Consider the following 57671-nt stretch of genomic DNA (forward strand, 5'->3'; position numbering starts at 1 on the left):
GATCTTCATGAGCCTTCTAGGTCCTGTCGCCGCCGCGGCGGTCGTCCGCGCCCTCGCGGTCCGTGCCGCCGGGGCGCCCGTCCAGGTCCGGCAGTCCCGCGGTGAGCGCCCGCATGCCGCGGGCGACCAGTTCCGCGGGGCCGTGCGGGCCGTCCGGCCGCTCGTCGCCCGCGGCCCACTCCTCGACCGCGACCCGCATCGCGGTGTTCGCGGCGGCCGCGGCCAGCCGCACCTCCAGCGGGCCGGCGCCGGTGAGGCGCGCCAGCACCGGCCGCAGCTCCTCCTCGGAGTCGTGGTGGACGCGGTGCCAGACCGCGCGCAGCGCCGGGTCGCCGGGCATCGCCCGCAGCAGCCCGCGGGTCCAGCGCAGCGCCTCCTCGGCGGGCCCGTCGGTGGGGGTCAGGGCCCGGCGGGCGGCCTGCTCCAGCGCCGCCCGGGCCGGCGGCGCGTCCGGGCCCGCGGTGGCGGCGGCCAGGTCGTCGATCCACTGCCGGACGCCGACCGCGAGCAGCGGGGCCACCGCGTCCTCCTTGGTTCGGAAGTACCGGTAGAAGGTGCGCAGGGCGACCCCTGAGGCGCGGGCGATCTCGTCGGCGGTGACCCCGGGGCCGCGCTCCGCGAACAGGGCCGCCGCGGTGCGGGCGATCTCCAGTTGCGTCTCGGCCTTGCGGCGCTCGGTGAGGGAGGGACGCGCGGGGGTGTGCGCGGCGGTGGTGCGCGGTGCGGTGGGCATGGGCCCAGCTTACGGAGCACAGTGGCGTATCGGCATGAAGTGCGAATGTGGCACATCGTGCCAAGTGGGCGTACGGTGCGAACAGAGCCCCAAGAGGCACCCCGCCCCCAAGAGGCACTTCACGAACGGAGCAGGATCATGAACCGCTTTGACGGACGCCGCGCCCTGATCACCGGAGCCGGCTCGGGCATCGGCCAGGCCACCGCCCACCGGATCCTCGCCGAGGGCGGCCGGGTCGTCGCGGTGGACGTGGACGAGGCGGGACTGGCGGCCACCGCCGAGCGGGCCGCCGCGGACGGCACCGCCGACCGCCTGGAGACCGCGCGGCTGGACATCTCGGACGAGGCCGCGGTGCAGTCCGGCGTGGCCTCCGCGGTGGCGCACCTCGGCGGGCTGGACGTGCTGGTCAACGCGGCCGGCATCCTGCGCTCCGCGCACACCCACGCCACCACGCTGGACTTCTTCAACAAGGTCGTTTCGGTCAACCTGACCGGCACCTTCCTGATGATCCGCGAGTCGCTGCCGGCCCTGCTGGCGGGTCAGGCGCCGGTGATCGTCAACTTCAGCTCCACCTCCGCGTCGTTCGCCCACCCGTACATGGCGGCGTACGCGGCCAGCAAGGGCGGCATCCAGTCGATGACCCACGCCATCGCCAGCGAGTACAGCAAGCAGGGGCTGCGCGCGGTGTGCGTGGCGCCGGGCTCCATCGCCAGCAACATGACCACCGGCCGCGGCCCGGGGCTGCCGGAGGACGCCGACATGAGCCTGTTCGTGAAGCTCGCCCCGGCCCTCGGCCAGGGCTTCGCCGGCCCGGAGACCGTCGCCGGCGTGATCGCGATGCTCGCCTCGGAGGACGGCGCGTTCATCACCGGCACGGAGATCCGCATCGACGGCGGTACGCACATGTGACGGACCGGCGGCGGCCGGAATCCGACGGTCCGTGGGATCACCCGCGGACCGCGGGACCGTGAGAATGAGGGACGGCGCCCCGTGCGTGCCGCGTCGGGAGGGGCGCGGCAGGCGCGGGGCGCCGTCGTCCGTCGTGCCGGTGCTCAGGCCGGCAGGTGCTTCTCGCCGCCGGCCGTCACGCCGCCGGCCCGCTCGTCGGCCGTCTTGTGCAGTGACGCCAGCACGACGGTGACCAGTACGCCGCCCACCGCCCAGGCGGAGAGCACCAGTAGCGGCCCGGTCAGCGCCTGGCCCCGGAAGTAGGCGATCGAGCGCGCCGCCCAGGTGCCGGCGCCCGGTGGCAGCGCAGGGCCGATCGCCCGCCAGAACGGCGGCAGCAGCGGATACGGATAGGCGCCGCCCGCGCTCGGGTTGCCGAACACCACGATCACCAGGATCGCCAGGCCGATGCCGATGATGCCCAGCAGTCCCTGGAAGGCCAGGGTGGTGGCGCCCACCGCGAAGACGGTCAGCGCGCCCAGCCCCCACAGACCGAACAGGCTGCCGGGCAGCGCGTCGAGGACCGGGCCGACCACGAGCGCCCCGGCCAGTCCGGCGGCGATCGCGTAGAGCGCCAGCGCGGCCAGCCGGATGACCGCCCGCTGCCGGTTGGCCGGGCGTGCCCCGGCGCTGATCGCCAGGATCGCGGCGCACAGATAGCCGCCGACGCACCACCCCACGACCAGGTAGAAGGACGACAGGCTGCGGCCGTCGCCGGCGTCGGCCGGGATCACGTCCTCCGTGCGGACGGTCCGCCGCTGCTGCTTCTCGGCCGCCGTCACGACCAGTTCGACCGCCTGGGAGAGCGAGGCGCCGCCGCCGCCGGCGACCAGCAGCCGGTCGGTGGTGCCGCGCGGATCGACGATCAGCGCGGCGTCGAGGGTGCGGTCGTGGATCTGGCGCCGGGCGGCCGCTTCGGAGGCCACCGGGCGCGGGTCCAGCGGGGTGCCGGGCAGCCGGTCGAGCTTGTCGACCAGCTCCCCGCGGATCTGGGTGGGAGCGACCACGGCGAGTGGCACCCGGTCCGGCTTCGGGCGGTGGAAGGCGCCGGCGTACGACGTGATGAACGCGACCATCAGGCCCAGCACCCCGATCACCAGGAGCGCCGCCCGGACCGTCACCGCGCTCCGCACTTCCTGGGCGAAGGTGAGGCGGGTGCCGTCGTCGGTCGTGGCCATGCGCCGCTCCGTTCTGGGATTCGCAGCTCTTCCAGGGGCTTTATATCCCTTTTGGGCAATATCTTCCGACCGGTGTGACCCCTGGGCGTGTGTTCGTACGGATGTTCGAAAGAAGCGTTATGGTGGAGGAAGCGAAACAAGGGACGCGAATACAGCCGGGGGGCGTATGAGGTGCAGGAGGTGCGGATGCCCGAGTTCACGCATCTGCACACCGCTTCGGGCTTCTCGCTGCGCTACGGCGCCTCCCACCCGGAGCGGCTGGCCGAGCGCGCCGCCGAACGCGGGATGGACGCCCTCGCGCTGACCGACCGGGACGGCCTCTCCGGCGCCGTCCGGTTCGCCAAGGCCGCCGCCGCGGCCGGCATCCGCCCGCTGTTCGGCGCCGAACTGGCCGTCGCCGCAAGGGAACCGGCGCCCCGGCCCGCCGTCCGCCGCCGCACCCCGGTGCGCGGCGGCGCCTTCCTCGACGAGTCCGCCGCCCGCGCCGTCTTCCTGGCCCGGGACGGCGCCGCCGGGTGGGCCGCCCTGTGCCGACTGGTCTCGGCCGCCCACGCGGACCGCGGCGCGGGTCCCGTCCTCCCCTGGAGTGCCCTGGAATCCGCCACCGGCGGGCTGACCGTCCTGCTCGGACCGGACTCCGGGGTCGGCCGGGCGCTGACCGCCGGCCGCCCGGACCGCGCCGCGGAGCTCCTCGCCCCCTGGCGCGAACGGTACGGCGACGCGCTGTGCCTGGAAGCCGTCGACCACGGACGCCCCGGCAGCGGCCCCGGCTCCCTGCGGCTGGCCGCCCGCACCCTCGGCTTCGCCGTCGACCAGGGCGTCCGCGCCGTCCTGACCAACGCGGTCCGCTACGCCGACCCCGGCCAGGGCCCGGTCGCCGACGTCCTGGACTCCGCCCGCCGCCTGGTACCGGTGGACCGGCACCGCCCCGAGACCTGGGACAGCGGCGAACGCTGGCTCAAGGACGCCGCCGCGATGGGCCGCACCGCCGAGCGGATCGCCGAGGCCGCCGGCTCCCGCCGCGACCTGGCCCACCGGCTGCTCGCCATGACCGAGGAGACCGCCGGGGAGTGCCTGGTGGACCCCCGGGGCGACATCGGGCTGGGCCGGATCCACTTCCCCGAACCGTCCCTGGTCGGCGCCGAACACCGCACCGCGGCCCGGGTGCTGCGCTCCCGCTGCGCCGCCGCGATGGTGCTGCGCGGCTACGACCGCGACCGCGCCCGCTGGGCCCGGCTGCACGACGAACTGCACACCGTCGAGCGGCTCGGCTACCCCTCGTACTTCCTGACGGTCGCTCAGGTCGTGGACGACATCAAGGCGAGGGGGATCCGGGTGGCCGCCCGGGGCTCCGGCGCCGGGTCCCTGGTCAACCACCTGCTGGGCATCGCCCACGCCGACCCGGTCGAACACGGGCTGCTGATGGAGCGGTTCCTGTCCGGGCGGCGGTCCGCGCTGCCGGACATCGACATCGACGTCGAGTCGGCCCGCCGGCTGGAGGTCTACCACGCGATCTTCGACCGCTTCGGCGCCGAGCGGGTGGCGACCGTCTCGATGCCCGAGACCTACCGTGTCCGGCACGCCGTGCGGGACGTGGGCGCCGCCCTCGGCATGGACCCGGCCCGGGTGGACCGCCTCGCCAAGGCGTTCCCGCACATCCGGGCCCGGGACGCCCGCGCCGCGCTGGCCGAACTGCCCGAGCTGCGCGGCGTGCGGGAGGGCACCGACGAACGGCTGTGGCAGCTGGTCGAGGCGCTGGACGCGCTGCCCCGCGGGATGGCCATGCACCCGTGCGGGGTGCTGCTCTCCGACGCCACCCTGCTGGACCGCACCCCCGTCGTGCCCACCGGCGGCGCGGTCGCCGACGGCGTCGAGGGCCAGGGGGGCACCCCCCTGGCGATGTCCCAGTTCGACAAGGGCGACGTGGAGGACCTGGGGCTGCTCAAACTCGACGTGCTGGGCGTGCGGATGCAGTCCGCGATGGCCCACGCGGTCGCCGAGATCGACCGGGCCACCGGGGTCCGCCTCGACCTGGACGACCCGGCGCAGGTGCCGACCGGCGACCCGGCCACCTACGGCCTGATCCGCTCGACGGAGACGCTGGGCTGCTTCCAGATCGAGTCGCCCGGCCAGCGCGACCTGGTCGGCCGGCTCCAGCCGGCCACCTTCCACGACCTGGTCGTCGACATCTCCCTCTTCCGGCCGGGGCCGGTCGCCGCCGACATGGTGCGGCCCTTCATCGACGCCCGGCACGGCCGTACGGCGGTCCGCTACCCCCATCCCGACCTGGAGGAACCGCTGCGCGAAACCTACGGGGTGGTGGTGTTCCACGAGCAGATCATCGAGATCCTGCGGATCATGACCGGATGCCGACGGGACGAGGCGGACGAGCGGCGGCGCGCCCTGTCGGACCCGGAGGCCCAGGGCCTGGTGCGCGACTGGTTCGCCCGGCGGGCCGCCGGCCGCGGCTATCCGCCCGAAGTCGTCGCGCACACCTGGGAGATCGTCGAGGCGTTCGGCGCGTACGGCTTCTGCAAGGCGCACGCGGTGGCGTTCGCGGTGCCCACCTACCAGTCCGCCTGGCTCAAGGCGCACCATCCGGCGGCCTTCTACGCCGGACTGCTCACCCACGACCCCGGGATGTACCCCAAGCGGCTGCTGCTCGCGGACGCCCGGCGGCGCGGGGTGCCGGTGCTGCCGCTGGACGTGAACCGGTCGGCGGTCACCCACCGGATCGAACTGGTGTCCGGTCGGGAGGGTGCTCCGGACAGCTGGGGGCTGCGACTGGCCCTCTCCGACGTGTACGGAATGAGCCGGGCCGAGGCCCGGCGGATCGCGGACGGCCGGCCCTACCGCTCGCTCCAGGACCTCTGGCAGCGGGCCCGGCCGAGCCGTCCGGTGGCCGACCGCCTCGCCCGGGTCGGCGCCCTGGACGCCTTCGGCGCCAACCGGCGGGACCTGCTGCTGTACCTCGCCGAACTGCACCACCACGGACGGCGCGCCCCCGACGGCCAGTTGGCGCTCCACACGGGCGACGAGGCGAGGGGGGCCGAACCGGTCGAGCCGGCCGGTCTGCCCGACCTCGGCGACGTGGAGCGGCTCAGCGCCGAGCTGGGCGTCCTCGGCATGGACGCCTCCCGCCATCTGATGGCCGACCACCAGGAGTTCCTCACCGAACTGGGCGCGGTGCCGGCCCGGCTGCTGCGCGACGCCCGGCACGGCGAGACGGTGCTGGTCGCCGGCGCCAAGGCGGCCACCCAGACCCCGCCGATCCGCTCCGGCCGCCGGGTCATCTTCACCACCCTCGACGACAGCACCGGCCTGGTCGACTGCGCCTTCTTCGACGACAGCCACGAGGCGTGCGCCCGGACCGTCTTCCACTCGTGGCTGCTGCTGGTGCGAGGCACGGTCCAGCGGCGCGGTCCGCGCAGCCTCAGCGTGGTCGGCAGCGCCGCCTGGAACCTCGCCGAACTGGCCGAACTGCGCCGCACGGGCGGCCTGGAGGCGGTCACCGCCCGGCTCGCCGCCGCACCGGAACCGGACCGCGCCCCGCAGGACGGCACCCCGGCGGGCGCGCCCGCCCCCGGGCCCGAGCCCGCCCCCGCCCGCACCGGCCGCACCATCCGCCTGGAGACCGGCTACGAGATGCACCCGTGGGCGGACCTCCAGCCGCCCGGTGAACGCGCCGCCACCGGCCGCAAGCTGTGGCACGCCAGCCCCGGGAGCGCCGGATGAGCCCGGCACCGGAACGCCCCGCCGCCCCGCCGCCCCCGGCCGGTGCCCGGCGGCCGCCCGGCACGCTGTACGTCCGCTTCCGGACCGCCGGAGACGAGCCGGTCGGTGCCGCGCAGTACGAGCAACTGCTCGGCCTGCTCGGCCAGTTCACCCCGGTCATCCGGGCCCTGCCGCCGGACGCCGCGCTCGCCGACGTCCGCGGCGCACTGCGCTACTTCGACCGGGACGCGGCGGGCATCGCCGCGCTGATCCGGCTGCGCGCACTGGCCTGGCACGGCGTGCGGTGCACCATCGGCGTCGGCGGCAACCCGCAGCTGGCCCGGATCGCGGCCCAGGACGCCCCGCCCGGCGGGATCCGGTCCGTGCCCGCCGACCCCCGGTCCGTCGCCGCCTTCCTCGACCGCCGCCCGGCCTCCGCGCTGTACGGCGTCGGGCCCGCGGCGGCCCGCGCGCTGTCCGCCTACGGGCTCGACAGCGTCGGCCGGATCGCCGCCGCCCCGCCCGCCACCCTCCAGCGGATCCTCGGCGCCCGGACCGGCCGGGTGGTCTCCGAACGGGCCCGGGGGATCGACCCCACCCCCGTCACCCCCAACGCGGCCGCCCGCTCGCTCGCCGCCGAACACCGCTTCGCCCACGACGAACTGGACCCGGACCGCCGCCGCCGGGCGCTGCTCTCGCTCGCCGACGAACTCGGTGCCCGACTGCGGGCGAGCGGACAGGCGGCCCGCGCGCTGACCCTCACCGTCCGCTACGCCGACCGCTCCACCACGACCCGCACCCGGCGACTGGACGCGCCGACCGCGCACGGCCCCGCACTGACCGCGGCGGCCTACGCGCTGCACACCGCACTCGGCCTCCAGCGGGCCCGGGTGCGGATGCTGGCCCTGCGGGCCGAGGACCTGTGCCGCGCCGAACGCGCCGCGCGCCAGCTGACCTTCGACTCCGCCGACGACAAGGCCCACCGCGTCGAAGCGGCCGTCGACCGCGCCCGGGCCCGCTTCGGCACCGCGGCGGTACGCCCCGCGGCGGCGCTCGGACCGGCGGCCCCGGGGCCGGCCCGGCCGTCCCGCCCCGCGCGGCCGTAGCGCCGCTCGGCGTACCGCGGGGGCCGTGCTCCTCCGACGCCGCCGGCCGGACGCCCGGGGCATCAAGTCCGCTGCCCGCGGGCGCCCTTGAGGGCAGTGCTGCCGGTCGCCTTCCCCGCTGCACGCAACCGGCGTTGCGCGCCCGGTCGTGCGGTGCGGATCGGGTGCGGTTTCCTTCACCGTCACGCCACTGGTACGCCCTGCTTACCCGCCCGTAACTTACTTGGCAGTCACCACGTTGGCCCTTGCGATCCGGATCGCAGGTGACCGGCTCACGAAGCACTTCGGAAGCCCCTCACCCCCGCAAGGAGCATCGTATGAAGCTGCGTTGGTCGAGACTGTGCGCAGTCCTCCCGGCGGCCGCCCTGGCTCTCGGACTCATCACGGCAACCCCCGCGGCGGCGTCCCCCACCGTCAGCAGCGGCTGGAACGACTTCTCGTGCAAGCCCTCCAGCGCCCACCCCCGCCCCGTCGTCCTCGTCCACGGCACCTTCGGCAACGCCGTCGACAACTGGGTCGGCCTCGCGCCCTACCTGGTCGCCCGCGGCTACTGCGTCTTCTCCCTGGACTACGGCCAGTTGCCCGGGGTCCCGCTCTTCTACGGGCTCGGCCCGATCGACGCCTCGGCGCAGCAACTCGCCGCCTACGTCGACCGGGTGCGGGCCGCGACCGGCACGGACAAGGTGGACCTCGTCGGGCACTCGCAGGGCGGCATGATGCCCCGGGTCTACCTGAAGTTCCACGGCGGCGCGGACAAGGTGCACACGCTGGTCGGGCTGGCCCCCGACAACCACGGCACCACCCTCAGCGGCCTGACCGAACTGCTGGACCTCTTCCCCGGCGCCAAGCAGTACCTCGACAAGTTCACCCCGGGACTGACCGACCAGGCTATCGGATCCGACCTCCTGGCCCGCCTCAACGCCGGCGGCGACACCCTCCCCGGCATCCACTACACCGTCATCGCGACCAAGTACGACGAGATCGTGACGCCCTACACGTCGGGCTTCCTCAACGGCCCCGACGTCCACAACGTCGTGCTCCAGAACCTGTGCGCGCTCGACCTCTCCGAGCACCTGGCCATCGGGACCGTCGACCGGATCGCCTTCCACGAGACGGCCAACGCCCTCGACCCGGCGCACGCCACCCCCACCACCTGCGCCTCCGCCGCGAGTTGAGCGCCGTCCCGGCCCGCGGTCGGCGCGCGGGCCGGGCCCCGGGCCGGGCGCACCCGTCCGCGGTTCAGCGGGTGCCCCGGCCCGTCCGGCGCAGCGTCAGGAAGCCACCGGACGCGCCCGCCAGCACCACCGGGATCAGTAGCAGCCACCCGGAGAAGGCGAGCACCCCCGCGGTCAGCACGGAAGCGGCCAGCCCGCCGTACCAGAGCGGGGTGCGCCGCGGCAGCAGCACCAGCGCGGCGGCCAGCCCCGCCAGGGTCACCGCCGCCAGGCAGGTGGCGGTGGCCCGCATCAGCAGGTCCAGGTCGGCGGCGCCGGACGCGGCCGGCACCGCGAGGGCCGCCGCCACCACGCCCAGCACCGCCAGCGACCGGCGCGGCACCTCACCCGGCGCGCCGCCCTTGGCCAGCCAGCGGGGCGCCGCACCGTCCCGGCCGAGCGCCGCGCCGAGCCGGGAGGCCCCGGCCAGATAGGAGTTGACCGCCCCGAAGGTGAGGAACAGCGCCGCCGCGGCCGCCACCGGGCGGGCGGCGGTGCCCACGCTCTGGGCGAGCAGCGCGGTCAGCGGAGTGTCGGTGCGCGCCGCGGCCGGTCCCAGTGCCCCGATGGTGGTGACCGCCAGCCCCAGGTAGAGCACGGTGATCACGACGAGCGTACGGCGGGTCACCCGCGGCAGGTCCCGCGCCGGATCGGCGAACTCACCGGAGAGGTGGCTGGCCGCCTCCCAGCCGGCGAACGCGAAGAACAGCACCGAGGCCGCCGACCCCACCGACGTCCAACCGCCGGGCAGGAAGGGCGTGAAGTGGGCCGCGGACACCCGCGGCGCGGCGGCCAGCACCGCGCACAGCAGCACCGCCGCCAGCAGTCCGCCGAGCAGCAGTTGCACCCGGCCCGACATCCGCAGCCCGACCGCGTTGGAGACCAGCGCCCCCACGAGCACCGCCGCGCCGACCGCGGCCGCACCGGCCGCGCCCCAACCGGCCGCGTCGGCCACGTACTTCCCGCCGATCCAGGCGCACGAGACCACCCCCAGCGGCACCGCCCCGTAGAACCACCAACCGACCGCCGCCGCGGCCCGCGGCCCGATCGCCCGGTGCACGTACGTGGCGACGCCCCCGCCGTCGGGGAACCGCGCGCCCAGCGCCGCGAACGACGCGGCCACCGGCACGCACATGGCCAGCAGCACGACCCAGGCCAGCAGCGAGGCGGGACCGGCCGCGGCGGCGGCCAGCGACGGCAGCGTCAGGACACCGGGCCCCAGCACGGCACCGGCGCACAGCGCGGTACCGCTGCCGACACCCAGTCGCCGCACATCCGGCCGTGCAGGAGCGCTAAGAGATGTTTCTTGTACGGACACAGCCGCAGACGCTAATCGGAACTTTGATCATATTGAGGATGCGCCGAACTAAATTCGGCAGCACTCGGCATCATGGGGCCATGGACGACATTGATTCGGCGATTGTCCGGGAACTCCAGCGCGATGCACGGCAGACCAACCGCGAGCTGGCCGGCAAACTGAACATCGCCCCCTCCACCTGTCTGGAGCGGGTCCGCGCGCTGCGCGCCCGCGGGGTGATCACCGGCTACCGCGCGACCGTGGACCTGCGCGCCCTCAACCGCCCCGTACAGGCGCTGCTGACGGTCCGGATCCGGCCCATGAACCGCGAGGTGATCGAGCGGTTCAAGGCGTTCCTGACCTCCCTGCCCGAGGTGCTCAACGTCTACGTCGTCGCGGGCGGCGACGACTTCCTGGTGCACGTCGCGGTCCCGGACGTGGACCGGCTGCACGCCCTGCTGATGGACCGGATCTTCAAGCGCCGCGAAGTCGTCGACTGCCGCAGTTCGGTGATCTACCAGCACGTCGCCAACGACATCGTCGAACCGCTGCCGCCCGAGCGGTCCTGACGGGACCGGCGGGCGGCAGCGGCGGACGACGGCCCGGCCCGCGGCGGGCCGGGCCGTCGCGCTCCCTACCGGCGGACGGCCCGGCGGCGGGCGGTCGTGAACAGCACCGCGGCGCCCACCGCGAGCACCGCGGAGCCCCCGATGGCCAGCGCTGCGGTGGAGCCGTCGCCACCCGTCTGGGCCAGGTGCTTGCCGTCGACCGGTGCCGCCGCCCCGTCCGGGTGCGCACCGCCCGCGCCGGAACCGGTGCCCGCCGAGGGGGCCTGGGCGTCGGCCGGTGCCGCGGACGGCTGGTGCCGGCCGCCGCCCATGGCGTGGTCGTGGTGGCTCATGTCCATCGAGGACTTGTCGGCGCCCGCCGCGATCTGGCGGTCGGTCGGCGCAGACGCCGCTGGCGCAGAGGCGGTCGGTGCGGGCGCCGAGGGGCTTCCGGCACCGCCGTTGTCCTTGCCGAAGACCACGTCGGAGCAGGTGTAGAAGGCTTCCGGGCTGTCCGAGCGCTGCCAGATGCTGTAGACGAGGTGGCGGCCGGACCGGGCGGGCACCGTGCCGTCGAAGACGTACTCCCCGTTGGTCAGCGTCGGGTCGGTGGCCTTCGCGAACGGCGCGGCCTCCAGGTCGGACCATTTCAGCGGCTTCGTCGGGTCGTAGCCGTCCTTGGTGAGGTACAGCTCGAACGTGCCCTTGTGCGGGGCGGTCGCCCGGTAGTGGAAGGTGTGCCGACCGGCCTTCATCGGGGTGGACGGCCAGTCGGCGCGCGGCAGGTCCAGCCCCTTGTACTCGTCGTTGCCGGCGCTGCACAGCTTGCCGTCCGGGATCCGCTCCTTGGACTTGCCGCCGGCGTTGCCGTCCCGGACGCCGTTCCAGTCGTACAGCGCCTGGGCCCCGCCGGTCTGCACGGCGGCCTTGCACGCCGCGGACCGCGGGTTCTCGGGGCCCTCCGCGTAGCAGGCCGAGACCCGGCTGACCGGGTCCGACATCGACCCGTGCGCGGCGGCCGGGGTCGCGGTGAGCACGGTGAGCGCCATGGGGGCGATGCCGAACAGCGCGATCCCGGTGGCCTTGCGGCGAGCGGTCATCGTGGGGGTCTCCTTCATCGGATGGGTCGGTTTCGGGCGCGCGGCGCACCCGGGGGTGCGCCGCGCGGCCGGGGGTGCAAGGCGGTGGTGGGGGGTCGGGCCCGTCCGCCACCGGTGCCGTCCCCCGGTGAACGGCACCGGCGGGCCCGCGAACCCGCCTTGTGGAACTGACGCTAGCCGCCCTGAGCAGCGGATTTGAGGCCCGAAGGGTGATCGGGCGGATCCTTATGGTCCCTTTAAGGAGCGGCTAAGCGGGGGCACAGGAACGCGGGCCGGAAAGGGGCATTCGAGGCCCGGGGGAGGGAAGTTGGGGCAGTCGCCGGTGGTGCGCGAGGGCGCGCGGGGGTGGGCTCGGCGGTGTTCGGCGGTGCTCCGCTTCACCGTCCGGTGTCGGTGAGCGGGGCCGCCGGGTCGTCGAGGCCGTCGAGGCCGTCGACGCCGTCGACGAGCGTGGCGAACACCTCCGCCGGCGGGGTGCCGGAGACGGCGTCCAGCGGGAGTTCGGCCCAGATGATCTTTCCGTGCGGGGTGTGGCGGGCGCCCCAGCGGCGGGCGTAGCGGGCGATCAGGAACAGCCCGCGGCCGCCCTCGTCGGTCGTCCGGGCGTGCCGCAGGTGCGGTGCCGTGCTGCTGCCGTCGGAGACCTCGCAGATCAGTGCCTCCGCCCGGATCATCCGCAGCCCGATCGGCCCGGACGCGTGCCGGATGGCGTTGGTGACCAGTTCGCTGACGATCAGCTCGGTGGAGAACTCCAGCTCCGTCAGCCCCCACCGGGCCAGCTGGTCGGCGGCGGACCGGCGGGCCCCGCCGACCGCCGAGGGGTCCGCGGGGACGTCCCAGGTGGCCAGCTGGTCCTGCGGCAGGGTCCGGGTGCGGGCCAGCAGCAGCGCCACGTCGTCCACCGGCCGGGTGCCGGGCAGGCTGCTGATGACCGTCTCGCAGATCTCCTCCAGCGGGGCCTGCGGATCGGCCAGCGCGGTCCGCAGCCGGGTGATCCCGCCGTCCAGGTCGAGGGCCTTCCCCAGCAGCAGGCCGTTGGTGTAGAGGGCCAGCAAACTGCCCTCGGGCAGCGGCACTTCGACGGACTCGAAGGGCATCCCGCCCAGCCCCAGCGGCGGCCCGGTCGGCAGCTCCAGCAGCTGGCAGCCGCCCGCCGGGCTGACCAGCAGCGGCGCGGGGTGCCCGGCCCGGGCCAGGGCGCAGCAGCAGCCGACCGGGTCGTAGACCGCGTACAGGCAGGTCGCCCCGATCACCCCGTCGTCGCTGTGCGCGTCGTGCGCGACCCGGTTGACCATGTCGTCCAGGTGGGCCAGCACCTCCTCCGGGGACAGGTCCAGATCGGCCAGCGCCTGCACCGCGGCCCGCAGCCGCCCCATCGTGGCCGCGGCGTGCACCCCGTGCCCGACCACGTCGCCGACCACCAGCGCCACCCGCGCCCCGGACAGCGGGATCACGTCGAACCAGTCACCGCCCACCCCGGACTGCGAATCGGCGGGCAGGTAGCGGTACGCCGCGTCCACCGCGCTCTGCGCGGGCAGGCCGCGCGGCAGCAGACTGCGCTGGAGGGTGAGTGCCGCGGCGTGCTCCCGGGTGTACCGGCGGGCGTTGTCGATGGAGATCGCCGCGCGGGTGACGAACTCCTCGGCCAGGACCAGGTCGTCGGGCTGGAACGGGCCGGTGGGCCGCCAGCGGGCGAACGCCGCCGCGCCCAGGAAGTTGCCCCGGGCCCGCAGCGGCACCACCATCAGCGAGTGGAAGCCGAGCGCACGCAGTTGCCCGGCCCGCACCGGGTCGTCGGCCGCCCAGTCGGCGCGGTCCAGGTCCAGGGCCGGGACCAGCACCGACTCGCCCTCGGTCAGGCTCAGCACCACCGGCGCCGACGGGGGGTAGGCGGTCCGCTCCCCGACCGTGATCACCGCCTCCGGGCAGCCCTCCCGCACGGACTGCTGCCCGGCCCGCCGCATGGTGAACAGGTCGGCGGGCTCGACCGGTCCGGGCGCGGGCTCCTCGCCGGTGAGCATCGCGTCGAGCAGGTCGACGGTGACGAAGTCGGCGAGGTCCGGCACCGCCACGTCCGCCAGCTCCTGGGCGGTCTGCCAGACGTCGAGGGAGCCGCCGATCCGCTCCCCGGCGCGGTTGAGCAGCGCCATCCGCTGCCGGGCCCGGTAGCTTTCGGTGACGTCGATGACCATGTAGCTGATGCCGAGCACCTGGCCGGACTCGTCCTCCAGCCGGAAGAAGGACGTCGAGTAGGCGTGCTCGCGCTGCGGGTCGGACCGGGGGTGCCCGAGGTACTCGTAGCCGAGGGACGGGACCCCGGTCCGCAGCACCCGCCGCATCTCCGCCTCGACGGACTCCACCGCCAGGTTCGGCAGGACCTCCCTCAGCCGCTTCCCCAGCCGTTCGGCGCGCGGGGTCCCGCCCATCCGTTCCAGCGCGTCGTTGAGCCAGACGTACCGCAGCTCGGGGTCGAGCATGGCCACCCCGATCGGGGACATCCGGAGGATGCCGTTCAGCAGTGAGCGGCCCGCCCCCGACCAGGGCGTCCGTGCCATCTCGGCGGCCAGCACCAGGCGCGTGGCCGGATCCTGGCCGGCCAGCACCGGCAGCACCCGCACCTCCAGGTCGAGCCGGTGCCCCGCGCGGTCGCGCACCGCGACCAGCCCGCTCCAGCCGCCCTCCGCCGCGAGCCGGTGCCGCCAGGCGTCCGCACCGGAGACCGCACGGGCGTCCGCCGCGGCGAACAGCTCCGCCAGCGGCCGGCCCAGCGCCCGGGCCGCCGGATGGCCGAGCAGCCGCTCGGCGCCCTCGGTCCAGCCCCGTACCACTCCCGTCGGATCGGCCATCACCACGGCGGTCCGGGTGAGGTCGAAGACTCCGTCGCCAGGAAGGCGGCTGCTCGGGGAGGCGCTCATACAAGACCGATCCACTGCCGGCTCCACACCCTGCGAAGGCCCGCGTGACCGGGCCGCCACCGCGTACCACCAGCGGTTCCCACGGTACTCCCGGAACCTGCCGGGGCGCTTGCGCAGCGGCCCGGCCCACCGGGTTCCCGCCGCCGCCACGGCCGTCACCGGCCGTTGTCAGTACCCCCTGGCATCCTCGCGGTATGAGCACCGACGCCCCCGCCGGCCCGGCGGCACCCCCGCCGTCCGCCCCACCCGCCGCGTACTGGGACGCCGCCGCCGCGACCTACGACGCCGAGCCCGACCACGGCCTCCGCGACCCGGCCGTCCGCGCCGCCTGGGGCGCCCGGCTGCGCACCTGGCTGCCGTCCGCCCCCTCCGACGTCCTCGACCTGGGCTGCGGCACCGGCAGCCTGTCCCTGCTAGCCACCGAGCAGGGACACCGGGTCACCGGGGTCGACCGCTCCCCGGCCATGCTCGCCCGCGCCCGGGCGAAGCTCGCCGGGCGGGCCGCCGAATTCGTCGTCGGCGATGCCGCCCAACCGCCGGTGGGGGAGCGGCGGTTCGACGTCGTCCTGGTGCGCCACGTCCTGTGGACCCTGCCGGACCCGGCGGCCGTCCTCCGCCACTGGGCGGGCCTGCTCGCCCCCGGCGGCCGACTGGTGCTGGTCGAGGGCCGCTGGGGCGAGTCCGCCCCCGTGGGCCTGTCGCCCGCCGAACTCACCGCGCTCACCGCCCCGTTGGCCGCCCGCGCGGAGCTCTTCCCGCTCTCCGGCGACCCGGCGCTGTGGGGCCGACCGGTGCGCGACGAGCGGTACGCGCTGGTCGTTCGGGTGGGGGAGGGGCCGGCCGCCGCCCCGCCGCGCCACACCGAAGTCGTCGACGTCCACCTGGTCCTGCGCCGCGGCGGCGAGGTGCTGCTGGCTCGTCGCTCCGGGACCGGTTACGCGGACGGGCTGCTCAACTGCCCGTCCGGCCACGCCGAGGACGGCGAGGACGTCCGGCAGGCCCTGATCCGCGAGGCCGCGGAGGAGCTGGGGCTGCGGCTGGCCCCCGAGGACGTGCGGGTGGCGCTGGTGATGCAGCACTGCGCGCCGCCGCCCGCACGGCCGCGGATCGGCTGGTTCTTCGAGGCGGCGTACGGGGCGGGCGGCGAGCCCCGGAACCGCGAACCGGACAAGTGCGCGGAGCTGGCGTGGTTCCCGCTCGACGCCCTGCCGGACGACATGGTCGCGTACTGCCGTGCCGGGCTGGAGGGGCTGCGCGCGGGCCACCGCTTCCTGCTCCACTGGCACCGTCCCGGCGACGCCGTCGCCCATGACCCGGCCGCCCCGGGCCGCGCGGTCCCCCTGGACGGCGGATCCGGCCCGGACGGCGGCGCCGGGGATCCCCCGTGACGCCTCCGGTGCGCGGGAGGGGCGTGGCTCATTCCGGACGGTCGCCCAGATGTATAGGTGGCCGTTGCAACTATCTGGGCGTACGGTGATCACGCAGGCCGCCGCCGGGAGCGCGCGGCCCGCCGTACCCCGAAGGAGGAGCCGCGAGTATGTGCGGAATCACCGGATGGATCTCCTACGACAACGACCTCACCACCCAGCGCCCCGTCCTTGAGGCGATGACCCGGACCATGGCCTGCCGCGGCCCGGACGCCGACGGCATATGGCTCGCCCCGCACGCCGCGTTCGGGCACCGCCGGCTCGCCGTCATCGACATCGACGGCGGCAGGCAGCCGATGAGCGTCGAGCAGGGCGGCCGCCCCCTGATCGTCACGACCTACAGCGGCGAGGTCTACAACTACCGCGAGCTCCGGGCCGAGTTGGAGCAACTGGGCCACGCCTTCCGGACCAACAGCGACACCGAGGTCGTGCTGCACGCCTACCTCCAGTGGGGCGAGGCGTTCGTCCAGCGCCTCAACGGCATGTACGCCTTCGCCCTCTGGGACCCGCGCACCGAGCAACTCCTGCTGGTCCGCGACCGGATGGGCATCAAGCCGCTCTACTACTACCCGACCCGCGACGGCGTCCTGTTCGGCTCGGAGCCCAAGGCGGTGCACGCCCACCCGGACGTCCGCCCGGCCGTCGACGCCGAGGGCCTGGCCGAGCTGATCACCTTCACCAAGACGCCCGGCCACGCCGTCTACAAGGGCCTGCACGAGGTCCGCCCCGGCCACGTGGTCCGCGTCGACCGCAACGGCGTCCACGTCAGCCGCTACTGGGCCCTCGAAGCCCGCGAGCACACCGACGACCTCGACACCACCATCGCCCGGGTCCGCGAGCTGCTCGACGACATCGTCGCCCGCCAGCTGATCGCCGACGTCCCGCTGTGCACCCTGCTCTCCGGCGGCCTGGACTCCTCGGCCATCACCGCGCTCGCCGCCAAGGCGCTGGCCGCCCAGGGCAGCGGCCCGGTCCGCTCGTTCGCCGTCGACTTCACCGGCTACACCGAGAACTTCACCCCCGACGACCTGCGCGGCACCCCCGACGGCCCGTACGCGCACGCCCTGGCCGAACACGTCCGCTCCGACCACCGCGACATCGTGCTGGACACCGCCGCCCTGATGGACCGCGGCCACCGCGGGGCGGTGCTCGCCGCCCGCGATCTGCCCAACGGCTTCGGCGACGGCGACACCTCCCTCTACCTGCTGTTCAAGGCGGTCCGCGAGCAGTCCACGGTCGCCCTCTCCGGCGAGTCGGCGGACGAGGTCTTCGGCGGCTACCGCTGGTTCCACGACCCGGAGGCGGTCAACGCCGACACCTTCCCCTGGGTCGCCGCGGGCGTCTCCGGCCGGTTCTCCGGCGGCAACGCGGTCCGCGAGGCCCTGCTCGACCGCGCCCTGCTCAAGCGGCTCGACCTGCCCGGCTACGAGCACCGCCGCTACCGTGAGGCGCTCGCCGAAGTCCCCTACCTGGACGGCGACACCGGCCACCAGCGCCGGATGCGCGAGGTCAGCTACCTGCACCTGACCCGCTTCGTACAGATCCTCCTGGACCGCAAGGACCGCGCCAGCATGGCCGTCGGCCTGGAGGTCCGGGTCCCGTTCTGCGACCACCGCCTGGTCGACTACGTCTTCAACACCCCGTGGGCGATGAAGACGTTCGACGGCCGGGAGAAGTCGCTGCTGCGCGCCGCCACCCGCGACGTGCTGCCCGACGTGGTCGCCGACCGCGTCAAGAGCCCCTACCCCAGCACCCAGGACCCCGGCTACAACGAGGCGCTCCGCGGCGAGCTCAGGGAACTGGCCGCCGACCGCGACGCCCCCGTCCGCCCGCTCCTGGACTCCGGGGTGCTCGCCGAGGCCACCGCCGCCGGCGCCGACCACGACATCCGCCCCGGCGCCGAACTCGCCCTCGGCATGGACGCCTGGCTCCGTACCACCGGCACCACCCTGGAGTTGTAGCCCCCGGACGTCCGCCTCCGGGCACGGTGGCCGCTCCTGACGCACAATGGATGCGACAAAACCGCGCACCCCGCGCCGGCGGATCCGCGCACCCGCGCACCCGCCGTCCGCGTCACCACCAGCACCAGGAGCGCCACCGTGTCCCCGCACACCCTGACGATCACCATCGACCCGGCGGCGGCCGAGGCCCCGTTCGAGCAGGTTCGCACGCAGATCGCCGACCAGGCCCGGACCGGCACCCTGCCGGTCGGCCACAAACTCCCCACCGTCCGCGGCCTCGCCGAGGAACTGGGTCTGGCCGCCAACACCGTCGCCAAGGCGTACCGTGCCCTGGAGACCGACGGGGTGATCGAGACCCGCGGCCGCAACGGCAGCTTCGTCGCCGCGGCCGGTGACGCCGCCGACAAGGAGGCCGCCGCGGCCGCCGCGGTCTACGCCCACCGCGCCCAGCGCCTCGGCCTGGACCGCGCCGCCGCGCTCGCCGCCGTCACCGACGCGCTGCGCGCCACGTACGACACCGGTGACTGACCGCACCGGCACCCGACCAGGCGGCGGGGGCCGGACCAGGCGGCCAGGCCCCCGCCCAGCCCCGGAGGAGACCATGCCCAGTCGGCTCGCCCTCGTCCGACGCCCCGGCCCCCGCCTCGCCGACGGCCTGGTCACCCACATGGACCGGCAGCCGGTGGACCCCGCGCTGGCCCTGCGCCAGTGGGAGGCGTACGTCCAGGCACTGCGCGACCACGGCTGGCGGACCACCGAGGTGGCCCCCGCCGACGACTGCCCCGACGCGGTCTTCGTCGAGGACACCATGGTCGTCTTCCGCAATGTCGCCCTGCTCGCCCGCTCCGGCGCCGACTCCCGCCGCCCCGAGCTCCCGGCCGCCCGCGAGGCCGCCGAGGCGCTCGGCTGCTCCCTCAACGCGGTCCGCGCCCCCGGCACGCTCGACGGCGGCGACGTCCTCAAGGTCGGGGACACCGTCTACGTGGGCCGCGGCTGCCGCACCAACGCCGAGGGGGTGCGCCAACTCCGGTCCGCCTTCGAGCCGTTGGGCGCCCGGGTCGTCGCGGTGCCGCTCAAGCGGGTGCTGCACCTCAAATCGGCGGTCACCGCCCTCCCGGACGGCACCGTCATCGGCTACCTGCCCCTGGTCGAGACCCCGTCGGTCTTCCCGCAGTTCCGGCCGGTCCTGGAGGAGGCCGGTGCCCACGTCGTCCTCCTGGGCGGCGACGCGCTCCTGATGGCCGCCTCCGCGCCCCGGACCGCCCAGCTGTTCACCCGGCTCGGCTACCGTCCGGTCGTCGTCGACATCAGCGAGTTCGAAAAGCGGGAGGGCTGCGTCACCTGCCTGTCGGTACGCCTGCGCGACCTGCCGGAGCGCGCCCGGCAGAGCTGACGGATCGTCATTTCGCGGCCGCCGCCGGGGCATCCTTGCCCCATGAGCAACCTCGACCTCAGACCCACCCCCACCCGCTGCGGCGGCAACCGCCGTACCGGCCCGGTACACGAGCTCCAGACCGGCAAACAGGTCCCGCTCGGCGAGAGCACCGTGGTCCGCCGCCTGCTGCCCAACCTCGGCCGCCGCATGGTCGGCGCCTGGTGCTTCGTGGACCACTACGGCCCCGACAACATCGCCGACGAACCCGGCATGCAGGTCCCGCCGCACCCGCACATGGGCCTGCAGACCGTCAGCTGGCTCCGCGAAGGGGAGGTCCTGCACCGCGACAGCCTCGGCTCCCTCCAGACCGTCCGCCCCGGCGAACTGGGCCTGATGACCGCGGGCCGCGCCATCGCCCACTCCGAGGAGTCCCCGCCCCGGCACCCCGCCGTCCTGCACGGCGCCCAGCTCTGGGTGGCGCTGCCCGGCGCCCACCGCGCCACCGCCCCCGCCTTCGAGCACCACGCCGACCTGCCCGTCGTCACCGGGGGCGGCGGCCTCCGCGCCACCGTCATCCTCGGCGAACTGGCCGGCGCCGCCTCGCCCGGCACCGCCTACACCCCGCTGGTCGGCGCCGACCTCGCCCTCGCGCCGGGCACCGACGCCCGGCTCCCCCTCGACCCGGACCTCGAGTACGCCGCACTGGCCATCTCGGGCGCCCCCGAGGTCGACGGCGTCCCGCTGGCCCCCGGCTCGCTGCTCTACCTCGGCTGCGGCCGCTCCGAGCTCCCGCTGCGCGCCGCCGAAGCCGGCGACCTGCTCCTCCTCGGTGGCGAACCCTTCGAGGAGGAGATCGTCATGTGGTGGAACTTCGTCGGGCGCACCGGTGACGAGATCGCCGCCGCCCGCGCGGCGTGGAACGCCGGCGGTGACGGCTTCGGGACCGTCCACGGCTACGCCGGCGACCGGCTGCTCGCCCCGGAACTCCCGCCGGTACCGCTCAAACCGCGGGGCCGGGCGCGCTGACCCGGCCGGCGGCCGGAGGCTCCGGCCGCGCCACCGGCAGCCCGTAACGGTGTTACAGGTACAGCCCCGAGGTCGTGCCCTGGGGCTGGGACGGCAGCGCGGCGGGGCGGGTGCCGCGGCGGAGGGCGTAGAGCTCGGCCAGGGTGGCGCCGTCGCGGCCGATGCCCTCCTCGGTGCCGAGCCAGTCGACGGCCTCGGGACGGGTCAGCGGGCCGACCTCGATGCGGGCCAGGCAGCGGCCGGGGCGGACCACCGCGGGGTGCATCCGCTCCAGGTCCTCGTTGGTGGTGACGCCGACCAGGACGTTGCGGCCCTGGCCGAGCAGCCCGTCGGTGAGGTTGAGCAGCCGGGACAGCGCCTGCCCCGCGGTGTGCTTGGCCTCGCCGCGGATCAGTTCGTCGCAGTCCTCCAGCAGGAGCAGCCGCCAGCGGCTCCGGCCGGAGGTGTCGTCCTCCCCGATGGCGATGTCCATCAGATAGCCGACGTCGGTGAAGAGCCGCTCCGGGTCCAGTACGCAGTCCACCTGGCACCACTCCCGCCAGGACCGGGCGAGCGTGCGCAGCGCGGAGGTCTTGCCGGTGCCGGGCGGGCCGTGCAGCAACAGCAGCCGGCCGGCGATCTCCTGGGGCGACACCGTCATCAGCCGGTCCATCGCGGTGGCCACCGGCGCGGTGTAGTTGGCCCGGACCTCCTCCCAGGTCCCGGCGCTGATCTGCCGGGTGGTGCGGTGCGGGCCGCGGCGCGGGGAGAAGTACCAGAAGCCCATCGGGACGTTCTCCGGCTGCGGTTCCGGTGCGTCCTCGGCGCCGTCCGCGGCCTGCCCGAGCACCTTCTCGGCGAGCTCGTCCGTGACCGCGGTGACCGTCACGTCGGCGCCGCGGTTCCAGCGGGAGACCAGCAGGGTGAAACCGTCGCCCTCGGCGAGGGTGGCGCTGCGGTCATCGTCCCGGGCCGAGCGCAGGATCCGCACCCCGGGCGGCAGCAGCGTCAGCCCGGACTTGACCCGGTCCAGCGTGCGGCTGCGGGCGTAGGGCTGCTCGCCGTTGGCGAACCGGCCCAGGAAGAGGGCGTCGACGACGTCGGACGGGGAGTCGCTGTCGTCCATGGTCAGCCGGAGCGGCAGGGATTCCTCGGTGCGGGAGGTCGGGACCTGGTCGGCACACATGGCGCCATGATCCGCCACACCGACCGGTCGCGCACAAGGAATATCCGGGGGCGCGCCGAACACCCGGATCGGGGTGGTGTTCCGCGGGCGGTCCGTGCGCCGGAACGCGCCCTGTTGGCGCCCGCATGGCCCGCCCTAGGGTGGTCCGCCGTGCGACGTCGTGGTGAGGAACGTCAGGGGCGGCCGGACAGGCCGGAGCGGGCGGCCCGCGGCCGTCTGCGGGGGCGTCGGGGGACGGCCTTCGGGGTGGCGGTCGTGGTCGGGGTGGCGGCGCTGGCGCTGCTGCTGGTGATGTGCGGGGCGGAGGGCGGATCCGGGGAACGGTCCCGGGCGGGAACGGCAGCCGTCGGCGGACCCCGCACCGGTTGACCCCGCCCCCGTACCCGTCCTGACGGTGCGTCGGCACGGGGCGCCCACAGACGGCGCAATGGCCCGGCGGCGCGCCGGTCGTCCGGAGACTGTCAGCACGCCGATCCGGGGCGCCCGGTGGAAGGAGACGGTCCCGTGGAGCCGCCGAGCGGAGCTGCCCTGATGGTGGTCATGGTGTGCCTGACCGTGGTGACCGGGGTGCTCGACGCCGCCAGTTTCCTGACCCTCGGTCATGTCTTCACCGCGACCCAGACCGGCAATCTGCTCTTCCTCGGCTTCGGTATCGCCGGGCAGGGCGGGCTGCCGGTGGCGGCCACGGTGGTGTCGCTCGGCGCGTTCCTGGTCGGGGCGGCGCTCGGGGCCCGGCTGGAGTCGACCCTGGCCGCCCGGGGGCGCCCGTGGTTCCCGGTCGCCCTGCTGGTCGAGGCGGCGCTGCTGGCCGGCGCGGCGGGGGCGGCCTGGGCGACCGGCCCGGCCCGCGAACTGGCGGACGGTCAGCGCTACGCCGCCATCGCCCTGATGGCGGTGGCGATGGGGATGCGCAACGTCACCGCGATGCGGGTCGCCGCCCCGGACCTCAGCACGACGGTGGAGACCCGCGCGATGACGGCCCTGGTGAGCGGTTCCGTGCTGGGCGGCGACCGGCGGCTGGGCTACGGCAGCCACGCCGTGCCCCGCCGGGGCGGCTCGGTGGGCGCGATGCTCGCGGGCGGGCTGCTGGGGGCGTGGCTGATCGGGCTGGGCACCCGTACGTCGCTGGTGGTGCTGCTGGCGGCGGTCACCGTCGCGGCCACCGCCTTCCTCGTCCCCGGGCTCGCCCACGGGCGGAACGCCGACGGCTGACCGGTCGGCCGTCGGCGTCCGCACCCGCCGGTCCCCTCGCGGGGTCCGCTACCGGGCGGCCCTCAGCGGGCGGTTCCCGTTACGGGACGAGCTTCAGCAGCTTGTTGGGCGAGCCGCTGCCGGGGCTGGTCACGACCCCGGAGGTGGCGCCGTTCACCAGGGCCGTGGCGACCTGGGCCGGAGTGGCCGTCGGATGCCCGGCGAGGTAGACCGCGGCGGCGCCCGCGACGTGCGGGGTGGCCATCGAGGTCCCGGAGATGGTGTTGGTGGCGGTGTCGCTGGTGTTCCAGGCGCTGGTGATGCTGCTGCCGGGCGCGAAGAGGTCCACCCGGGAGCCGTAGTTGGAGTACGAGGCGCGGGCGTCGGTCGAGGTCGTCGCGCCGACGGTGATGGCCTCGGGGACCCGGGCGGGGGAGTAGTTCTGTGCGTTCGCGCCCGAATTTCCGGCCGCGATGGCGTAGGTCACGCCGCTCTTGATGGAGTTCTGCACGGCGGTGTCGAGCGCCGCGTCCGGGCCGCCGCCCAGCGAGACGTTCGCCGCCGACGGGCCCTTGTGGTTCTTGGTGACCCAGTCGATGCCCGCGACCACCTGGGCGGTGGTGCCGGAACCGGAGTTGTCCAGCACCCGCACGGCGACGATCTTCGCCTTCTTGGCGACGCCGTACGAGCTGCCGGCGATGTTCGCCGCGACGTGGGTGCCGTGGCCGTTGCCGTCCTGGGCGACGTTGTCGTTGTCGATCGCGTCGTAGCCGTTCGACGCCCGGCCGCCGAACTCCTGGTGGGAGATCCGGACGCCGGTGTCGATGACGTACACGGTGGCGCCGGAGCCGGCGGTGGTGGGGTAGGTGTACTTCTTGTCCAGCGGCAGCTTCGCCTGGTCGATCCGGTCCAGGCCCCAGGACGGCGGGTTGTTCTGGGTGTCCAGGGCGTGCACGGTGCGGTCCTGGTAGACGCGGTCGACGGCGGGGTCGGCCGCCAGCCGTCTCGCCTGGGCCTCGGACAGGGTGGCGGCATAGCCGTTGAGCGCGGCCGTGTAGGTGCGCTTGACGGTGCCTCCGTAGGCGGATATCACGCCGCGGCCGTCCGCCGACACCGCCTTGAGGCCGGCGCTCGGCTTGAGCGTGACGAGGTAGCTGCCGTGCACCGCGTCCGCGGCACCGGCGCCGACGACGGTGCCCTGGGCGGGTGCCGCCTGGGCGGGCAGGGCCAGGGCGCCGAGGGTGGCGGCGGCGGTGGCCGCGGTGACCGCCGCGGCGATCCGCAGGGTGTGGGTACGCCGGCGGGCGGCGTGGGGGGTGGTGGAACGCATCACTGCCATCGCGAGGGATTCCTCCTCATCGGTGGCGCGCCGTGGTGCGCGCGCAGGTGGGTCGTACGGGGTCGTACGCAATCGGTCGATCTGCGAAAGTCCGTGACCGATCGTCAAAAGGTTCGATGAGTCGCCCTCAGGTATCAAGACTCCCAACGGGATGTCATATGCACGTCATGGAAAGGCAATGACGCCGCAGTGATGAAACCTGACAGACCGGCGGATTGGCCGTGAACTCTGTACGACTTTTGGCATGGACACTACCGGCGACACGGGAGTCCTGATACGACGGATCACGCAGAGATCCTGCTATGGGAGGTTCCATGAGAGTGTCCCGTTTCGCGGCATTGACATCCGCGTTCTTCGTTGCTTCGTCGCTCGCGCTCACCGGCGCGAGCGCCGCCGCGGCAGCCCAACTCGCCGACGCCGGGGGCTATGTGGCCCTCGGCGACTCCTACTCGGCCGGCGTCGGCGCCGGCAGCTACGACAGCGGCAGCGGTGCCTGCAAGCGCAGCACCAAGGCGTATCCGGCCCTCTGGGCGGCCGCGCACTCCCCCTCGTCGTTCGACTTCACCGCTTGTTCAGGGGCCCGTACGGGTGATGTCGTCAGCGGCCAGCTCGGCCCCCTCAGCTCCGCCACGAGCCTGGTCAGCATCACCATCGGCGGCAACGACGCCGGATTCGCCGACACCATGACGACCTGTGCCCTCCAGGGCGAGAGTGCCTGCCTCGCCCGGATCGACCAGGCCCGCACTTACATCAAGAGCACCCTTCCCGGCAAGCTCGACACCGTGTACGCGGCGATCGCGAACAAGGCCCCGTCCGCCCGCGTCGTCGCCCTCGGGTACCCGCACTTCTACAAGCTCGACGGCGACTGCGTCGCCGGCCTCACCGAGAAGTCCCGGGCGGCCATAGACGCCGCCGCGGACGACATCAACGGCGTCATCGCCCAGCGGGCCGCCGGCCACGGCTTCTCCTTCGCCGATGTCAACCCCACCTTCGCCGGCCATGAGCTGTGCTCCGGCAGTCCGTGGTTGCACAGCGTGACCTATCCCGTCGACGAGTCCTACCACCCCACCGCCGCCGGACAAGCCGGCGGCTACCTCCCGGTGTTCGGCTCCGCTGCGTGATCTTCCGTGCACAGGGCGCGGAGGAGGGTCCCCCCGCCTCCGCGCCCACCCTCCCGGGAGCCCCGTAACGGTCCCTCAACTCGCCCTGACACGCGCGCTGTACGTGACATTCCGTATGGTGTTCGTCAACGTCAAGGCATGGCAGGTGAATCCGTTGACCGGTCTGCACGCGTGTCCTCCAAGAGAGATAGGGTTACCCTGCCCGTTGGCCGGGTGCCCTCGTACGGGTGGGGAGAGTCATGGAACAGATAACAGTGCGCAGCAGGGCGCGGGTCCCTGCCATCACATGCGGGAGCAGCGCGACCAGCGCGCGGCTCGACCGTCATCTCGCGGTGCTCGGCGGTCCCGCCATCCCGCAGCGCGAGGTGGAGGGGGCCACGTCGCTGATGCAGGAGCTCACCGCGCGTGACCACACGCGCATGAGGAAGAGCCGCGGCCACCGGGTGTCGGTGTTCGCACCGCTGCGCAGGCTGCGCCGTTCGCTCTTCGGCGGCCACGGCTGAGCCGCCCCTGAAGCGGCACCACGGCTCAGGCGACCCCACCGTCCCGGCCGGGCACGACACTGACGTCCGGTGCCTCCTTCTCACCACCCGTCACCTCGTGGCGGGTGGTTCCTCGTGTGCCCGCACCCGCATCGCGCCGCGAGGGCTCACAGCAGCGCGAACTGGCCGTCCGGCCCCTCCTCCCGGTGGTCCAGCACGGACGCCGGCCGGACCGCCGCGGCCGGCACCGGCAGCACCCCCGCGGCCCGCAGTTCCGCCGTCCCCAGCCGCGGACCCGCCACCACCTCCCGTGTCAACTCCGCTGCCTGCGGCGCGAGTTCGGCAAGCAGTGCCAGCACGGTGACCAGCTCCAGCAGCTCCGAGGTCCACTCCTGCGGCCAGGCGGTGGGCCGCAGCGCCGCCAGCGAACCGGGCTCGGCGGACTCCGCGCCGTCGGCCGGGGCCCCGGCGCGCTGCGCGAACCACTCCTCCACCACCCGTACGCCCCCGGCGTGGAACTCCCAGGCGCCCGCCGGCACCGGTGCGATCCGGCCGCTGCCGAGCAGCAGCGCCTCGTCGTCGGGGGCGTAGCCGAGGCCCTCCGGCAGTCCACGCGCCGGCAGGGCGGCCCGTACGTAGGGCCGTCGGCCGCCCGGCAACCGCGGTCGCCCGGCGGGCCGGTCCGCGCCGCCCTCCTCGTACGCGCCCCAGGTGCCCAGCCACAGCAGCCGGGTGCCGAGCGCCACCCCGCGGTCCCAGAGGGCCGGGTCGGCGGTGAGCGGTACCGCGGCGCCGTCGGGGGAGTGCGCGGCGGTGGCGGCGATCCAGGCGAGCAGGTCGGTCGGGCGGACCGGGCGGTCCAGGCGGTGGGCGAGGAGCTCCGCCAGGCCGGGGGCGAGATTGGGCTCGACACCGCCGGGGCGGCGGTAGAGCGGGTGGATCCGGCCGGGGCGCCCGGCGGGGGAGCGGCCGTCCGGGAGGAGCGCGGAGCAGACCACCGCGGGGCCGGAGGTCTGCGGGACGTGCCCCAACTCGACCAGGAACAGCTGGTGTTCGTCGGCCACCCGCCACAGCTCGGGGCGGGCCGCGTCGATCAGCCGGTGGTCGGGCAGCAGCCACTGCCGGTCGAACGGGCCGTGCAGGACCCGCACCGGTTCCGGGCACGGCCCGGCCGCCCGGACCAGCCGTGCGGTCGGGGTGGCCTGCCCGGGGAGCTGGCCGACCGCGGAGTGCAGGGTGCGGGACCGGGACGGGCGGAACAGCCGGGTGCGGGCGGCCGGGTCCACGGCGTCGGCGAGCGCCTGCCAACGGGCCCGCAGGGTGGCCGGATCCGGCCCCATGACCCAGGAGCGGCCGAGCCGCAGCGGGGCCACGGACCACGGCATCAGATCGGACAGCCGTGGCGCGTCCAGCCCTGGCGCGCCCTGCTTCGCCGTCACGCGGAGCCCCTCCCGGACCGTTGGTTGCCCCCGCATGGTAGCGGCGGGCGCGGCACCCGTTCACTGCGCCCGCCGCCGTCGGCCGGGCGCACGCGGTCTTCCGTCTGCCGATCTTGGCGGAGTACGGTCCTGGCCGTACGCCTGCCGAGGGAGGACCGCCATGACGGACGCCTCCCCCACGCCTGAACGGCGCGGGGAGATCCCCCTCCCGGCGCCCGGGAGGCGCGGGGGGACGCCCGCCGGGGCCCGGGTCGCCGCACGGCTGGACCGGCTGCCGCCGTCCCGGTGGCACCGCCGGATCACCCTCGTCGTCGGCATCGGCGCCTTCTTCGACCTCTACGAGATCTTCCTGGGCGGGGTGCTCGCCGCGGTCCTGGCCGAGCGGTGGGGACTGGGGCACACCGCGAAGTCCTGGGTGATCGCCGCCGGGTTCCTGGGCATGTTCGTCGGCGCCAATGTGCTGTCGGTACTCGCCGACCGGCTCGGCCGGCGCCGGATGTTCCTGGTCAATCTGGGCGGCTACGCGTTCTTCTCGCTGGCCGCGGCGGGTGCGCCGGACCTCGGCTGGCTGCTGGTGCTGCGCTTCCTGTCCGGACTCGGGCTCGGTGCCGAACTCGTCCTGGTCGATACCTATTTGGCGGAGTTCCTGCCGCGGGCGGTCCGCGGGCGCTACCTCGCCCACGCCTACACCCTCGGTTTCGTCGGCGTCCCGGTGGCGGCGCTGCTCGGCGCCCGCCTGGTGGCCGGACACCAGGTGCTGGGCGTGGACGGCTGGCGCTGGCTGCTGGTGGCCGGTGCGCTGGGGGCCGCGTTCATCCAGCTGATGCGCCGCCGACTGCCCGAATCCCCACGGTGGTTGAGCGTGCACGGGCGGCACGAGGAGGCCGAGCGGATCGTCGCCGGTATCGAGCGGCGGGTGGCGGCGGAGACCGGCGGCAGCCTGCCGTCCGTACCGGAGACCACGGATTCCCCGGAGCGGAGGCTGCCGTGGCGGGAGATGTTCCGCGGCGAGTACCGGCGCCGGACGCTCATGTGGTGGATCTTCCAGGTGCTGCAGACCGTCGGCTACTACGGTTTCGGCTCGCTGGCGCCCGTGGTGCTCACGGCCAAGGGGTACACCGTCACCGACTCGCTGCTGTACGCGGCGCTGAGCTACTGCGGCTATCCGATCGGCTCCGCGCTGTCCGTCCCGCTGATCGACCGGATCGAACGCCGGACGCTGATCGTCGCCTCCGCGCTCGGCATCGCCGCCTGCGGCCTGGCCTTCGGCTTCGCCACCGCCCCCTGGGCGATCGTCGCCTTCGGCTTTCTGCTGACGGTGTGCAGCAACGTCTTCTCCAACGCCTTCCACGTCTACCAGACCGAGATCTTCCCGACCGGCCTGCGCAGTACCGCGATCGGCATCGCCTACTCGCTGTCCCGGCTCACCTCGGTCGTGCTGCCGTTCGTCGCGCTGAGCGTGCTGAACGACCTCGGCGCGGTCGCCGTCTTCGGGGGCTCCGCGGTGCTGCTGGTGCTGCTCTGCCTGGATGTGGCGCTGCTGGGGCCGCGGAGCACGGGGCGGAGTCTGGAGCGGATCTGAGGCCGGAGGCGGGACCGGGGCGGGGTGGCTGTCTCCGGGCGGGCCGCGTGCCGCCGTTCAGTGCGCGTCGAGCGTCACCGTGAAGGAGAACCGGTCGCCCCGGTAGTGGATCCGGGCGACGTCGAGTACCCGCCCGGACTCGTCGTAGGTGATGCCGGTGTAGTGCAGGATCGGGCTGAGCAGCGGCACGTGCAGCAGGCGGGCGGTCTCGGGGTCGGCCAGCCGCGCCTCGACGGTGTCGGTGATCCGCCCGATGCGGATGCCCACCGCGTCCCGCAGCACCTTCGTCATCGGCCACCGCTCCAGGTCGGCGAGGTCGATCCGGGCGGCCACGTCGGGGCGTACGAAATTGCGCGCGTGGTTGGTCGGTTCGTCCGTCGCCTCGTCGCTGCGCAATCGCCGAAAACCGGCTACTTCCGCCATGTCCGGAAAATATTCGGACAGTTCGGCGGGAATCGGTACCGGGCCGTGCTCCAGCAGGACGGTGCGCATCCCGGACTGCTGGGCCACGATCGCGTCCACCGACCCGAGCAGCCGCACCGGCGCACCGAGCCGCGCGTGCGGCTCGATGAACGTGCCCCGGCGCCGGTGCCGGCTGATCAGGCCCTCCTCCTCCAGCTCCTTGAGGGCCTGACGCATCGTCAGCACGCTGACGCCGTAGTGCGTGGCGAGCTGGTCCTCCGTGGGCAGCCGGAGCGGCGCCTCGGGGGAGCGGCCCAGTATGGAGGCGCGCAGGGACTGCGAGACCTGGTACCACAGCGGCAACTTGCGGTTCAGGGCGAGTGAGTCGGGCGCGAAGGTGGTCACGATGCGGTCCCCGGTCTGCGGTGCTGGTCCCGTTGCTACGGGCGGAAGTGGCGCTGGAGACCCTGCCATACGTCGTCGTAGCCGCGCTGGAGGTGTCCGGCGTCCCGGGCCTGCTCGGTGAGGGTCAGCGGCCAGCGGGTCTCGAACATGAAGGCCAGCCCGTCGCTGATCTTCTGCGGGGCGAGTTCGGCGGCGCTGGCGCGGTCGAAGGTCTCCTGGTCCGGGCCGTGCGCCGACATCATGTTGTGCAGCGAGCCGCCGCCCGGGACGAAACCGCCCGGCCCGGCCGTCTTCGCGTCGTAGGCGCCCTCGATCAGGCCCATGTACTCGGTCATCACGTTGCGGTGGAAGTACGGCGGCCGGAAGGTGTCCTCGCCGACCAGCCAGCGCGGGGCGAACACCACGAAGTCGACCCCGGCCAGCCCCGGGGTGTCCGAGGGCGAGGTCAGCACGGTGAAGATCGACGGGTCCGGGTGGTCGTAGCTGATCGAGCCGATGACGTTGAAGCGGCGCAGGTCGTAGACGTACGGGACGTGGTTGCCGTGCCAGGCGACCACGTCCAGCGGCGAGTGGTCGTAGGTCGCGGTCCAGAGGTGGCCGCAGAACTTGTTGACCACCTCGACCGGCCCCTCGACGTCCTCGTAGGCGGCGGTCGGGGCGAGGAAGTCCCGGGCGTTGGCCAGGCCGTTGGCGCCGATCGGGCCGAGGTCGGGGAGGACGAAGGGCTGGCCGTAGTTCTCGCAGACGTAGCCGCGGGCGGTGGCGTCCAGCAGCTCGACCCGGAAGCGGACCCCGCGCGGGATCAGTGCGACGTGGCCCGGTTCGGCCCGCAGCAGGCCGAACTCGGTGCGCAGCAGCAGCCCGCCGCGCTCCGGCACGATCAGCAGCTCGCCGTCCGCGTTGCCGAACACCCGCCGTTCCATGGAGGCGTTGACGTGGTAGAGGTGCACCGCCATGCCGGCGCGCTGGGTGGCGTCGCCGTTGCCGCCCAGCGTCCACAGGCCGTCGACGAAGTCGGTGGGGTCGGTGGGCTCGGGGAGCGGGTTCCAGCGCAGCCGGTTGGGGTCGGGCAGGCACTCGGTGAACGGCGCGGAGCGGATCTCGCCGCGGTTGGCGCGGGCGAACGGCGGGTGCGCGGCCGACGGCCGGATGCGGTAGAGCCAGGACCGGCGGTTGTGGCGGCGCGGTTCGGTGAACGCGGAGCCGCTGAGCTGCTCCGCGTACAGCCCGAGGGGGGCCCGCTGGGGGGAGTTGCGGCCCACCGGCAGGGCGCCGGGGACCGCCTCCGAGCAGTGCTCGTTGCCGAAGCCGGAGGAGTAGGCGAGCCCCTCGGCCGTCTTCCTCGCCCGCTCGTTGTCCGTACCTGTCATCACATGCTCCCGCTGCTCACCGAACAAGACGTCCACGGAATCCAAGGCGCCACGGCCCCGAGAAGGGCCTCGGGGAATCCTATGCAAGACATTAGGATTGAGGGGGAGGTCCGTCAACGGAAACTCCCGGCCGCGGTGGCCGGATCACCCCGCTCGGCCATCCCCGGTCCTTACGGCGGGCAAGATGACCGTGTGCAGCCTTCGAAGCCCCCGCCCGCCTCGCCGTCCACTCCCGCCCCACAATCCACCCCGGCCCCCGTCGCCCCGTCCGCCCCTCCCGCGCCGGCCCTGCTCCGCCGTGCGCCCGTCCAGCGCCGCAGCGCCCAGCGGCTGGCCCGGATCCTCGACGCCTGCGCCGAGCTGCTGGACGAGACCGGGTACGAGGACCTGAGCACCCGCGCGGTGGCCGGCCGCGCCGGGGTCCCGATCGGCTCCGTCTACCGCTTCTTCCCCAACAAGCGCGCCATGGCCGAGGCGCTCGCCCGGCGCAACCTCGACGCCTACGCGGACCGGATCAGCAACCGGCTGGCCGCCCCGGACCAGCCGGCGGGCTGGCGCGCCGCGATGGACGTGGTGATCGACGAGTACCTGGCCATGAAGCGGAACCTGCCGGGCTTCGCCCTGGTGGAGTTCACCGTCCCGGCCCCGCGCGAATCCCGGCAGGCCAACTACGAGGTCGCCGACCGGCTGCTGCACCTGCTCGCCGAGCGGCTCGGCCTGGACGCCGCCGACGCCGGGCTGCGCACCGCCTTCCTGGTCGGCGTGGAGACCGCCGACGCGCTGCTCCAGCTCGCCTTCCGCACCGATCCGGTCGGCGATCCGGCGATCGTCACGGAGACCAAGGAGCTGCTGCGGGCCTACCTGGCGCGCTATCTGGACGGGGCGGCGGGCGGCGGCGCGGCGGGCGGGGTCGACGGTGCGGCCGGTTCCGGTGGCGGCGAGCCGTAACGGCGGCGGGCCCGGACCGGGCGGGCGCGCGGTGCCGCTGGCGGCCACGAAACTACCGGCGCTAGTTTGGATGGTGTCCCCCTAGGAAGTGCCCCAGGGCGCCGCCTAGGGTGCCGATCACCAGCAGCCGGCCCGGGAGGATCACGACGTGAAGCACCACGAGGCGATGTACATCGGCGGACGCTGGCGGCCCGCCGCGGGCAGCGACACGATCGAGGTCGTCAACCCGGCCGACGAGCAGATCATCGGCACCGTCCCGGCCGGTACCGCGCAGGACGTGGACGCCGCGGTGCGGGCCGCCCGGTCGGCCCTGCCCGGCTGGGCCGCCACCCCGCCCGCGGCCCGCGCCGAGCGGCTGGCCGCGCTGCGCGACCGACTCGCCGACCGCACCGAGGAGATCGCGCGGACCGTCACCGCCGAACTCGGCGCGCCGCTCGCCTTCAGCCGGTCCGTGCACGCCGGGCTGCCGGTCGCGGTCTGCGGCTCGTACGCCGAGCTCGCCCGCACGCACGCCTTCGAGGAGACCCTCGGCACCTCCACCGTGCTGCACGAACCGGTCGGCGTGGTGGGTGCGATCACCCCGTGGAACTACCCGCTCCACCAGGTCGTCGCCAAGGTGGCCCCGGCGCTGGCGGCCGGCTGCACGGTCGTCCTCAAGCCCGCCGAGGACACCCCGCTGGTGGCCCGGCTGTTCGCCGAGTGCGTCGAGGCGGCCGGGATACCCGGCGGGGTCGTCAACGTCGTCACGGGCCTCGGCCCGGTCGCGGGCCGGGCGCTGGTCGAGCACGACGGCGTCGACCTGGTCTCCTTCACCGGCTCGACCGCGGTGGGCCGGACCATCGGCGCGCTCGCCGGCGGCGCGGTCAAGCGGGTGGCCCTGGAACTGGGCGGCAAGTCCGCCAACGTCATCCTGCCCGGCGCCGACCTGGGCCGGGCGGTGGCGGTCGGCGTCGCCAACGTCATGGCCAACTCCGGCCAGACGTGCAGCGCCTGGACCCGGATGCTGGTGCACCGGGACCAGTACGACGAGGCCGTCGCGCTGGCCGCCGCCGCGGCCGCCAAGTACGTCCCCGGCGAGCGGATCGGCCCGCTGGTCAGCGCCCGCCAGCGGGACCGGGTGGTCGGCTACCTCGAACGCGGCGTCGCCGAGGGCGCGAAGCCCGTGGTGGGCGGCCCGCGGACGCCCGACGGGCCCGGCTTCTACGTCGCCCCCACCGTCTTCGCCGAGGTCACCCCCGAGATGACCATCGCTCAGGAGGAGATCTTCGGGCCGGTCCTCACGGTCCTGCGCTACGAGGACGAGGACGACGCGGTGCGGATCGCCAACGGCACCGTCTACGGTCTGGCCGGCGCGGTCTGGGCCGGCGACGACGCCACGGCGGCGGCCTTCGCGCGCCGCCTGGACACCGGTCAGGTCGACATCAACGGCGGCCGGTTCAACCCGCTCGCCCCGTTCGGCGGGTACAAGCAGTCCGGGGTCGGCCGGGAGCTGGGTCCGCACGGCCTGGCCGAGTACCTCCAGACCAAGTCCCTCCAGTTCTGAGCCCGCCCCCGCGCCCCCTCTGCTCCCCGCGCCCCACCGCCCAGCCCCGGCGGTCCTGCTGCCGCCCCGCCCCGCCCCGTCCCGAGGAGATCCCGTGGTCCGCGCCGCCGTCCTGCCCGCCGTCAACGCCCCGCTGAAGATCGCCGAGATCGAGCTGCCGGAGCCCGGCCCCGGCCAGGTCCGGATCAAGCTCGCCGCCGCCGGCGTCTGCCACTCCGACCTGTCGCTGTCCAACGGGACGCTGCGCCAGCCGGCCCCCGCCGTGCTCGGGCACGAGGGTGCGGGCACCGTCACCGCGGTGGGCCCGGACGTGACCGGCGTGGCGGTCGGCGACGAGGTGGTCCTCAACTGGGCGCCGTCCTGCGGCGGCTGCCACTTCTGCGGGCTGGCCGAGCCGTGGCTGTGCGCCGACGCCGGCCGGGCCGCCGGCGCCCCGTACGCCACCCTCGGCTCCGACGGCAGCGCGCTCTACCCGGGCCTGGGCACCGCCGCGTTCGCCGAGGAGACCGTGGTGCCGGCGCACGCCGCGCTGCCGCTGCCGGCCGGGGTGCCGCTGACCGACGCGGCCCTGCTCGGCTGCGCGGTGCTCACCGGGTGGGGCGCCGTCCACCACAGCGCCCGGGTCCGGGCGGGGGAGTCGGTACTGGTCGTCGGCGTCGGCGGGGTGGGGCTGGCGACCCTCCAGGCGGCCCGGATCGCCGGGGCCGGACCGATCGTGGCGGTGGACGTCTCGCCGGCGAAGGAGGAGCTGGCCCGCGCGGCCGGTGCCACCGACTTCCTGGTCGCCGACGGCCCGGCGTTCTTCGAGAAGGAGGGCGCCAAGCGGGTGCGGGCGCTGACCGGCGGCGTCGGCGCCGATGTCGCCGTGGAGTGCGTGGGCCGCGCGGAGACCATCCGGGCGGCCTGGTCGGCCACCCGCCGCGGCGGCCGGACGACGGTGGTGGGCATCGGCGGCAAGGACCAGCAGGTCGTCTTCTCCGCCCTGGAGTTGTTCTACTTCGGCCGGACGCTCTCCGGCTGCGTCTACGGCAACAGCGATCCGGCCCGCGACCTCCCGGTGATCGCCGAGCATGTCCGCTCCGGCGCGCTCGACCTCTCCGCGCTGGTCACCGACCGGATCGGACTGGACGGGATCCCGACCGCGTTCGAGGCGATGCTCGCCGGGAAGGGCGGCCGGGCGCTGGTGGTGTTCTGAGGTCTTCCGCGGCGGCCGGCCCCGCGCCGGCCGCCGCGGTCCGTCAGCCGGCGGCCGGGCGCAGTCGCGGGAAGGCCGGCGCGGCCACCAGGAACACCAGCGACACCAGCACGAACGGCCAGGTGAAGGCGTGCCCGCCGGACGGCGCGAAGAGCGCGCCGAGCGCCGGGCTCAGCACGGTGGAGGTGACCGCGCCGACCAGGGCGTACCCCACGCTCCAGGCGTTTGTGATCAGGAAGACCCCGCCCAGGGCCATGGCGACCAGCACCGCGTCGTAGCCCATCAGGCCCTGGCGCACCTGGTCGGCGGGGGCGCCGAGCGCCCAGGACGTCAGGATGCCGACGGCGCTGCCGGCGCAGGCCAGGGCGCCCAGCCGGCGGTCGGCGACGAAGATGCCGATCAGGAAGATCAGGCCGACGTACCACTGCGGCATCAGGAAGATCTCACCGATGTTGGTGAAGAAGGCGTGCCAGAGGTCGGTGAGGGTCAGCGCGGTGGGCCCGGACGCGGTCCTGGGCAGCGCGGCGATGCCGCCCTCCAGGTGCCACACGTGCCGGAAGCCGGGCGCGGCGACGGTCAGCGCGCTGGCGGCCAGGCAGAACGGCAGGGTGAACGTGGGCAGGCCCCAGGTGCCCAGCACCCGCGCGGTGGCCGCGGTGACGACCGTGACCGCCGCGCTGGCGGCGACCGCGACCAGCAGGGTGGAGAGGTGGTCGGCGTCGAGGAAGACCGCGCAGGCGACCCCGACCAGGCAGGAGTTGAAGCCTTCGAGTCCGGCCGTGACCCGGTCGCGGTCCACGCCCAGCAGGCGCGCCGTGCCGGTGCCGACGGCCGCGCCTATCAGCCCGTAGAGGCCGTACTCCCAGCCCGCGACGAACAGCGCGAGCGAGAACACCGCTCCGGCCAGCGCGCTGGGCAGGAAGTCGACCTGCGCCTGCCCGCGCAGCACCTCCGTGGCGAACCGGCCCCAGCGGGTCGCCGACAGGTCGTAACCCTTGACTGTCGGACCCTCGTTGGCCGTACTCGACTGGCGCATTTCCGCCTCCCGCAGGACGCACATCGTCCCTGCCGGCCAGGGACTGATGCACTTTACATCCGTGTCCTGAAATCGCCCTCGGGAGGTGTCAGTTCCGGATGATGCAGCGTCAGTCCGTCGACCAGCGCCCGCAATCCTGCCTCGAACGCGCCCTCGTCCACGCGGCGCTGGTGCTCGGCCAGGAGGTGCGCCTGCCCGAGGTGCGGGTAGTCGGCCGGGTCGTAGGCGCCGGGGTCGTCCACGAAGCCGCGGGCGAACGAGCCGAGCGCGGAGCCCGCGACGAAGTAGCGCACCATCGCGCAGACCTTGGTGGCCAGGGCGGGCGGCCAGCCGGCCTCGACCATGCCGCCGAACGCCGCGTCGGCCATCCTCAGCCCGGCCGGCCGGCGGCCCGGCCCCTGGGCGAGGAACGGCACGATGTGCGGATGGGCGGCCAGCGCCGCGCGGTAGGAGTGGGCCCAGTCGAGCAGGCCGGCCCGCCAGTCGGCGCCGCTCGCCAGCGTCGAGACGTCGACCTGGGCGACGACCGTGTCGGCCACCGCGTCGAGGATCTCGTCCTTGGTCGTGAAGTGGTTGTAGAGGGAGGGACCGCTCACGCCCAGTTCCGCGGCCAGTCGCCTGGTGGAGAGCGCCGCGAGCCCCTCCGCGTCGATCAGCGCCAGTGCGGTGGTGACGATGCGCTCGCGGCTCAGCAGGGGCTTGCGGGGTCGGGCCATGCCGCACATAGTAGGGGCTGCCCATCAAAAACTAGCAGTGCTAATTAACTGTCTCCGCACTCCCGTTCCCGCCGAGAAGGGGCCCGAGATGAACCTGGAGCTCACGCCCGAGCAGACCGCCGTCCGCCGGCTCGCCGCGGACTTCACGGACCGCGAGATCGCCCCGCACGCCACCGCCTGGGACCGCGCCGAACAGGTCGACCCGGGCATCGTCCGCGCGCTCGGCGACCTCGGCTTCCTGGGCCTGACCATCCCCGAGGAGTACGGCGGCTCCGGCGGCGACCACCTCTCGTACGCGCTGGTCACCGAGGAGTTGGGGCGCGGCGACTCCGCGGTCCGCGGCATCGTCTCGGTCTCGCTCGGACTGGTCGCCAAGACACTCGCCGCATGGGGCGACGAGGAGCAGAAGCGGGCGTGGCTGCCCCGGCTCACGTCCGGCGAGGCGCTCGGCTGCTTCGGCCTGACCGAGCCCGGCACCGGTTCCGACGCGGCGTCGCTGACCACCCGCGCGGTCCGGGACGGCGCGGGCGGCGACTGGGTCGTCGACGGCGGCAAGATGTTCATCACCAACGGCACCTGGGCGGACCTGGTCCTGCTCTTCGCCCGGACCGGCGGCGCCCCCGGCCACAAGGGGATCAGCGCCTTCCTGATACCGGCCGACACCCCGGGCCTGACCCGCCGTCCGATCCACGGCAAGCTCGGGCTGCGCGGCCAGGCCACCGCCGAACTCGTCCTGGAGGGCGTGCGGGTGCCCGCCGGCGCCCTGCTGGGCCCCGAGGGTAAGGGCTTCTCGGTCGCCATGTCCGCGCTGGCCAAGGGGCGGATGTCGGTCGCCGCCGGCTGCGTCGGCATCGGCCAGGCCGCGCTGGACGCCGCGCTCGGATACGCCGGGCAGCGCGAGCAGTTCGGCGCCCCGATCGCCGGGCGCCAGCTCGTCCAGGAGCTGATCAGCGACATCGCCGTGGACGTGGACGCGGCGCGGCTGCTGACCTGGCGGGTGGCCGACCTGATCGACCGCGGCGAGCCGTTCGCCACCGCGGCGTCCAAGGCCAAGCTCTTCGCCTCCGAGGCCGCGGTGCGCGCCGCGAGCAACGCGCTCCAGGTCTTCGGCGGTTACGGTTACATCGACGAGTACCCGGTCGGGAAGCTGCTGCGCGACGCCCGGGTGATGACCCTCTACGAGGGCACCAGTCAGATCCAGAAGCTCCTCATCGGCCGCGCGCTGACCGGCGTCTCCGCCTTCTGAACCGCCCGGCCGCCGCCCGTCGGCGCGCCCGGTCCGTCCCCCGGACGGGACCTAAGCGCTTGCTCAGTGCCGCGGTATGGTGTTCGATCCGACAGGGAAAGACCCCTGGTGGATCGAGGAGCGGGGAGCGCGATGGGTGCGGCCGAGCGGGCGGCGGAGGAGAGCGACGAGTGGTCCGGAGTGGCCCCGGACGCCGCGCGACGGCTGGTCAGCGCGGCCGTCCAGGCGTTCGCCGAGCGCGGCTACCACGCCACCACGACCCGTGACATCGCCGGCCGCGCCGGGATGAGCCCGGCCGCGCTCTACATCCACTACAAGACCAAGGAAGAGCTGCTCTACCGCATCAGCGGCATCGGCCACGAGAAGGCGCTGCAGATCATGAGTGCAGCCGCCGAGGCCCGGGGCAGCGCCACCGACCGGCTCCGCGACGCGGTGCGCGCCTTCGCCCGCTGGCACGCCGAGCACCACACCACCGCCCGGGTCATCCAGTACGAGCTCCAGGCGCTCAGCGCGGACCACTACGCCGAGATCGCCGGACTGCGCCGCCGCACCGACCGGCTGCTCCGGCAGATCATCGAGGACGGCGCGGAGAGCGGGGAGTTCCGGGTGGCGGACATCCCCGGCACCACCCTGGCCGTGCTGTCGCTCTGCGTGGACGTCGCCCGCTGGTTCTCCGCCGAGGGGCCGCGGACGCCCGACGAGGTCGGCGCCCTCTACGCCGACCTCGTCCTGCGGATGGTGGGCGGGGCCTCCTGACGGCCCCCGCTCCGCCTACAGGTGGAACCGGCTGACCGACTCCGCCACGCACACCGGCTTCTCGCCGCCCTCCCGCTCGACCGTCACCACCGTGGTGAGCTGCACCCCGCCGGTCACCTCGGTCACCTCCGCGATCCGGGCCCGGGCCCGCAGTCGCGAGCCGACCGGGACGGTGGCCGGGAACCGCACCTTGTTGGTGCCGTAGTTGATGCCCATCTTCACGTTGTCCACCCGCAGCAGCTGCGGGACCAGGACCGGCAGCAGCGACAGCGTCAGATAGCCGTGCGCGATGGTGGTGCCGAACGGTCCGGTCGCGGCCTTCTCCTCGTCGACGTGGATCCACTGGTGGTCGCCGGTGGCCTCCGCGAACAGGTCGATCCGCTTCTGGTCGACCTCCAGCCAGTCGCTGGGACCCAGCTCCTCGCCGACCGCCGCCCGCAGCTCCTCGACCGACCCGAACACCCGGGGCTCTGCCATCCTCGTCCGCCTCCTCAGCCGTGTTACTAAGCGCTTGCTCAGCATGCGAGGGCGGGCGCCCGCTGTCAACGCCCCGGCCGCAGACCGCACCGGGGAACCACCGGACAGGCCGTAGTGTTGACGGCGTGCCCCAGCTTCCGTTCAAGGTCCATGAGCTCTCCGTCGGCCAGCTCTCCGCACGCAGCGGCGCGGCCGTCTCCGCACTGCACTTCTACGAGTCCAAGGGTCTGATCAGCAGCACCCGCACCGCCGGCAACCAGCGCCGCTACACCCGGGAGACGCTGCGCCGGGTCGCCTTCGTACGGGCCGCGCAGCGGGTCGGGATCCCGCTCGCGGTGATCCGGGACGCCCTGGCGGAGCTGCCGGACGAGCGCACCCCCAACCGCGCGGACTGGGCCCGGCTCTCCGAGGTCTGGCGCACCGAACTCGACGAGCGGATCAGCCAACTCGTCGAACTGCGCGACCGGCTGACGGACTGCATCGGCTGCGGCTGCCTCTCCATGGAGAAGTGCGCGCTGTCCAACCCCTACGACAACCTCGGCGAACAGGGGCCCGGCGCCCGCCGCCTCCGGGTGGACCGCCGCGTCGCGGACCCGGCACCGGCCCGCGCTCCGAAGGACGCCGCCGTTGATGCCTCCGCCGCCGATGCCGCTCGCACGGCCGGCACCTGCGCCCCGGACGCGTGGACCTGCACGCCCGCGGAGCGCGAGGACTAGGAGCGCGAGGACCAGAGGCCGTCCCGTTCCCCGTTCGGGCGACGACGTACTCGACACCTGCCCGCGGCCCGGCGAGCGCTGCGCCGGGGCCCGGCCGGTCAGGCGGCCGGCGACGCGGCGTCGCCCATGACAGCCGTGGGCGGGACCGTCATGGGCAGGCTCCTCCCGGGCGGCGACAGTCGGCCGCCCCGACGGGAGGGCCTCCGGGGCGGGTCCGCGCGGTGGGCCCGGCCCGCCCGTTCGGTCACCAGACGGGCGGCTTGCGGTGGGCCCAGGGGCGGGCCGCCTCCAGCTGAGCGGAGAGCGCGATCAAGGTGGCCTCGTCGCCGTAGCGGCCCGCGAGCATCACGCCGATCGGCAGCCCCTCGGCGTTCCAGTGCAGCGGGACGCTGACCGCGGGCTGGCCGGTGACGTTGTAGAAGGCGCTGAACGGCGTGAAGCGGCCGACGGCGGCGAACTCGGCCTGCGGATCGGCGTCGTTGCGCAGCGCGCCGACCAGGGGCGGCGGCGCGGCCACGGTGGGGGAGAGGAGCACGTCGTAGCCGGTGCCGGGCGGCATCAGGCCGTCGGCGAGGTTCTGGGCGAACGCCCGGAACGCCTGTAGGGAGCCGGCGAACGCGGTGCCGGAGACCTCCCGGCCGCGGGCCCGCAGATAGCGGGTGAGCGGCATCAGCAGCTCCTCGCCGTCCGGTGGGACGGGGCGGTTGGCGGCCATCACCGACCAGACCCGGGTGAACGCGAGCAGGATCCGGTCGTCGGACGGGAAGGACAACTCCTCGGTCCGATGCCCGAGTCGGTCGAGCAGCGCGGTGGTCTCCGCGACCGCGGCGCGGCAGTCGGGATGCACGTCGACGTCCGGGAGCGGCGACTGGGCGAGCACCCCGATCCGCAGCCGGCCCGGGTCCCGGCGGACCTGGCCGGCGAAGGTCTCGCCGGGCGGCAGGGCCGGCGCGGCGAACGGGTCGCCGGGCAGGGTGCCCGCCATCACGTCGAGCAGTACGGCCGCGTCGGCGACCGTACGGGCCAGCGGACCGGAGGTGCTCAGGCCCGTCACGTCGTGCAGCAGCGGGCCGGCGCTGATCCGGCCGCGGCTGGGCTTGATACCGAACAGCCCGCACGCCGACGCCGGGATGCGGATCGACCCGCCGCCGTCGCTGCCGTGCGCGACCGGCGCCAGCCCGCCGGCGACCGCCGCGGCCGCGCCGCCGCTGGAGCCGCCCGCCGAGCGCGTGGTGTCCCAGGGGGTGCGGGAGGGCGGGGCGAGGGCGTTCTCGGTGTAGCAGGGCAGCCCGAATTCGGGGGTGTTGGTCTTCCCCGGCATGATCGTGCCGGCCCGGCGCAGTGCGGTGACGACGTGGTCGTCGCCGTCCGGGACGTGGTCGGCCAGCGCGGCCGAGCCCATCGTGCAGCGCACCCCGGCGACGCGGTTGAGGTCCTTCACCGGCACCGGGACGCCGTGCAGCGGCGGGAGCGCCCGGCCCTCGCGACGGGCCGCGACGACCTCGCTCTCGGCCTCCGCGGCCTGCTTGCGGGCCAGCTCCGGGGTGCGGGTGAGGAAGGCGCCCAGCGTGTCGTCCAGCCGGTCGATCCGCGCGAGGTAGTGCTCGGTGAGCTCGACCGGGGACAGCTCCCCCGACCGGATCTCCGCGGCCTGTTCCAGCGCGGTGAGATCGTGCAGCTCGCCCATGGACGTCCACCCTCTCGTCGGGGCCCGTGCGACCCGGGTGCCGCACGCGCGGGACGGGCCGGCACCGGGCACGTGCCCGCCGGTGATCAGCCCGTGAACAGTTGTTTCAGTTCGCAGGTCGACTCGTAAAGGCCGTACCAGGCCGATTGCCTGCGGCGGCGGGTCCGATGCCGGTCCGCTGCGCGGGGCTGTCGGGTGCCGGTGCCGGGCCTGCGGGGGTGGTGTGCAGGACTGCTGCGCTTTACGTCCTGCACACCACCCCCTCCGGCCCGTCCCCTCCCGTATGGGGGGTGGGAAAGATGGCTGGGTGGGGGCAGGGTGAGTGGGCTGGTGGCCGGTCACCACTCGGCGTTCGGGCGGCAGAGGCCCACTGAGGTGTGCCCCCGCTCACCGTTCATCCACCCACACACGGGAGGGGACGGGGCTGTGGGGTGGGGGTAGACCGGACGTAAAGCGCAGCAGTCCGGTCTACCCCCACCCCACAGCCCCGGCACCGCGGCCGACCAGCCCCGCGCAGCGGCCCCGCCCGCCGCAGGCGCAACGGGGGGAAAGCCAAAAACGACGGGTGGCCCCGCGCAGCGGACCGGCAGCGGCCCCGCCCGCCGCAGGCGCAACGGGGGAAAGCCAAAAACGACGGGTGGCCCCGCGCAGCGGACCGGCAGCGGCCCCGCCCGCCGCAGGCGCAACGGGGGGAAAGCCAAAAACGACGGGTGGCCCCGCGCAGCGGACCGGCAGCGGCCCCGCCCGCCGCAGGCGCAACGGGGGGAAGCCAAAAACGTACGGGTGGGCCCCACGCAGCGGACCGGCAGCGGACCGGCAGCGGATTGGCTCAGGCCCCGCGGACGCCGCCCGTCAGCTCCGCCGCGCAGGCGACCAGACGGGCGTTGTCGGCGGCGGGCGCGCCGTCCGGCAGGGTGAGGGTGTCCTCGATGCCTATCCGGCTGGCCAGGCCCAACTCCCCGGCCAGCCGCAGCACCGGCCAGGCGCCGCCGTCGTAGCCGTGCAGCAGCACCGGGCGGCCGTGGGGTACGCGGGCCAGGTCGGCGAGGAGGGCGCGGGCCGTGGTGGGCGCGGTGGCCGGGTCGGTGTCGTCGATGACCTCGGCCAGCACCCGCAGCACTCGCGGCGCCAGGGGTGAGGCGGCGAAGCGGGCGGCCGCCGGCGTCCCGGCCCATATCCCCGCCTCGACGCCTACGCCGCGCGCCAGCAGCGCCTCGGCGACCGTATCGGCGCCGGACTCGTGCCAGTTGACCGAGGCGTGGTCGGGGAGCACCGTCCAGGACGCGATCCGCTCCGCCCGGCGCCCGGGGTCCGGCTCGGCCCAGGCGCCGGTCGTCACGCCCACCGGCACGTCCACCGCTTCCCGTATCGCTTCGAGGACCGGGCCGACCACGCGCGGGGAGAGGGAATCCTCACCGCACGGGGTCTTGGGGTGGACGTGGATGTCCTGGGCGCCGGCCGCGACCGCCCGCCGCGCCGCGTCCGCGAGCGCGGCCGGCGTGAGCGGTACGACACCCGAATCGGCTGCCGTGCGGGCGCCGTTGAGACACACCTGAAGCATCTGAAGCATGTGTTCGATGATGGCAGGAGGGTCTGACAATCGTCGGTGAACGGCGTGAACGGTGCGGTGCGCAGCGGGGGTCAGGCCGCCGCGAAGGCTTCCGCGCCGTGCAGTCCGGCCGCGGTGTGCAGTGCCTCCGGGGCCAGCACGGACGCCGGGGCGAGGACCCCGCAGTCCCGGCAGGCCGGTCCGGCCGCCGGGCAGTCGTCCGGTCCGGGGACCCACACGAAGCGGGTGCCGCCGCAGACCGGGCAGTCGCGGCGCGGGCGTCCCGCCTCCATCGCCGCGATCATGCGGCCCAGCACCTCGGAGAGGCGGGCCGCCGGGTGCCGCTGCGGGGACGCGCAGGGCACGATGTCGTAGCCGCCCCAGGTGCGGCGGTGCCACTCGTCGAGGGCGCCGGGCTGGCGGATGCCGTCGTGCTTCTCACGGCGGCGCCGCGCGGCGAACTCCTCCTCGTAGGCGAGCCAGAGGGCGCGCGCCTCTTCCAGCTCGGCGAGCGCGGCCATCAGCCGCGCCGGATCCGGGTCACGGTCCTGAATGGCGAACCCGGCCCGGGTGCACAGGTGGTGCCAGGTCGCGCGGTGCCCGTAAGGGGCGAAGCGCTCCAAGCACTTGCGCAGGGCGGTACGCCGCCGAGCGGTGACGAGTCGCGGGTTGCGGACCTGTTCTGCGAGGGCTCTGAAACCGGCCATGGTGCTTCCACCTCCGAGGAGGATCCCGACTGGACAGGGAATGGACGTAACCGGCCGCCACCTGGATCCATCGAATTCTTTTGCGGTTTTGGGTGGCGATGTGCCGGGGTGTCCGGCCGTAACGCCTGCCCGCTGTGGGGAATTCGAAAAGGTGACTGTTGTTCACCTTCCGGTAACGAGTAACCGACGGTAACGTCCGGCGCGCCATCTCCCGCGCCCTCGAAGGGCAGGGGGACCCCTTTCGAGGAGCAGGAATGCAGCGACGTACCGGAAGGCTCAGGGCCGCCGCAGCGGCAGCCCTGTTCGCCTTGGGTGCCACGTTCTTGGCACCGCCCCCCACCGCGGCCGCGGCCGCACCGCACGACGCCGACGACTACTGCCAGGGCCAGTGCGTGGACATCCTGCCGCCGGGCGCGACGGGCAACGCCACCCTGATGCAGATCCTCGGCAACAAACTCTTCGGCACCCACCCGCCGCACACCACCGACCAGATCGCGCCCTACAACGCGCTGGCCGGCGGCTACCGTTCGCTCACCGACGACACCCTCACCGACTTCTTCAACGACGCCTCCTTCGGCGTCCCGAAGGACCAGGTCGGCTCGGTGAGCGCACCGCGTCCGGACGTCACCATCACCCGCGACAAGAAGACCGGCGTCCCGCACATCAAGGGCACCACCCGCTACGGCACCGAGTACGGCGCCGGCTACGCGGCGGGCCAGGACCGGCTGTGGCTGATGGACCTCTTCCGGCACATCGGACGCGGCGAGCTGACCTCGTTCGCCGGCGGCGCGCCCGCCAACCAGGGCCTGGAGCAGCAGTTCTGGCCCTCGGCCCCGTACACCGAGGCCGACCTCCAAGCGCAGGTCGACGCCATCCGCAACGACAACGGCGAGCGCGGCAAGCAGGCCATGGAGGACGCCCAGGCGTACGTGGACGGCATCAACGCCTACCGCGAACAGTCCAAGAAGGGCCGCTACTTCCCCGGCGAGTACGTCGTCACCGGCCATGTCGACGCGATCACCAACGCCGGTGAGATCCAGCCGTTCAAGCTCACCGACCTGATAGCCCTGGCCTCCGTCGTCGGCGGCCTCTTCGGCAACGGCGGCGGCGGAGAGGTCCCGTCGGCCCTCGCCCTGCTCTCCGCCCAGCAGAAGTACGGCGTGGAGAAGGGCACCAAGGTCTGGGAGTCCTTCCGCGAGCGCAACGACCCCGAGGCGGCCAAGACCCTGCACGACGGCCAGAGCTTCCCCTACGCCGTCAAGCCCGCCAAGGCCAAGGGCACCGCACTGCCCGACCGCGGCTCGGTCACCCCCGAACCGCTGGTCTTCGACCGCACCGGCGCCGCCGCCTCCAAGAGCGCCACCCCGCCCCGGGACCCGGTCAAGGCCCCTGAGAAGTACCGGAAGCTGGAGGGCCTCTTCAAGGACGGGGTGCTGCCCAAGGGGAGCTTCGACCCGACCCAGCACCGCGGGATGTCCAACGCCCTGCTGGTCTCCGGCAAGCACACCGCCAGCGGCCACCCGGTCGCCGTCTTCGGCCCGCAGACCGGCTACTTCGCGCCCCAGCTGCTGATGCTCCAGGAGATCCAGGGTCCCGGCATCAGCGCCCGCGGCGCCTCGTTCGCCGGCGTCGGGATGTACGTCCAGCTCGGCCGCGGCCAGGACTACGCCTGGAGCGCCACCTCCGCCGGCCAGGACATCACCGACACCTACGCCGTCGACCTGTGCAACGCGGACGGCTCGAAGCCCACCAAGGACTCCACCTCCTACCGCTACCACGGCCGGTGCCTCCCGATGGAGAAGCTGGAGCGCACCAACTCCTGGAAGCCCACCGTCGCCGACCCCACCGCGGCCGGCTCGTACCGGATGCAGGTCTTCCGCACCAAGTACGGCGTCGTCACCCACCGCGCCACCGTCGGCGGCAAGCCCGTCGCCTACGCGGCGCTGCGCTCCACCTACCGCCACGAGGCCGACTCCATCATCGGCTTCCAGATGCTCAACGACCCGTCGTACGTCCACGACGCCAAGAGCTTCCAGAGGGCCGCCGAGCACATCGGCTACGCCTTCAACTGGTTCTACGCCGACTCCCGCGACATCGCGTACTACAACAGCGGCCTCAACCCGGTCCGCAACCCCGACGTCGACCCGGCGCTGCCCGTCAAGGCCGACCCGGCCTACGAGTGGAAGGGCTTCGACCCCGCCACCAACACCACCGACTACACCCCGCCCGCCCAGCACCCGCAGTCGATCGACCAGGACTACTACGTCTCCTGGAACAACAAGCAGGCCAAGGACTACGACTCGGCCGGCTTCGGCAACGGCTCGGTGCACCGCGCCAACCTGCTCGACGACCGGGTGCGCGCGCTGACCAAGGACGGCGGGGTCACCCGGGCGTCCCTGACCCGGGCGATGGCCGACGCCGCTCTCACCGACCTGCGCGGCGAGGACGTCCTGCCCGACCTGCTGCGGGTCCTGGACGGCAAGCCGGTCGCCGACCCCGCCCTGCGGACCGCGATCCAGCGGCTGGACGCCTGGCGCAAGGACGGCGCCCAGCGCCGCGAGACGTCCCCCGGCTCGCACACCTACGCCCACTCCGACGCGGTCCGGCTGATGGACGCCTGGTGGCCGCTGATGGTCAAGGACGTCTTCCGGCCCGGCCTCGGCACCGACCTCTACGACGCGCTCGGCGCCAACCTCGCCATCGACGAGTCGCCGTCGGCCGGACACGGCCCCACCGGGGCGCACGCCGGATCGGCCTTCCAGTACGGCTGGTGGAGCTACGTCGACAAGGACCTGCGCGCGGTGCTCGGCGACAAGGTCCAGGGCCCGCTCGCCGACCGTTACTGCGGCAACGGCGACCTCTCCGCCTGCCAGGACACCCTGTTGGCCACCCTCCGGCAGGCCAACGCCCTGACCGCCGCCCAGGTTTACCCGGGCGACGACAACTGCAAGGCCGGCGACCAGTGGTGCGCGGACGCGATCGTCCACCGCGCGGTGGGCGGTCTGACCCACGACAAGATGAGCTGGCAGAACCGCCCCACCTACCAGCAGGTGGTGGAATTCCCCGCCCATAGGTAACGGCGGGAACGGCGGGAACGGCAGGAACGGCGGGGCCCCGGGGTGCGCACACCCCGGGGCCCTGTTGTATTTCCCTTCCGTTTTCCGCCGTTACCCGGAAACCGCCCCGGCCGGCTGCGGTACCGCGGCGTTCCGCTTGCCGTTCCCCAACTGCGCGGCATAGCGGCCGTTGGGCGGCAGCCACGCGAGCACCGCCGCCGCCACCGCGGTCGCGAGCGCGACCAGCGTCGTCGCGGTGACCGACGCCGGTTCGAAGTCGAACCAGACGAGGGCGTGCACCGGCACCGCCGCCACCGCCGAAACGGTGGTCATCACCCGGGACCACACGGCCGCCCGCCCCGCGTACAGGCCGAAGACCAGCAGGCAGAGCCCCAGGGCCGAGGCCAGCACACCCCGGGCGACCAGGGTGCCGAAGCGGTCGCCGACCACGGCCTCCCAGACCGGTCCGGACAGCGCCTTGAGCTCGGCCATCGTGGTCCCGGCGGGCAGTCCGACCGACTGCGGGCTCTCCTGGACCGCCTGCTCGATGTTCCGTTCCGCCAACTGCCGGCCCCCGGCGAAAACGACGAGGGCGCCGGCGAAAGCGGCCAGTGCGGACACAATCGAGCAGGCCACGGCGGCGTTGAGGGTACCGGGCCGCCGGAGGTCGGCCTGGGAATGGCTCACGAACGTAACTCCCCTTGCGTAGAACGTGGTTGTGCCCTCTGGGATTGACTAGACCATTCCACGGGTACCGCAAACGCATCCAGCATTTTCCGGAAGAAATCCACAGATAATCCCCGGTGATCTCCGGATGGGTTTTCCGGGGCGGCTATGCTGCTCATTCCTGAATTTGGGGGAAGGGAAAGCGAGTAGGGGCGCATGACCGTGTCAGGTCCGCAGCAGAACCCGAGTCCGCAGCAGTACCCGACGGAGCTGCTCGACACCACGATGGACCAGCTGCGCACGCTGATCACGGTGTACGAGTCGGGCACCGCGCTGGCGGCGGCCCGCCGGCTGGGCCGTGAGCAGTCCAGTGTGCAGAAGCAGCTCGACACCATGAACCGCACCTTCGCGGCGCTGTGCGGCGAGGAGTTGGTCCTCAAGCAGGGGCGCGGACGCGACGCGCTGTTCACCGCCACCGGCGAGTCCCTGGTCGAACTCGCCCGGCGCACCCTCGGCGAGTGGTCCGACGGCGTCCACGACGCCCGCCGCCGGCTCGGCCGCACGCTCTCCGTCGGCACCACCCGCTACACCCTCGGATTCCTCCTGGACGCCGTGGAGTACGTCAGCGGGGACTTCGACCGCGAGGGCGTCGACCTGAAGATCACCCACGTCCGCACCGGCGACCTGTTCACCAAACTCCGCTCCCAGGAACTGGACCTGGTCTGCGGCAGCGTCGTGGTCACCCAGGGCGAGGAGGCCGCCCAACTCGCCCCGTACGAGGTGATGGAGTGGCGGCGCAGCGGACTGTCGCTGCTGACGAACCTGCCGCCGGAGCGGCTGCCCGGCGCCTCGTTCCGCGCCGGCGACCTGCCGCGGCTGCCACTGGTGGTCTCCACCGGCGGGCTGATCGACCGCTTCCTGACCGCCTGGTACGGCAGCGACTACCGCCAGAAGCTGACCGTCGCCGCCGAGATAGAGGCCGCGCACTACGGCTTCGAGCTGCTCCGCTCGGGCGTGGTCAGCGGCGCGATGCTGGTCACCCGGGGCCTGGGGGAGGCGGCGTCGGACGGCCACCTCCCGGAGGCCGAGGGCCTGCGCACCCTGGAGGTCACCGGGGACGTCGGTCCCCGGACCGAGGTCCTGGTCGGCGTCTTCACCCGGCGCGGCGAACGGGCCTCCTACGGGCCGGAGCACCCGCTCAACCGCCTCTGGGAGGTGCTCTCCTGGGAGAGCGAGCGGTGGTGGCTCCGGCCCTGAACGTCCCTACGGGGCGGTTCAGTCCAGGAGTTCGCGCTCCCGGGTCTCCGGCAGCGCCAGCACGCAGGCCAGCGACACCAGCGCCATCGCGCTCACGTACCAGCCCACCGACGCCGACCCGAACGCCGCCTGGAGCCGGGTGGCGACCAGCGGCGCGACCGCCCCGCCCAGCACCCCGCCCAGGTTGTAGGCGAGCGAGGCGCCCGAGTAGCGCACCGTGGTCCCGAACAGCTCCGGCAGGTACGCGCCCATCGGGCCGTAGACCACGCCCATGCAGAACAGTGCGCCGCCGATGCCCAGGGCGATCAGCGCCGGCTGCCGGGTGTCCAGCAGCGGGAAGAGGGCCAGTCCCCACACCGCCGCGAGCCCGGCGCCGCCCAGGACCAGCTTCCGGCGCCCGATGCCGTCGGAACGGGTGGCGGCCAGCCAGGTGCCCGCCGCCAGGAACAGGCAGGCGACCAGCGAGAGGCCGAGCATGGTGGTGCGGGAGATGCCCAGGGTGCCGGTGGCGTAGGACAGGCAGTAGGTCGTGGCGGTGTAGAAGAGCCCGTACGCGATGACCATCCCGCCGGCGCCCAGCAGCAACTCCCGCGGATGCCGCCGGAAGACGTCCACGGCCGGCACCTTGCTGGCCTCCTGGGCGTCCCGCACCTTTGCGAAGACCGGCGTCTCGCTGATCTTCAGCCGGACGAACAGTCCCACCCCGACCAGCAGGAACGACAGCAGGAACGGCACCCGCCAGCCCCACGACCGGAAGGCCGCGTCGCTCATCCCCTCCGACAGCAGCCAGAAGGCCCCGGTCGCCGCGAAGAACCCCACCGACGGCCCGAGTTGCGGGAACGCGGCGTACAACCCCCGCCGCCCGCGCGGCGCGTGCTCGACGGCCAGCAGCGCCGCCCCGCCCCACTCGCCGCCCAACCCGATCCCCTGGAGGAACCGCAGCAGGATCAGCAGCAGCGGCGCCCAGATCCCCAACGTCCCGTAACCGGGCAGCAATCCGACGAACGCGGTGGACAGCCCCATCAGCAACAGCGACGCGACCAGCACGGACTTCCGTCCGACCCGGTCGCCGAAGTGCCCGAACACCACCGAACCCAGCGGCCGGGCGGCGAACGCCACCGCGTAGGTGGAGAACGACGCGAGGGTCGCGTTGACCGGGTCGAGCGTCGGGAAGAACGCCTGGTTGAGCACCAGGGCGGCCGCGGTCCCGTAGATGTAGAAGTCGTAGAACTCGATGGCGGTCCCGATGAACGAGGCCACGGCCACCCGCCGCAGACTCTCCCCGTCGGCCGCCCCCGCGTCCGAGGCCGCCGCCGTCTCCGCTGATGCTGATCTCGCGTCACTGTGCACGAGCCGCACTCTGTTGGTCGGTGTAGGGGGCAGTCAATGATTGGTGTGGGGCGTCCCGGATGGTGAGACGGGGGCGGCTCCCGGCGAGCCGTCGGCCGGCCCGTCCGGCAAGCTCGCACCGGTCGGGGCGGAGGTGCCGGCCGGGCAGTACCAGGTCGCCCTCAACCCCGACGCCGACGTCCCCAAGGGCAGGGACACCGTCTACCGGCACATCGAGATGAGACGCTCGTTCAACGGCACATGATGAACTCGCATCTATCACGACAAGACCGGAGACCTGGGTCGACTGCCATGCGCCACAGAAGACTCCCCGCCCTGGGGCTTGCGCTATTCGCCTTTCTCGCGACTTCGTGTTCGGTGGCATACGAACCACTGCCATCTGCGCCGCACTTCAAGATAAAGGAACTTGCCGGAGAGTGGCACGGCCCTGAAGGGGCCCGTCTGACCCTGAGCGAGACAGGGGCGCTCGCCGCAGTGAAGCTTCGGGGCCAGGAAACGGACTTCGACGACCACTGGAGCCTCTCGGGCAAGGGGAGTTGGCAGGTCCTGGACTCCTACAAGGGTGGCCGCTCTGTCGCCGAAGGCCAAATGGTGCAACTAACGGTCAAGGGCGGGGAGTCGCGTACTGCGGCAGTCGGGCAAGCCGAGTTGGACGGCTCCCATTCCGCCTCCCAAGGGCGCAAAAGCAGCCCGACTGCCTACACCTGGGCGATGAGCGTCAAGAAAGTAGGGAGCGCCTTGCGCCTCTACTACGTGGTAGGTGATCCCGACGCGCGATGGCTGTGCGAATTCACCCGCACTTGATTCCGCTGCTACAGGTCTTTGGCGGTGACGAGTTCGTTCGTCCGGCAGCCGGGCTGCCCGTCCGCCCGTCCGCCCGTCCGCCCGTCCGCCCTTCGGTTCGTGGGCCCGTACCGCCACCCCTACCGATACTGCAGATACCGCCCCCGCAGCGCCCGAAAGCCCCTCAGCCCCTCCTCCCAGGCCCCGACGATCTCCTCCACCCCCGCCCCCGCGTCGATCATCTTGCGGACCGTGTCCGTGCCCGCCAGGTGGTCGAAGTGGGAGGCGAGCCAGGCAAAGCCGGGCCAGAGGCGGCGGGCGGTGACCAGGAGGGCGATGCCGGTGCGTACCGGGTCGAAGGCGGTGCGGTCGTGGACGTGGAGTTGGAGGCCGCCGATGGTCTTGCCCTGGAACTTGGAGAAGGTGGGGGCGAAGTACGCCTCGCGGAAGTGGACGCCGGGCAGGCCCAGTTCGGTGGCGGCCGCGGCCCAGCGGCGGTCGAGGCCGTCCGCGCCGAGGAGTTCGAAGGGGCGGGTGGTGCCGCGGCCCTCGGAGAGGTTGGTGCCCTCGAAGAGGCAGGTGCCGGCGTAGACCAGGGCGGTGTCGGCGGTCGGCATGTTGGGGCTGGGCGGCACCCAGGGCAGTCCGGTCGCGTCGAAGAAGTCGGTGCGGTGCCAGCCGGTCATCGTGACGGTTTCCAGCGCCACCGGCCGCCCGGCCGCCGCTGGGACGAACTCGCCGTTGAAGAGCCGGGCCAGTTCCACCACCGTCATGCCGTGTGCCTGGGCGATCGGCTCCCGGCCGACGAAGGACGCGTAGCGGCGGTCGAGGACGGGGCCGGTCGCGGTCCGGCCGGTCACCGGGTTGGGGCGGTCCAGGACGACGAACCGCTTGCCCGCCACGGCGGCCGCGACCATGCAGTCGTAGAGCGTCCAGATGTAGGTGTAGAAGCGGGCGCCGACGTCCTGGATGTCGAAGACGACGGTGTCCACGCCGGAGGCGGTGAAGATGTCGGCGAGTTCGCGGCCGCTCTTGTCGTAGGTGTCGTAGACGGGGAGGCCGGTGGCCGGGTCGTCGTAGCGGCCCTCGGAGCCGCCGGCCTGGGCGGTGCCGCGGAAGCCGTGCTCGGGGCCGAAGACGGCGGTGAGGCGGACGCGGCGGTCGGCGTGCATCACGTCCACGATGTGCCGGACGTCGTGGGTGACGCCGGTGGGGTTGGTGACGATGCCGACTCGGTGGCCGTCCAGGAGACGGTAGCCGTCGGCGGCCAGGCGGTCGAAGCCGGTGCGCACCCGCCGTCCGCCGCCGTGCGGCGCGGCCTGGGCGGGGCCCGGGTTCGCGGTGACCGCCGCCGCGGCGGCCCCGGTCGCCGCCAGATGCCCCAGCAGAACACGTCTCGACAGAGCCATGCGCACACCTCCGTGAGCGGTGGTCGACCCGATGTGTGTCGTGGGCACGCTAATGCTCCGCGGGGCGGTGGGGAACGTGCCCGGCCGTGGCGCCGGGATATGGCATCGGATATCGCGTCGGACATGACGCCGGACGTGACGCCGGACGCGGCCCCGGGCGTGGCCCCGGACGTGGCGGAAAACGGAGACTTCCATCAGGACATACCGACTGGTTAGTCTGCCCCTGCCGGTACGCCGGTACGCCGGTACGCCGGTACGCCGGTACGCCGGTACGCCGGTACGCCGGTACGCCGGTACGCCGGTGAGCCGGTGCAGTCAGGGGCGACGACCGAGGGAGACACAGCGTGGCAGTCGTACGGGACAAGGCCGTTGTCGTAACCGGAGCGGGCGGGGGGATCGGCGCCGCACTGGCCCGCCGGTTCGCCGCCGAGGGCGCCCGGGTCGTGGTCAACGACCTGGACGAGGCCAAGGCCCGCAAGACCGCGGAGGAGATCGGCGCGGTCGCGGTGCCCGGTGACGCCTCCGGCATCGTCGGCCCGGCCCGCGAGGCGCTCGGCGGCGCCATCGACGTCTTCTGCGCCAATGCGGGTGTCGGCACCGGCGGCGGACCCGAAGCCCCCGAGGACGACTGGGCGCTGGCCTGGGACGTGAACGTGATGGCCCATGTGCGGGCGGCGCGCGAGCTGGTGCCGGAGTGGCTGGCGCGCGGCAGCGGCCGGTTCGTCTCCACGGTGTCCGCCGCGGGCCTGCTCACCATGGTCGCGGCGGCCCCCTACAGCGTCACCAAGCACGGCGCGTACGCCTTCGCCGAGTGGCTGTCGCTGACCTACCGCCACCGCGGCATCGACGTGCACGCCATCTGCCCGCAGGGCGTACGGACCGACATGCTGGCCGCCACCGGGACCGCCGGCGACCTCGTCCTGACCCCGACCGCCATCGAACCGGACGCCGTCGCCGACGCGCTCTTCGCCGCCATGGACGAGGGCCGCTTCCTGGTCCTGCCGCACCCGGAGGTGGCCGACTACGTCACCGCCCGGGCCACCGACCCGGACCGCTGGCTGTCCGGGATGAACCACCTCCAGCAGAAGCTGGAGGCGCGTGAGGGGGAGGGCCGGTGACCACCTACCAGGACAAGCCGTGGCTGGCCCAGCTCAACGACGTCCAACGCGCCCCCGTCCAGCCGCCGCCCTCCCCGCTGCACGCCTTCCGCGCCGCGGTCCGCCGCGCCCCCGACCGCACCGCGCTCGCCTACTTCGACGGCCGGATCTCCTACGCCGAGGTCGACACGCTCTCCGACGGCCTCGCCGGGCACCTCGCGGTCCGCGGCTTCCGGCCCGGCGACCGGGCCGTGGTCATGCTGCAGAACACCCCGCACTTCGTGCTCGCGCTGCTCGCCGTGTGGAAGGCCGGCGGCGTCGTCGTCCCGGTCAACCCGATGTACAAGGCGGCGGAGACCCGGCACATCCTGGACGACGCCGAGGCCACCGCCGTCCTGTGCGCGGACCGCACCTGGGCGGACTTCCTGCGCGCCACCGCCGCCGAGGCCCCCGCGGTCCGCATCGCGCTGACCGCCGACGAACGCGGCCTGCAGACCCGCCACGACACCCGGGTGCTGCGCGGCGCACCGGCCGGCCCCCAGGAGGGCGCCGAGGACCTGCTCACCGCCGCCCGCACGGGCGGACCGGCGCCCGCCGCCCCGGAGCCGGACGCCGCCGGGATCGCGCTCATCAGCTACACCTCCGGCACCAGCGGCACCCCCAAGGGCGCCACCAACACCCACGGCAACATCAGCTACAACGCGGAACGGCAGCGCACCGGCCTCGGACTCCCCGAGGGCGCCACCTACTTCGCGCTCGCCCCGCTCTTCCACATCACCGGCATGGTCTGCGAACTGGCCGCCTGCCTCGCCGGCGCCGGCACCCTGGCACTGGCCTACCGCTTCGAGGCCGGCACCGTCCTGGACGCCTTCCTGGAGCACCGGCCGGCCTTTACGGTCGGCCCGTCCACCGCCTATATGGCGCTGATGGCCCACCCGGACGTCACCCCCGGGCACTTCACCTCCTTCCACTGCATGAGCTCCGGCGGCGCGCCGCTGCCGCCGGCCCTGGTCGAGAAGTTCCGCGCCGACTTCGGCCCCTACGTCCACAACGGCTACGGCCTGACCGAGTGCACCGCGCCGTGCGCCACCGTCCCGCCCGGGCGGGTGGCCCCCGTCGACAAGGTCTCCGGCACCCTCGCGGTGGGCGTCCCGGGCCCGGACACCGTCGTGCGGATCATCGACGAGGCCGGCCGCGACCTGCCGTTCGGCGAGCAGGGCGAGATCGCCGTCCGCGGCCCCCAGGTGGTGCCCGGCTACTGGCGCCGCCCGGACGCCACCGCCGAGACCGTCCCGGACGGTGAACTGCGCACCGGCGACATCGGGTTCATGGACCGGGACGGCTGGCTGTACGTCGTCGACCGCAAGAAGGACATGATCAACGCGTCCGGTTTCAAGGTGTGGCCCCGGGAGGTCGAGGACGTCCTCTACACCCACCCGGCGGTGCGCGAGGCGGCCGTCGTCGGGGTGCCCGACCCCTACCGCGGGGAGACCGTCAAGGCGTATGTCAGTCTGCGTCCGGGCGCGTCGCCCGCCCCCGGCGAACTGGTCGCCTACTGCAAGGAACGGCTGGCGGCGTACAAATACCCCCGCGTGGTGGAGATCCTGCCGGAGCTTCCCAAGACCGCGAGTGGCAAGATCCTTCGACGAGAGCTGCGCCAGCGCGCATGACGGACCCACGTAAGGAACAAAGGAACAGGTGAGGGCGATGGCCGGCATCAAGGACGGCACCAGCAACGGCAACGGCACGGCGAAACCCGTCGCGCAGCGGCTGCTGGCCACCGCCACCAGGCTCTTCGCGGAGCAGGGCTACGACCGCACCTCGGTCCAGGAGATCGTGGACGCGGCGGGCGTCACCAAGGGCGCCCTCTACCACTACTTCGGCTCCAAGGAGGACCTGCTCCACGAGGTCTACGGCCGGGTGCTGCGGCTCCAGCAGGAGCGGCTGGACCGCTTCGCGGACGCCGACGCGCCGGTGGAGCAGCGGCTGCGGGACGCCGCCGCCGACGTGGTGGTCACCACCATCGAGAACCTCGACGACACCAAGATCTTCTTCCGCTCGATGCACCATCTGAGCCCGGAGAAGGACAAGCAGGTACGGGCCGAGCGGCGGCGCTACCACGAGCGGTTCCGGGCGCTGATCGAGGAGGGCCAGCGCACCGGGGTGTTCACCACGGAGGTCCCCGCCGACCTGATCGTCGATTACCACTTCGGCTCGGTGCACCACTTGGGCACCTGGTACCGCGAGGACGGGCCGCTGACCCCCCAGCAGGTCGCCGACCACCTGGCCGGTCTGCTGCTGCGGGCCCTGCGGCCGTAAGGGAGCCCTGCAACGGGAGCTCGTCACGGGGCCCTGTCGGGATCCGTTACGGGGGCCCTGTCGGTACCCGTGACGGAAATCCCTGAGGGGCCCGTGACGGGAACATCGCCGTCTCCCACGGCGTTGTGGCCCCGCAGGGGGCGCGCCCGACCCCTACGGGGACTGTTCGACCGCACCCTACGGGTACCGCAACCAACCACCCCACGGGTACCGCAGCCACCGCCCCACAGGGACCGCAACCACCGCCCCACGGCCACCGCCCCCCGGGTACCCGCGCCCCGCAGACCACGGGTACCCCGCGCGCCCTACAGGTACCGCTTGAGCTCCCGTCGTGCCAGCGACCGCTGGTGCACCTCGTCGGGCCCGTCCGCCAGCTGCAGCGTGCGGGCCCCGGCCCACAGCTCGGCCAGCGGGAAGTCCTGGCTGACCCCGCCCGCGCCGTGCAGCTGCACCGCCTTGTCGAGGATGCCCACGACCGTGCGCGGGGTGGCGATCTTGATGGCCTGGATCTCGGTGTGCGCACCCTTGTTGCCGACGGTGTCCATCAGCCACGCGGTCTTCAGCACCAGCAGCCGCAGCTGCTCCACCGCCACCCGGGCGTCGGCGATCCACTCCTGGACCACGCCCTGCTGGGCCAGCGGCTTGCCGAACGCGGTACGGGAGACCGCGCGTCGGCACATCAGCTCGATCGCCCGCTCGGCCATCCCGATCAGCCGCATGCAGTGGTGGATCCGGCCGGGCCCGAGCCGCGCCTGCGCGATGCCGAAGCCGCCGCCCTCCTCGCCGATGAGGTTGCCCACCGGCACCCGGACGTCCTCGAAGACGACCTCCGCGTGCCCGCCGTGGTAGTGGTCCTCGTAGCCGTAGACCTGCATGGCGCGCCTGACGGTCAGGCCCGGGGTGTCCCGCGGCACCAGGATCATCGACTGCTGGCGGCGGATGTCGGCGCCGTCCGGATCGGTCTTGCCCATCACGATGAAGATCTGGCACAGCGGGTTCATCGCCCCGGAGATGTACCACTTGCGGCCGTTGATGACGTACGTGTCGCCGTCCCGCTCGATCCGGGTCTCGATGTTGGTGGCGTCCGACGAGGCCACGTCCGGCTCGGTCATCGCGAACGCCGAGCGGATCTCACCCGCCAGCAGCGGTTCCAGCCAGCGCTTCTTCTGCTCGTCGTCGCCGAACTGCGCCAGCACCTCCATGTTGCCGGTGTCCGGTGCCGCGCAGTTCAGGGCGGTGGGCGCCAGCTGCGGGCTGCGGCCGGTGATCTCGGCCAGCGGCGCGTACTGGAGGTTGGTCAGCCCCGCGCCGTGCTCCGCGTCGGGGAGGAAGAGGTTCCACAGGCCCTGCCGGCGCGCCTCGGCCTTGAGCTCCTCCACCACCGGCGGGGTGTCCCACGGCGAGGCCAGCGCGGCCCGCTGCTCGTCCGCGACCCGCTCGGCCGGGTACACCCGCTCGGTCATGAACGCGTCGAGCCGGGCCCGCAGTTCCTCGGTACGGCCGTCGAATGCGAAGTCCATCGGTGCCTCAGCCTTCCTTCAGGGTGGTCAGTCCGCGGTCGATGAAGACGGGCACCAGCTCGCCGATCCGGTCGAAGCCCGCCCCGACCGTCTGGCCGAGCGTGTAGCGGTAGTGGATGCCTTCGAGGATCACCGCGAGCTTGAACCACGCGAACGCGGTGTACCAGGCGATCTGCGAGGTGTCCCGCCCGGAGCGCTCGGCGTAGCGGGCGATCAGCTCGGCCGGGTCGGGGTGGCCCGGAGCGCCGCTGGTGGTGCTGACCGGCGACCCGGGCAGGCCCAGGTCGGTGCAGTACATCGCCAGCAGCCCGAGGTCGGTCAGCGGATCGCCGAGCGTGGACATCTCCCAGTCCAGCACGGCGGTGATGGTGTCGCCGGCGCCGACCAGGACGTTGTCCAGCCGGTAGTCGCCGTGCACCACGGTCGGCGCGGGGGAGGCGGGCAGTGCCCGGCCCAGTGCCTCGTGGAGTGCGTCGATGCCGGGCAGTTCGCGGTTCTTGGAGCCTGCCAACTGCTTGACCCAGCGCCGCAGTTGACGCTCCAGAAAGCCGTCCGGGTGCCCGAAGTCACCCAGCCCGGCCGCCTCCGGATCCACCGCAT

Annotated in this window: 49 protein-coding genes (1 of these 49 running past the window's edge); 28 read left to right on the forward strand and 21 right to left on the reverse strand. The window is 73.8% G+C overall.

All coding sequences use genetic code 11. The features are described 5' to 3' along the window. Positions 1-16: 16 nt before the first annotated feature. Complete coding sequence (locus CG747_RS33160; protein ID WP_100605572.1) at positions 17-733, reverse strand: TetR/AcrR family transcriptional regulator; 717 nt, start codon at positions 731-733, stop codon at positions 17-19. 138 nt (positions 734-871) lie between these two features. Between CG747_RS33160 and CG747_RS33165 the strand changes: the two genes are divergently transcribed. Beyond that, on the forward strand, positions 872-1642 hold the full coding sequence (locus CG747_RS33165; RefSeq protein ID WP_100605573.1) for an SDR family NAD(P)-dependent oxidoreductase: 771 nt from the start codon (positions 872-874) through the stop codon (positions 1640-1642). A gap of 143 nt (positions 1643-1785) precedes the next feature. Here CG747_RS33165 and CG747_RS33170 read toward each other — a convergent pair whose 3' ends face one another. Beyond that, positions 1786-2859, reverse strand: a complete 1074-nt coding sequence (locus CG747_RS33170; protein ID WP_100605574.1) for a DUF3533 domain-containing protein — start codon at positions 2857-2859, stop codon at positions 1786-1788. Positions 2860-3045: 186 nt separating this feature from the next. Between CG747_RS33170 and CG747_RS33175 the strand changes: the two genes are divergently transcribed. The 3 genes from CG747_RS33175 to CG747_RS33185 all read left to right on the forward strand — a co-directional run bounded on the left by CG747_RS33175 (position 3046) and on the right by CG747_RS33185 (position 8854). After that, positions 3046-6594, forward strand: a complete 3549-nt coding sequence (locus CG747_RS33175; protein ID WP_100605575.1) for a DNA polymerase III subunit alpha — start codon at positions 3046-3048, stop codon at positions 6592-6594. Then, positions 6591-7679: a hypothetical protein gene (locus CG747_RS33180; RefSeq protein WP_180985804.1), complete on the forward strand. Its 1089-nt coding sequence runs from the start codon at positions 6591-6593 to the stop codon at positions 7677-7679. The genes CG747_RS33175 and CG747_RS33180 overlap by 4 nt, the downstream gene beginning before the upstream one ends. Before the next feature lie 317 nt (positions 7680-7996). Beyond that, complete coding sequence (locus CG747_RS33185; protein ID WP_100605576.1) at positions 7997-8854, forward strand: triacylglycerol lipase; 858 nt, start codon at positions 7997-7999, stop codon at positions 8852-8854. Positions 8855-8918: 64 nt separating this feature from the next. Here the strand turns inward: CG747_RS33185 and CG747_RS33190 are convergent, their stop codons facing one another. Next, a complete protein-coding gene (locus CG747_RS33190) occupies positions 8919-10166 on the reverse strand; it encodes an APC family permease (protein WP_257980912.1) in 1248 nt (415 codons plus the stop codon). 125 nt (positions 10167-10291) lie between these two features. Between CG747_RS33190 and CG747_RS33195 the strand changes: the two genes are divergently transcribed. Beyond that, a complete protein-coding gene (locus tag CG747_RS33195; RefSeq protein ID WP_100605577.1) occupies positions 10292-10759 on the forward strand; it encodes an Lrp/AsnC family transcriptional regulator in 468 nt (155 codons plus the stop codon). A 65-nt stretch (positions 10760-10824) separates the two neighbouring features. Here CG747_RS33195 and CG747_RS33200 read toward each other — a convergent pair whose 3' ends face one another. Both CG747_RS33200 and CG747_RS33205 read right to left on the reverse strand, forming a co-directional pair. Continuing rightward, complete coding sequence (locus tag CG747_RS33200) at positions 10825-11838, reverse strand: lytic polysaccharide monooxygenase (RefSeq protein ID WP_100605578.1); 1014 nt, start codon at positions 11836-11838, stop codon at positions 10825-10827. A 377-nt stretch (positions 11839-12215) separates the two neighbouring features. Further along, entirely contained in the window at positions 12216-14753 is a 2538-nt protein-coding gene (locus CG747_RS33205; protein ID WP_100605579.1) for a SpoIIE family protein phosphatase, read from the reverse strand. Positions 14754-14947: 194 nt separating this feature from the next. On the opposite strand from CG747_RS33205, the gene CG747_RS33210 reads away from it, so the two are divergent. The 5 genes from CG747_RS33210 (at position 14948) to CG747_RS33230 (ending at position 20542) form a co-directional block, all read left to right on the forward strand. After that, positions 14948-16141 (forward strand): methyltransferase domain-containing protein, encoded by a 1194-nt coding sequence (locus tag CG747_RS33210; protein WP_100605580.1) that lies wholly within the window; start codon positions 14948-14950, stop codon positions 16139-16141. 149 nt (positions 16142-16290) lie between these two features. Beyond that, on the forward strand, positions 16291-18141 hold the full coding sequence (asnB, locus tag CG747_RS33215) for an asparagine synthase (glutamine-hydrolyzing) (protein ID WP_100605581.1): 1851 nt from the start codon (positions 16291-16293) through the stop codon (positions 18139-18141). A 138-nt stretch (positions 18142-18279) separates the two neighbouring features. Beyond that, complete coding sequence (locus tag CG747_RS33220; RefSeq protein ID WP_100605582.1) at positions 18280-18669, forward strand: GntR family transcriptional regulator; 390 nt, start codon at positions 18280-18282, stop codon at positions 18667-18669. Between the two features lie 73 nt (positions 18670-18742). Next, positions 18743-19534: a dimethylargininase gene (gene ddaH, locus CG747_RS33225; protein ID WP_100605583.1), complete on the forward strand. Its 792-nt coding sequence runs from the start codon at positions 18743-18745 to the stop codon at positions 19532-19534. Positions 19535-19576: 42 nt separating this feature from the next. Then, on the forward strand, positions 19577-20542 hold the full coding sequence (locus CG747_RS33230) for a pirin family protein (protein WP_100605584.1): 966 nt from the start codon (positions 19577-19579) through the stop codon (positions 20540-20542). Positions 20543-20594: 52 nt separating this feature from the next. Here the strand turns inward: CG747_RS33230 and CG747_RS33235 are convergent, their stop codons facing one another. After that, positions 20595-21707 carry a DUF5925 domain-containing protein gene (locus CG747_RS33235; protein ID WP_100605585.1) on the reverse strand — a complete coding sequence of 371 codons (1113 nt, stop codon included), beginning with the start codon at positions 21705-21707 and terminating at the stop codon, positions 20595-20597. A 150-nt stretch (positions 21708-21857) separates the two neighbouring features. Here CG747_RS33235 and CG747_RS47535 point away from each other — a divergent pair, with 150 nt between their 5' ends. Both CG747_RS47535 and CG747_RS33240 read left to right on the forward strand, forming a co-directional pair. Next, positions 21858-22076 (forward strand): hypothetical protein, encoded by a 219-nt coding sequence (locus tag CG747_RS47535; RefSeq protein WP_146022194.1) that lies wholly within the window; start codon positions 21858-21860, stop codon positions 22074-22076. 135 nt (positions 22077-22211) lie between these two features. Next, entirely contained in the window at positions 22212-22919 is a 708-nt protein-coding gene (locus CG747_RS33240) for a YoaK family protein (RefSeq protein ID WP_100605586.1), read from the forward strand. 79 nt (positions 22920-22998) lie between these two features. On the opposite strand, the gene CG747_RS33245 is transcribed toward CG747_RS33240, so the two are convergent. Then, positions 22999-24237: a S8 family peptidase gene (locus CG747_RS33245; protein WP_100605587.1), complete on the reverse strand. Its 1239-nt coding sequence runs from the start codon at positions 24235-24237 to the stop codon at positions 22999-23001. A 314-nt stretch (positions 24238-24551) separates the two neighbouring features. Between CG747_RS33245 and CG747_RS33250 the strand changes: the two genes are divergently transcribed. Continuing rightward, a complete protein-coding gene (locus CG747_RS33250; RefSeq protein WP_100605588.1) occupies positions 24552-25358 on the forward strand; it encodes an SGNH/GDSL hydrolase family protein in 807 nt (268 codons plus the stop codon). A 239-nt stretch (positions 25359-25597) separates the two neighbouring features. Continuing rightward, complete coding sequence (locus CG747_RS33255) at positions 25598-25861, forward strand: hypothetical protein (protein WP_100605589.1); 264 nt, start codon at positions 25598-25600, stop codon at positions 25859-25861. Positions 25862-26007: 146 nt separating this feature from the next. Here the strand turns inward: CG747_RS33255 and CG747_RS33260 are convergent, their stop codons facing one another. Then, a complete protein-coding gene (locus CG747_RS33260; RefSeq protein ID WP_100605590.1) occupies positions 26008-27279 on the reverse strand; it encodes a type ISP restriction/modification enzyme in 1272 nt (423 codons plus the stop codon). Between the two features lie 160 nt (positions 27280-27439). Here CG747_RS33260 and CG747_RS33265 point away from each other — a divergent pair, with 160 nt between their 5' ends. Next, complete coding sequence (locus tag CG747_RS33265) at positions 27440-28861, forward strand: MFS transporter (protein WP_100605591.1); 1422 nt, start codon at positions 27440-27442, stop codon at positions 28859-28861. A 57-nt stretch (positions 28862-28918) separates the two neighbouring features. On the opposite strand, the gene CG747_RS33270 is transcribed toward CG747_RS33265, so the two are convergent. Then, a complete protein-coding gene (locus CG747_RS33270) occupies positions 28919-29668 on the reverse strand; it encodes a GntR family transcriptional regulator (RefSeq protein WP_100605592.1) in 750 nt (249 codons plus the stop codon). A gap of 35 nt (positions 29669-29703) precedes the next feature. After that, a complete protein-coding gene (gene hmgA, locus CG747_RS33275; protein WP_100605694.1) occupies positions 29704-31038 on the reverse strand; it encodes a homogentisate 1,2-dioxygenase in 1335 nt (444 codons plus the stop codon). A 288-nt stretch (positions 31039-31326) separates the two neighbouring features. Here hmgA and CG747_RS33280 point away from each other — a divergent pair, with 288 nt between their 5' ends. The 3 genes from CG747_RS33280 (at position 31327) to CG747_RS33290 (ending at position 34724) form a co-directional block, all read left to right on the forward strand. After that, complete coding sequence (locus CG747_RS33280; protein ID WP_100605695.1) at positions 31327-31986, forward strand: TetR/AcrR family transcriptional regulator; 660 nt, start codon at positions 31327-31329, stop codon at positions 31984-31986. A gap of 148 nt (positions 31987-32134) precedes the next feature. Further along, on the forward strand, positions 32135-33529 hold the full coding sequence (locus CG747_RS33285) for an aldehyde dehydrogenase family protein (protein ID WP_100605593.1): 1395 nt from the start codon (positions 32135-32137) through the stop codon (positions 33527-33529). 94 nt (positions 33530-33623) lie between these two features. Continuing rightward, positions 33624-34724, forward strand: coding sequence for a Zn-dependent alcohol dehydrogenase (locus CG747_RS33290; protein ID WP_100605594.1), 1101 nt, complete (start codon positions 33624-33626; stop codon positions 34722-34724). Between the two features lie 43 nt (positions 34725-34767). Here the strand turns inward: CG747_RS33290 and CG747_RS33295 are convergent, their stop codons facing one another. Both CG747_RS33295 and CG747_RS33300 read right to left on the reverse strand, forming a co-directional pair. Beyond that, positions 34768-35760 (reverse strand): urea transporter, encoded by a 993-nt coding sequence (locus tag CG747_RS33295; protein WP_257980914.1) that lies wholly within the window; start codon positions 35758-35760, stop codon positions 34768-34770. Between the two features lie 53 nt (positions 35761-35813). Then, complete coding sequence (locus CG747_RS33300; protein ID WP_100605697.1) at positions 35814-36476, reverse strand: TetR/AcrR family transcriptional regulator; 663 nt, start codon at positions 36474-36476, stop codon at positions 35814-35816. A gap of 88 nt (positions 36477-36564) precedes the next feature. On the opposite strand from CG747_RS33300, the gene CG747_RS33305 reads away from it, so the two are divergent. Together CG747_RS33305 and CG747_RS33310 are read left to right on the forward strand one after the other, a co-directional pair. Then, positions 36565-37722: an acyl-CoA dehydrogenase family protein gene (locus CG747_RS33305; RefSeq protein WP_100605595.1), complete on the forward strand. Its 1158-nt coding sequence runs from the start codon at positions 36565-36567 to the stop codon at positions 37720-37722. 132 nt (positions 37723-37854) lie between these two features. Next, a complete protein-coding gene (locus CG747_RS33310) occupies positions 37855-38478 on the forward strand; it encodes a TetR/AcrR family transcriptional regulator (RefSeq protein WP_100605596.1) in 624 nt (207 codons plus the stop codon). Positions 38479-38493: 15 nt separating this feature from the next. On the opposite strand, the gene CG747_RS33315 is transcribed toward CG747_RS33310, so the two are convergent. Then, a complete protein-coding gene (locus CG747_RS33315) occupies positions 38494-38955 on the reverse strand; it encodes a MaoC family dehydratase (protein ID WP_100605597.1) in 462 nt (153 codons plus the stop codon). A 125-nt stretch (positions 38956-39080) separates the two neighbouring features. Between CG747_RS33315 and soxR the strand changes: the two genes are divergently transcribed. Then, complete coding sequence (soxR, locus tag CG747_RS33320) at positions 39081-39671, forward strand: redox-sensitive transcriptional activator SoxR (RefSeq protein ID WP_100605598.1); 591 nt, start codon at positions 39081-39083, stop codon at positions 39669-39671. Positions 39672-39915: 244 nt separating this feature from the next. On the opposite strand, the gene CG747_RS33325 is transcribed toward soxR, so the two are convergent. The 3 genes from CG747_RS33325 to CG747_RS33335 form a co-directional block, all read right to left on the reverse strand. After that, positions 39916-41358, reverse strand: a complete 1443-nt coding sequence (locus tag CG747_RS33325) for an amidase (RefSeq protein ID WP_100605599.1) — start codon at positions 41356-41358, stop codon at positions 39916-39918. A gap of 829 nt (positions 41359-42187) precedes the next feature. After that, positions 42188-42919, reverse strand: a complete 732-nt coding sequence (locus CG747_RS33330) for a 3-keto-5-aminohexanoate cleavage protein (protein ID WP_100605600.1) — start codon at positions 42917-42919, stop codon at positions 42188-42190. Between the two features lie 80 nt (positions 42920-42999). Further along, the gene (locus CG747_RS33335; protein ID WP_100605601.1) at positions 43000-43614 is read right to left on the reverse strand and encodes a hypothetical protein; all 615 of its coding nucleotides are present in this window, start codon (positions 43612-43614) and stop codon (positions 43000-43002) included. A gap of 254 nt (positions 43615-43868) precedes the next feature. Between CG747_RS33335 and CG747_RS33340 the strand changes: the two genes are divergently transcribed. Continuing rightward, positions 43869-46691, forward strand: coding sequence for a penicillin acylase family protein (locus CG747_RS33340; RefSeq protein ID WP_100605602.1), 2823 nt, complete (start codon positions 43869-43871; stop codon positions 46689-46691). Between the two features lie 90 nt (positions 46692-46781). On the opposite strand, the gene CG747_RS33345 is transcribed toward CG747_RS33340, so the two are convergent. Next, a complete protein-coding gene (locus CG747_RS33345; RefSeq protein WP_100605603.1) occupies positions 46782-47357 on the reverse strand; it encodes a hypothetical protein in 576 nt (191 codons plus the stop codon). A gap of 195 nt (positions 47358-47552) precedes the next feature. On the opposite strand from CG747_RS33345, the gene CG747_RS33350 reads away from it, so the two are divergent. After that, positions 47553-48593, forward strand: a complete 1041-nt coding sequence (locus CG747_RS33350) for a LysR family transcriptional regulator (RefSeq protein WP_100605604.1) — start codon at positions 47553-47555, stop codon at positions 48591-48593. A gap of 18 nt (positions 48594-48611) precedes the next feature. Here the strand turns inward: CG747_RS33350 and CG747_RS33355 are convergent, their stop codons facing one another. Next, positions 48612-49943 (reverse strand): MFS transporter, encoded by a 1332-nt coding sequence (locus tag CG747_RS33355; RefSeq protein ID WP_374701853.1) that lies wholly within the window; start codon positions 49941-49943, stop codon positions 48612-48614. Positions 49944-49986: 43 nt separating this feature from the next. Between CG747_RS33355 and CG747_RS33360 the strand changes: the two genes are divergently transcribed. After that, a complete protein-coding gene (locus tag CG747_RS33360) occupies positions 49987-50187 on the forward strand; it encodes a hypothetical protein (protein WP_100605605.1) in 201 nt (66 codons plus the stop codon). Positions 50188-50300: 113 nt separating this feature from the next. Continuing rightward, entirely contained in the window at positions 50301-50747 is a 447-nt protein-coding gene (locus CG747_RS33365; protein ID WP_146022195.1) for a hypothetical protein, read from the forward strand. A 119-nt stretch (positions 50748-50866) separates the two neighbouring features. On the opposite strand, the gene CG747_RS33370 is transcribed toward CG747_RS33365, so the two are convergent. Beyond that, positions 50867-52135, reverse strand: coding sequence for an exo-beta-N-acetylmuramidase NamZ domain-containing protein (locus CG747_RS33370; RefSeq protein ID WP_100605607.1), 1269 nt, complete (start codon positions 52133-52135; stop codon positions 50867-50869). Between the two features lie 344 nt (positions 52136-52479). On the opposite strand from CG747_RS33370, the gene CG747_RS33375 reads away from it, so the two are divergent. Genes CG747_RS33375 through CG747_RS33385 form a run of 3 tightly spaced genes read left to right on the forward strand, consistent with a single transcriptional unit; the run spans position 52480 to position 55551 of the window. Beyond that, positions 52480-53253, forward strand: coding sequence for an SDR family oxidoreductase (locus CG747_RS33375; RefSeq protein WP_100605608.1), 774 nt, complete (start codon positions 52480-52482; stop codon positions 53251-53253). Then, positions 53250-54902 carry a class I adenylate-forming enzyme family protein gene (locus CG747_RS33380; RefSeq protein ID WP_100605609.1) on the forward strand — a complete coding sequence of 551 codons (1653 nt, stop codon included), beginning with the start codon at positions 53250-53252 and terminating at the stop codon, positions 54900-54902. Before CG747_RS33375 ends, CG747_RS33380 begins: the two co-directional genes overlap by 4 nt. 37 nt (positions 54903-54939) lie before the next feature. Further along, positions 54940-55551: a TetR/AcrR family transcriptional regulator gene (locus CG747_RS33385; protein ID WP_100605610.1), complete on the forward strand. Its 612-nt coding sequence runs from the start codon at positions 54940-54942 to the stop codon at positions 55549-55551. Between the two features lie 305 nt (positions 55552-55856). Here CG747_RS33385 and CG747_RS33390 read toward each other — a convergent pair whose 3' ends face one another. Further along, positions 55857-57071, reverse strand: coding sequence for an acyl-CoA dehydrogenase family protein (locus CG747_RS33390; RefSeq protein WP_100605611.1), 1215 nt, complete (start codon positions 57069-57071; stop codon positions 55857-55859). A gap of 7 nt (positions 57072-57078) precedes the next feature. Next, positions 57079-57671, reverse strand: the 3' portion of a protein-coding gene (locus CG747_RS33395; protein WP_100605612.1) for a phosphotransferase family protein. 457 nt of this gene lie beyond the right edge of the window; only the last 593 of its 1050 coding nucleotides appear in the window; its start codon lies beyond the right edge, outside the window; its stop codon occupies positions 57079-57081.

It is taken from the genome of Streptomyces sp. CB02959 (assembly GCF_002803155.1).
Classification (GTDB): Bacteria; Actinomycetota; Actinomycetes; order Streptomycetales; family Streptomycetaceae; genus Streptomyces.

What these genes read in the sequence shown, in the direction of transcription:
- CG747_RS33160 (WP_100605572.1), bottom strand. Translation starts at nt 733, where the DNA reads ATGCCCACCGCACCGCGCACCACCGCCGCGCACACCCCCGCGCGTCCC.
- CG747_RS33165 (WP_100605573.1), top strand. Translation starts at nt 872, where the DNA reads ATGAACCGCTTTGACGGACGCCGCGCCCTGATCACCGGAGCCGGCTCG.
- CG747_RS33170 (WP_100605574.1), bottom strand. Translation starts at nt 2,859, where the DNA reads ATGGCCACGACCGACGACGGCACCCGCCTCACCTTCGCCCAGGAAGTG.
- CG747_RS33175 (WP_100605575.1), top strand. Translation starts at nt 3,046, where the DNA reads ATGCCCGAGTTCACGCATCTGCACACCGCTTCGGGCTTCTCGCTGCGC.
- CG747_RS33180 (WP_180985804.1), top strand. Translation starts at nt 6,591, where the DNA reads ATGAGCCCGGCACCGGAACGCCCCGCCGCCCCGCCGCCCCCGGCCGGT.
- CG747_RS33185 (WP_100605576.1), top strand. Translation starts at nt 7,997, where the DNA reads ATGAAGCTGCGTTGGTCGAGACTGTGCGCAGTCCTCCCGGCGGCCGCC.
- CG747_RS33195 (WP_100605577.1), top strand. Translation starts at nt 10,292, where the DNA reads ATGGACGACATTGATTCGGCGATTGTCCGGGAACTCCAGCGCGATGCA.
- CG747_RS33200 (WP_100605578.1), bottom strand. Translation starts at nt 11,838, where the DNA reads ATGACCGCTCGCCGCAAGGCCACCGGGATCGCGCTGTTCGGCATCGCC.
- CG747_RS33205 (WP_100605579.1), bottom strand. Translation starts at nt 14,753, where the DNA reads ATGAGCGCCTCCCCGAGCAGCCGCCTTCCTGGCGACGGAGTCTTCGAC.
- CG747_RS33210 (WP_100605580.1), top strand. Translation starts at nt 14,948, where the DNA reads ATGAGCACCGACGCCCCCGCCGGCCCGGCGGCACCCCCGCCGTCCGCC.
- asnB (WP_100605581.1), top strand. Translation starts at nt 16,291, where the DNA reads ATGTGCGGAATCACCGGATGGATCTCCTACGACAACGACCTCACCACC.
- ddaH (WP_100605583.1), top strand. Translation starts at nt 18,743, where the DNA reads ATGCCCAGTCGGCTCGCCCTCGTCCGACGCCCCGGCCCCCGCCTCGCC.
- CG747_RS33230 (WP_100605584.1), top strand. Translation starts at nt 19,577, where the DNA reads ATGAGCAACCTCGACCTCAGACCCACCCCCACCCGCTGCGGCGGCAAC.
- CG747_RS33235 (WP_100605585.1), bottom strand. Translation starts at nt 21,707, where the DNA reads ATGTGTGCCGACCAGGTCCCGACCTCCCGCACCGAGGAATCCCTGCCG.
- CG747_RS33245 (WP_100605587.1), bottom strand. Translation starts at nt 24,237, where the DNA reads ATGGCAGTGATGCGTTCCACCACCCCCCACGCCGCCCGCCGGCGTACC.
- CG747_RS33250 (WP_100605588.1), top strand. Translation starts at nt 24,552, where the DNA reads ATGAGAGTGTCCCGTTTCGCGGCATTGACATCCGCGTTCTTCGTTGCT.
- CG747_RS33255 (WP_100605589.1), top strand. Translation starts at nt 25,598, where the DNA reads ATGGAACAGATAACAGTGCGCAGCAGGGCGCGGGTCCCTGCCATCACA.
- CG747_RS33265 (WP_100605591.1), top strand. Translation starts at nt 27,440, where the DNA reads ATGACGGACGCCTCCCCCACGCCTGAACGGCGCGGGGAGATCCCCCTC.
- hmgA (WP_100605694.1), bottom strand. Translation starts at nt 31,038, where the DNA reads ATGACAGGTACGGACAACGAGCGGGCGAGGAAGACGGCCGAGGGGCTC.
- CG747_RS33295 (WP_257980914.1), bottom strand. Translation starts at nt 35,760, where the DNA reads ATGCGCCAGTCGAGTACGGCCAACGAGGGTCCGACAGTCAAGGGTTAC.
- CG747_RS33300 (WP_100605697.1), bottom strand. Translation starts at nt 36,476, where the DNA reads ATGGCCCGACCCCGCAAGCCCCTGCTGAGCCGCGAGCGCATCGTCACC.
- CG747_RS33305 (WP_100605595.1), top strand. Translation starts at nt 36,565, where the DNA reads ATGAACCTGGAGCTCACGCCCGAGCAGACCGCCGTCCGCCGGCTCGCC.
- CG747_RS33310 (WP_100605596.1), top strand. Translation starts at nt 37,855, where the DNA reads ATGGGTGCGGCCGAGCGGGCGGCGGAGGAGAGCGACGAGTGGTCCGGA.
- CG747_RS33315 (WP_100605597.1), bottom strand. Translation starts at nt 38,955, where the DNA reads ATGGCAGAGCCCCGGGTGTTCGGGTCGGTCGAGGAGCTGCGGGCGGCG.
- CG747_RS33325 (WP_100605599.1), bottom strand. Translation starts at nt 41,358, where the DNA reads ATGGGCGAGCTGCACGATCTCACCGCGCTGGAACAGGCCGCGGAGATC.
- CG747_RS33330 (WP_100605600.1), bottom strand. Translation starts at nt 42,919, where the DNA reads ATGCTTCAGGTGTGTCTCAACGGCGCCCGCACGGCAGCCGATTCGGGT.
- CG747_RS33335 (WP_100605601.1), bottom strand. Translation starts at nt 43,614, where the DNA reads ATGGCCGGTTTCAGAGCCCTCGCAGAACAGGTCCGCAACCCGCGACTC.
- CG747_RS33340 (WP_100605602.1), top strand. Translation starts at nt 43,869, where the DNA reads ATGCAGCGACGTACCGGAAGGCTCAGGGCCGCCGCAGCGGCAGCCCTG.
- CG747_RS33350 (WP_100605604.1), top strand. Translation starts at nt 47,553, where the DNA reads ATGACCGTGTCAGGTCCGCAGCAGAACCCGAGTCCGCAGCAGTACCCG.
- CG747_RS33370 (WP_100605607.1), bottom strand. Translation starts at nt 52,135, where the DNA reads ATGGCTCTGTCGAGACGTGTTCTGCTGGGGCATCTGGCGGCGACCGGG.
- CG747_RS33385 (WP_100605610.1), top strand. Translation starts at nt 54,940, where the DNA reads ATGGCCGGCATCAAGGACGGCACCAGCAACGGCAACGGCACGGCGAAA.
- CG747_RS33390 (WP_100605611.1), bottom strand. Translation starts at nt 57,071, where the DNA reads ATGGACTTCGCATTCGACGGCCGTACCGAGGAACTGCGGGCCCGGCTC.